The sequence below is a fragment of the Arthrobacter sunyaminii genome, from assembly GCF_018866305.1.
GTDB lineage: Bacteria > Actinomycetota > Actinomycetes > Actinomycetales > Micrococcaceae > Arthrobacter_B > Arthrobacter_B sunyaminii.
On sequence record NZ_CP076456.1, the window covers coordinates 1776123 to 1832630 of the forward strand.

The following is a 56508-nucleotide window of genomic DNA, read 5'->3' on the forward strand; positions in this document are numbered from 1 at the left end:
CTGAAGCGACTGCGACAGAGTCCTCAGGTGCTTTTTTCACCACAATTGCCGGAAGGACGCCGAGGATCAATCCGTTGCCGAAGGCGCCGATCAGCATTGCGGACAGGAAGGGGACCGTGCTGGCAGAGAAGCCGATCATGGCTGCATACGACAGGACGCCCAGCAGAGAGCCCAACACTACGGTGGACTTAGCGGTGATGCGCGCGGCGATTCGGTCGCCGAGGGTGGCACCGGCGAAGGTGGCCAGTGCCAGGACCAGGAACACGATGCCAACACTGGCTGCCTCCAAGCCAAGGCCGAATCCGTGCGTGTCCGGGTTGGTCATGATGAACAGCGCGCCCGCGGTCTGGGAACCGAACATCTGCGCACCAAACAGGGATGCGCCCAGAATGGGCAGGCCAATGCCGGAGGTGGTGAGCACCGAAAGATCGACGAGGGGATATTTAACCCGTCGCTCCACCTGCAGCCACACGGCCAGCAGCACAAGTCCAAACACGATCGAGCCGATGGTCAGGCCTGAAGTCCAGCCCCAGTTGCTCGCGTTTGCGATGCCCAGCAGCGTGGACAGCAAGCCGGTGGTGAGAAGGGCTGCACCAGGCCAGTCAACGGTTCCGGCGCTTCGCAAAGTGGTTTCGGGGACCAGCCACGCAACAACGGGAATGCAGAGGAACATGAACACCGCCGGCACCAGGAGAACGACGGTCAGGTTATCCACCATGGCCAGGAGGATGCCGGATACCATCGCCCCGATCGCTCCGCCCACGGTAAGCGCGCCGACCAGCTTGGCGATGCTGCGGCCGGCGGTTCCCTCGCTCTTGCTGCGGACGATGGCGAACTCGAGAGGGAGGAAGGCCCCCAGCGGTGCCTGCAGTGCACGGCCGAGCAGCAGGATGCTGAAATTTGGCGCAAAGGCAACGATCACCGACCCGACTGCCACCAGGGAGACGGTGACCAACAGCAAGCGTTTGTGGCCGTAGAGATCACCCAGTTTGCCGATGATCGGCACAAACGCGACGGTCATGAGCAGGTAAACAACGCTGACCCAATTCAATGCTGCGTCACCAACATTGAATTCGGTGCCGATCCGGGCCAGCAGCGGCGGAAACCAGCCCTGCAGCAGGCCGGAGCCGAATTCCATGACAATCAGGAAGCCGACGGCGCCGCCGGCTGCCGTTGCCTTGGCGCCTGCTATGGGAGAGGACTTCATGCTCATCCGATCTATCGGGGCGTGCTGGTATCGTCGTCCCCAAAATACAGATATTGTCCGTTGCAGGGTTTGGATTGCATGATCAGGACGGAATATGAGGTATCAGTGCATGATTATGATCTGAATCCGCTGGATTTAAGGATTATCAACGCCCTGCAAATCGCCCCGAGGGGACCGTGGGCACAGCTGGCCCCTGTTATCGGGGCTGACCCCGCCACCCTCAACCGCCGATGGCAGGATCTGAGTGCTTCCGGCGCGGCGTGGATCAGCACCTTTGATCCGTGCAGTTGGGAAGCGGGCGCGCTGGTGGAGGTGAACTGCCGTTCGGGAGCGAACCAGCGTGTTGCCTCCGCACTGGCGGAAACGCCGGAAGCAATCGGTGTGGATCTCACAGCGGGTGGACGTGACATAGTGGCCACCATCGCCGCTCCCAGCGAGGCGGCGCTGTGGACTTACCTGTTGGAGGAGCTGCCCCTGATCCAGGGAATAGAATCGGCCCGGAGCCACCCGATTGCGCGCAACATCTACGAGGCCAGCTCATGGCGGATCCGGGCGCTGGACGCCAGCGAGACAAAGCAGGTGCAGCGCCTGGCAACCGTCACCGGCAGCAGGGCAACCGGACGCAACCCGGCATTGGAACAGGAGATCATCGCGGTCCTGAACCAGGACGGACGTGCTCCGGCGACGGCCATCGGGGCTGCCTTGGACCTAAGCCCCCGCCTCATACGTGACACCATGGCGCAGATGGCAGCTTCCGGGCGGATGAATCAGCGCACCGAGGTGGTGAGGGCTGGGTCGGGGTGGCCGGTGAGTGCCTGGTATTTCCTGCGTGTACCTGCCTCCAAGCTGGATGGTATTGCAGTGCGGCTGCGTCAGCTCGAGGAGCTCCGCGTGGTTACGCACACCATCGGGCCGTATGACCTGATTATGGGCGTCTGGCTGAAGAGCCTGGCGGAAATCCAGCGCTTGGAACAGCAACTGGAAGTGAAGCTGCCCGGGGTTTCCACGGTGGACCGGTCCGTTGTTGTGCGCAGCGTGAAGCAGTTGGGGCAGATCCTGGACGCTCAAGGGCGGGCCACCGGCCGTAACAACCTTCATGCCGTTTAGCGCCCTCCGGCGCCGCCGCGCCGTAGGATGCAATCATGAGTTTGTCTCGCCCGGCATCCGCTGCCGGCAACAGCGTCAACGCCAGCGTCAATGATGACCCGGACCCGGACCAGCCCGCAGGCGCGTATGAACCACCCCTGCTGCACCCCGTCCGGCAGATAGGGGAACGCACGCTCGACTTCCGCCGACAGGTGGCGCTCATGGCCATCATCAACCGCACCCCGGACTCGTTTTACGACGCCGGACGCACCTTTGCGCTGGATGCGGCAGTAGACGCCGCGGTACAGGCGGTGGACGACGGCGCGGACTGGGTGGATATCGGCGGTGTTCCGTTTGCCCCCGGACCGGCACTGGCCGCCGCGGAGGAAATCTCCCGGGTGATCCCCGTGATCCAGGCTGTTCGGGCGAGCTCCGACGTGATCATTTCCGCGGACACGTTCCTGCCGTCAGTTGCCGAAGCGGCCATCGCCGCCGGCGCCACCGTCATCAATGACACCACCGGCCTGGCCAATCCTGATTTGGCCCGCGTAGCCGCAGACGCCGGCGTGCATCTGGTGGTCACGCATAGTCTGGCGGCTCCGCGCACTGCCTATCCCCGTCCGCAGTACGGTGACGTGGTCGCTGAAGTGGCGGAGTTCCTGCGGCGGCGGGTCGGATATGCCCAGGACCTGGGGGTTTCCCCGGAGAAGATCATCATCGACCCGGGCCACGACCTCAACAAGAACACCCTCCATTCCCTCGAACTCACCCGCCGCCTCGCCGAAATTGCGGCACTGGGCTATCCGGTGCTGGCTGCGGTCTCCAATAAGGACTTTGTCGGCGAAACCCTTGATGCAGCGAAATCGAACCGGGTGGAGGGATCCCTGGCTGCAGGCGTCGCCAGCATCATGAACGGCGCCAGAATCCTTCGGATGCACAACGTTCCCGCCGCATCCAGCGCCATCCGTATGACCGAGGCCATCCTCGGCTGGCGGGCCCCCGCCTACCTTCGCCACAATATGGGCGAGTTCAACGAGACGGCCGTGCCGGCATGACCGTGCCGATTACCGCTGCAGGTTCTGCCAGGCAGCTCAGCGATGATGACCTGCTGGCAGCCTATGCGTGGGATATGGCCCAGGCACCGCCGGGCCGACCTCAATTCCGGTTCAACTTTGTGGCATCAGCTGACGGCGCCGCGGCAGTGGCCGGGCGTTCCGGCGGCTTGGGGGACGGCGCGGACCACCGGGTGTTCGGGTTGCTCCGGCGCACCGCCGACGTGCTTCTGGTGGGGGCGGGCACGGTACGCGCCGAAGGATATGTGGGAGAACTTCTGGGAGCGGAAAGCCAGGCCTGGCGTACCGCCCGCGGAATGGCCTCCCATCCGGCAGTCGCGATCGTCTCCGGACGGCTGGACCTGGACCCGGACGGACCGCTCTTCGAGCAGGCTCCGGTGCGGCCGTTGATCCTGACCGCAGCCACCGCCGCGGCAGAAAGGAGGGCCGCACTGGAACGCGTTGCCGACGTCGTCGTGGCAGGGGAACGGACCGTGGAGCCGGAACATGCCGCAGCTGCCCTCACGGAACGAGGATTTGACCGGGTGCTCTGCGAGGGCGGCCCGCAGCTCTTTGGCTCCTTTCAGGCTGCGGGCCTCGTGGATGAATTGTGCCTGACTATCAGTCCGCTTCTGGCGGCAGGCAGCGCCCTGCGCATCACCGCCGGAGCACCCGAGGCAGCGCCGCCGCGCCGCCTGGAACTGGTGCAGGTCCTCCGCGGCGGCGACACACTGCTTCTGCGGTACCTCAGTGAACCGCCCGCCTGACGCCGGGGGACCGGCCGCCCTCGATGAGGCGACCCGTGCCCGCGTGCAGCGCCGAACCCTGACAGTGGTCATCATGAGCCAGGTCCTCGGCGGGGCAGGACTGGCCGCCGGCGTCACGGTTGGCGCCCTTCTGGCGCAGGAGATGCTGGGCTCTGACGGCCTCGCCGGTCTGCCCGCGGGATTGTTCACCCTGGGCTCCGCGCTGACCGCGTACCTCGTGGGGCGGGTGACCCAGCGGTCAGGCCGGCGGGTGGGCCTCGGGGCCGGGTTTGCCGCCGGCGGAGCGGGTGCCCTGGGAGTGGTCCTGGCCGCCGTCGTCGACAGCCCGGCGCTGCTGTTTGCCGCGCTTTTCGTCTATGGGGCGGGCACCGCCACCAACCTGCAGGCCCGCTACGCGGGCACTGATCTGGCGCCGCCGGCGCGTCGCGGGCAGGCAATCAGCATTGCCATGGTCTCCACGACGCTCGGCGCGGTGGCCGGTCCCAACCTGGTCACGCCCATGGGCCGCCTGGCCGACGGTCTGGGTATCCCTGCCCTGGCGGGTCCCTTCCTGCTGGCCGGAGCAGCGTACCTGGCAGCCGGCGTCGTCCTGCTGGCGCTGCTGCGCCCTGATCCGTTTCTGCTCGCCCGCAGATTGAACGCGGGAGCGGCCGACGACGGCGCCGCCGCCGCAGGTGCGGCCGCTCCGGCTCCGGCGCGGCCGGGAAACGGAGCGTATGCCGGCGCAGCCGTGATGGTGCTGACCCAGATCGCCATGGTGGCGATCATGACCATGACGCCGGTTCACATGCGGGTCCACCATCACGGACTGGCCGACGTGGGCCTCGTGATTGGCATTCATATTGGGGCGATGTACCTGCCCTCCCTGGTGACCGGCGTGCTGGTGGACCGGGTGGGCCGGCTTCCCATGGCGGCGGCTGCGGGTGTAACCCTGCTGCTCGCCGGCGTCACGGCGGCCCTGGCGCCGGGGGAATCGCTGGGCCTGCTGATCCTCGCCCTGGCGCTGCTGGGCCTGGGCTGGAACTTCGGCCTCATCGCAGGCACGGCACTGGTGGTCGACCACACTGCGCCGGAAATCCGTCCGCAGGTGCAGGGCAGAATCGATGTGCTGGTGGCCCTGGCCGGAGCCGGCGGTGGCATGCTGTCCGGCGTCGTCATGGCCGGAACCAGCTACGCCACGCTCGCGTTGTCCGGCGGTATCCTGGCGCTGCTGCTCATTCCCGTGCTGGTCTGGGCGCGGCGTACCCCAGTGGCGGAGGCTGCGGGGCCGTAGAACCGACCGTCAGGGATCGGTTCTCATTCGAACTTCACAGCCAGTAAGGCCCTGCACCCCCCCCAAACTGGTCAAGGATGCGTCGAATTCGGCGGGGAAGCCTGCCGCGGGCGGAGGGTCCGGGCCTAGGCTGAACACTGCAGCAGAACCACCGAGCAGGCAGAGCTTCGTTGGAGTTTCGCCATGACAGGGAGCAGCAACATGTGCACAGGCATCAGGTTCACGGACGGCAGCGGCAACCTCTATTTCGCACGCAACCTCGACTGGACGTCCGACTTTGGGGAGCGGGTGGTGCTCACGCCCACCGGATATGCCACGAAGTCACCGTTTGGCGCGGTGCCGAAGATTCAGCACGCCGTTATGGGCATGGGAATTGTGCAGGAGGACACGCCGCTTTACTTTGACTGCGGCAATGATGCCGGCCTGGCCGTTGGCGGGCTCAACTTCCCGGGCTATGCGCAGTATGCGCCCGAACCTGTCGAGGGAAAGACGAATGTTCCCGCCTTTGAATTTCCGCTCTGGGTAGCCTCCCAGTTCGCCACGGTTGACGAGGTGGAGGCGGCACTGGAGAACGTCGTCATTGTGGACCGGCCGATTAATGACAAGTACCCGAGCTCGCTGCTGCACTGGATTATTGGGGATTCCAAGCGTGCCATTGTTGTGGAGCACACGAGCGAGGGTATGCAGGTGTTCCGCAACGACGTCGATGTTCTGGCGAATCAGCCCGGCTTCAACTGGCACCATGAAAACCTGCGCAACTACCTCAACGCGTCACCCGACTTTCCGGAAGAGGTGGTGCTCAACCAGGCACACCTGGTTCCGTTCGGATCCGGTTCGCTGATGCGGGGGATTCCCGGCGACTATTATTCGCCGTCGAGGTTTGTGCGTGCGGCCTACGTCAACGCGCACTATCCGCAGAAAACCACTGAGGAGGAGAACGTCAGCCGGGCGTTCCATACCCTCCAGCAGGTCGCGATGGTGGAGGGCAGCGCCGCCATGGGGGACGGGGAGTTCGAGAAGACCACCTACACCGGTCTATTCTCGGCCCGCACCATGACGTATTACTGGAACACCTACGAGGACCCGGCAATCCAGAGCGCCGCAATGTCCAGCTATAAGACCGACGGATCTGAGCTCGTGGTGGTCTAACACCGGGTAACTGGTCCGCGCCTGGTTATTCCAGGTCATAGACGCGGTCAGGATCGCGCTCAAGGATGCGGTCGCGCATCTCAAGCTTGAGGACCTCCAGATGCGCCAGTTCGGCGGCAGTTTTGTCCGGCTTGGCAGTTAGTTCAATGAACTCATCCGCCACGATGCCGTCATCCCGGAGCACGCAGGTCACAGAGGCCTCCGGGGTGCTCAGCTCGAAGACGTAACGGGCCAGGGTGTTGCCCCGCTCGGGGCGGGCCAGTTCAGGAAGCACCGTGTAGCGCTCCCCGGTCACCGCTCGGGTGACGAGCTCGAAAGCATCCCGGGCACCGGGCCCTCCGAACGGGGTGCGCACGCGGATATCGCGGCGCTCGACCCTGCCGTTTCCACTGCGGGCTGCGAGCTCCGGCAACGCCCGTCCCAGTGCAGCGAAGGCATGCGCCACTCCTCCGGGAAAGCCCGGGCCGTGGTACTTCATGCAGTCCGCGAAGGTGAAGTCCAGCTGCACCCCGTCCTCCCACACGGTGAGGGTGCGGGTGGGGTTGGGGATCGGTGTCGGTTCGGGGCGTTCGGGAGTTGGGTGGTTGGCCATTCTGCCGCCTCGTTCTCATTAATGGGGTAACTGTTGAGCGCCATCAATTCTATCGAGTCAGCAATGATGGTCTCCGACATTGATGCAGGCCGGCGCCGGCCAGGCTAGCCTCCCGATCCATCAGGACCGGATCACTGTTGTCTGGTTCGCCGCCGTCGGGCACGATGTACCCCCCTATCTGAACAGGAGAGAAGCATGCCCACCAAAATCACCTTCGTCATCGACAACCCCGGTGATCCCGAAGCCTTCGAGTCCGCGTACATAGGCATCAAAGACAGTGCCAAGCAACTGCCGAAGCTGCGCCGGTATGAGGCAGGGAAGGTCTGGCCCAAGGAAAACGGCTCTCCCACTCCGGCCCACCGGACCCTGGACCTTTATTTCGACAGCTACGACGACGCCTCAGCCGCCGTGACGACCACGGCGGCTGCCGATCTGTTCGATCAGTTGACTGCCACGGGAACAACGTTCAAGGCACTGTTTTCCGACATCGAAGAAAGCTAAAGCGGGGCGCCGGGGCTGGGAGCGGACCGGCGCCGGCCTAGGCTGCGGTGTCCTTGATGACGGTGTAGGAAGCGACGGCGTTAGGTGCCTGCATGCCCGGAGCCTGGTCATCGGAGTGCGAGGCCTTGAAGGAATCCGATTTCAGCCACGCGAAGAAGTCTTCCTTGGAGTCGAATTCCATGGTGGACAGGTAGGTGTTGCTCTTACCCTCGGGACGCATGAGCGTGCTGCGGCCCAGACCGGGAACGCCCTCAAGATGGACCATGCTGTCGATGAAGGCCTTCTCAAAGGCCTCAGCCATTTCCGGGCCGACTTCCAGGGTGTTGACCACTACGTACATGGGTGTCCTTCCAATAGTTCCGCGGACAAGGGAATCCTGTCTGCCGGCAATATTATACCGACATGGTGTCGGGAACTTATGCATGTTCAGTCGGAGCTTTTTCGAAGTGCGGCACTAAGTCGCGCCGCCTGCAGAGTCAGGTGCTCGCGCTCGGCCAGGTTAGGTGCGGCCAGTGCGGCTTCTGCGTAGAGCCGGGCGGCCGTCCCGAAGTCGCCGTCGCGCTCGTGCAGGTAGGCCAGCGCGGCGGTGTGCCGGGGGAGTGCATGATCCACGTCCGCCAGCGCGGCCAGCCCGGCGCGTGCTCCGTCCGCCTCCCCGACGGCGACGGCACGGTTCAACCGGGAGACCGGGCTGCCCGTGAGCCGGACGAGTTCGTCGTACCAGGAGACGATCTGCGGCCAGTCGGTCTCTGCTGCCGTCTGGGTGTCCGCGTGCAGGGCGGCGACGGCAGCCTGCGCCTGGTATTCGCCCAGCCGGTCCCGGGCCAGCGCCCGCTGCAGGATCGCTACCCCTTCGGAGATCAGGTCGGTGTCCCAGCGGGCGCGGTCCTGCTCAGCCAGCGGCACCAGCCGCCCGCCGTCGTCAGTCCTCGCCGGGCGGCGGGCGTGATGAAGGAGCATCAGCGCCAGCAGGCCGTGGACCTCGGGATGGTCGATGCCAGCTGTCAGCTGGCGGGTGAGCCGGATGGCTTCGGCGGCCAAGTCGACGTCGCCGGAGTAGCCCTCGTTGAACACCAGGTACAGCGCGCGCAGCACGGTGGCCACGTTGCCGGGAGTCTTGAACTCGGTCGTATCCACCCCAACGCCGGCGAGGGTCCGTTTGGCCCGGCCGATCCGCTGCGCCATGGTCGCCTCGCCCACCAGGTAAGCGGCAGCAATCTGCCGGGTGGTCAACCCGCCCACGGCGCGCAGGGTCAGCGCCACGGCCGAGGACGGGGACAAAGACGGGTGGGCGCAGAGGAAGTACAGCGCCAGCGTGTCGTCCGTGGAGCCGGCGGCGCCTGGCGGCGGCTCGGCGTCGAGCTTCAGCTCACGACGACGGCGGGAGGACTCGGAGCGCGTCACGTCCAGGAACTTCCGCCACGCGGCGGTGACCAGCCAGGCCTTTGGATCCCGCGGCTGGCTGTCCGGCCAGGTGCGAAGGGCTTCAAGCAAGGCGTCCTGCACCGCGTCCTCGGCCGCCGCGAAGTCGGCTCCGCGGCGGACGAGGATGGCGATGACCTGCGGCGTGAGGACCCTGATCAGTCCCTCATCCACGCTGTCGGGCTGCATGGTAGAACTATTCCGTGATGGTGATGGGCGAGCCCAGGAACGGCCGCAGTTCGATCCATTCCTGCAGCGGCTTCCCGCCGGCTGCCGGGGCTGCGGACAGTTCCCCGGCGAGTTCAACGGCGCGGTCATAGTCGTCCACATCGATCACCATCCAGCCGGCGATCAAATCCTTAGTTTCCGCGAACGGGCCGTCGGTTACCGGGGGCCGGCCCTCGCCGTCGTACCGCACGAAGGTGCCCTCGGGTGCGACGGCCTGCCCGTCGATGTACTCGCCGTTGGCCTGCAACCGATCGGCGAAGTCCTGCATGAACTGCATATGGGCTGAGACTTCCTCGGGCGTCCACTGGTCCATCGGCACGTCATTCAGGGGTGTCGGCGCGCCGCGGTAATGCTTGAGCAACAGATATTTGGCCATGACGGTCTCCTTGGTCTTTGGCGACACCGGGTCGCCAACAACACAGCCATTGTGGCTGTGTTCATTACCGGGACGGAATAGGGAAAGGAATCTCGACAGAATCCCGGCACGCGCTGCGGGAAGGGGCGGCGGAGAGCTTGCCGATTTGTCGTTTCCACGGTGGCCGTAACGATCATGCAGGAAACCGCGTCCGCCAACTGCAAGGCACAATCCAGCACGCTGACCATGACTGGTTATCCTGTGGGTGCCGTCGTCGGTCCGTGGATCACGGGACTGCCGGTGGTTGCCGGGATCGCTCATTCGTTCGGTTTCGACGTCAGGGTCTCGGGAGAGTGCCCAGAAACGCCACGGTATCCTCGGCAATCTTTTCCGGACATTCCCACAAAAGCAGGTGGGCCGCGACACCGTAGGCCAGGCTACGCCGTGCCGGCAGTAAACGCTCCCTGACGCCAACAACAACTGTGTGTCCCCGTCACACCCCGCCCCACGATTCCGTCACATACCGTGCCACCGCGTACCCTTGTCACTGTGAAAACCTTCGAAGACCTCTTTGCCGAGCTGAGCAAGAAAGTTCAGGACCGCCCCGCCGGGTCACGCACCGTGGCCGAATTCGAGTCGGGCGTGCATGGCATCGGTAAGAAGGTTGTTGAGGAGGCCGCCGAAGTATGGATGGCCGCCGAATACGAATCTGATGCCGAATGCGCCGAAGAAATCTCTCAGCTGCTCTACCACCTCCAGGTCCTGATGCTCGCCAAAGGCCTGACCCTGCAGGACGTTTACAAGCATCTCTAGCCGCGCGCTGACCTCAGTCAGTGTGTGGCCCGCCGGTCGAATTACTCCCTTTAGCAGCGACAAAACTTCCAGCGAAAGATGCAACCCATGCTCCGTGTAGCCGTACCCAACAAGGGTGCCCTGTCCGAATCCGCCTCCGCCATGCTCAACGAGGCGGGCTACCGCCAGCGCCGCGATACCCGCGAACTGGTCATGGTGGACCCGGACAACGACGTCGAATTCTTCTTCCTCCGCCCCCGCGACATTGCCGTGTACGTGGGTGCCGGAACGCTCGACGTCGGCCTCACCGGCCGCGACCTCTTCCTCGACGCCCAGGTGGATGCCGAGGAACTGATGAGCCTCGGCTTCGGCGCCTCCACCTTCCGCTTCGCCGGCCCGGTGGGGGACTTCACCACCATTGATCAGCTCGAAGGCAAGCGCGTGGCCACCAGCTACGACGGCCTGCTGCGCGCCTACCTGGCCGAACGCGGCATCACCGCCTCCGTGGTCCGGCTCGACGGCGCCGTGGAATCCTCCGTGCGCCTCGGCGTCGCGGACGCCATTGCCGACGTCGTCGAAACCGGCACCACCCTCCGCGCCGCCGGCATGGAAATCTTCGGCGAGCCCATCCTGAAGTCCGAGGCCGTGCTGATCGGCCGCAAGGATGCCGAGCACCCGGCCGGCCTGGACGTGCTGATCCGCCGCCTGCGCGGTGTCCTGGTGGCCCGGCAGTACGTGATGATGGACTACGACGTGCGCCGCGAGCTCCTCGACGAAGCCGCCGCCCGCACCCCCGGCCTGGAATCGCCCACCGTTTCCCCGCTGCAGGACTCCGGCTGGGTCGCCGTGCGCTCCATGGTCAAGCGCACCGACACCAACCGGATCATGGACGAGCTGTACGACATCGGCGCCCGCGCCATCCTCGTCAGCACCATCCACGCCTGCCGGATCTAGGGGAGCGCGCCATGAGTGTTGCCATCCGTGTCATCCCCTGCCTGGACGTCGACGCCGGCCGCGTGGTCAAGGGCATCAACTTCGAGGGCCTGCGCGACGCCGGGGATCCGGTGGAACTCGCACACCGGTATGACAAAGCCGGGGCCGACGAGCTGACATTCCTGGATGTCACCGCGTCCTCGGGCAACCGGGACAACGTGTTCGACGTCGTCTCCCGGACAGCGGAGGAAGTGTTCATTCCGCTGACGGTCGGCGGGGGAGTGCGCGGCATCGCGGACGTGGATAAGCTGCTGCGCTCCGGCGCGGACAAGGCCTCCATCAACTCCGCCGCCGTCGCCCGCCCGGATGTCATCGACGAAATCACCCGCCACTTCGGTTCGCAGGTGCTGGTGCTTTCCGTGGACGCGCGGCGCACGCACGACGGCGCCACGCCGTCGGGCTTTGAAATCACCACGCACGGCGGCCGCCGGGGCACCGGGATCGACGCCGTCGCCTGGGCCCGCGAAGCAGCCGACCGGGGTGTGGGGGAGATTCTGCTGAATTCCATCGACGCCGACGGCACCCGCGAAGGCTTCGACATCGAAATGATTCGGGCTGTGCGCGCCGCGGTGAAGGTTCCGCTGATCGCCTCCGGGGGCGCCGGCAAGCCTGAGCATTTCCCGGCCGCCGTCATCGCCGGGGCGGATGCCGTCCTGGCCGCCTCGGTGTTCCACTTCGGACCCGACCACGCCATCGCCGACGTTAAACAGGCCATTCGCGAGGCCGGGTTCCCGGTCCGCTAGGACGCTCACGCTAAGAAGCGTCCCCGGCAGCTAGGGTGGCAGCATGGGGATATATACACGCTCAAGCGTGCTGAGCGCGGGCTCTGCAGTGCTGGTGCTGGCAGGCGCAATGGTATGCGCCCTGCCAGCCCTGTGGCTCGGGATGAATCTTGGGTATTACCCCAGCCGGATGGTGTGCACGCCGGAAACCGGTTACGGCTCCGGCTGCTACGAGGGGGAAATGGAGATTGCATTCGTGATCTTCTCCTTTGTGTGGCTGCCCTGTGCCGGCGTCTCGTTGTATGCGACTCTCCGATTCCGGCAGGTCGGCACGTGGGTTCAGCGATGGTGGCCGTTTTTGGCCTTCTCAGTCGTGACGGTCCTCATCGTCGCCGCCGGCATGATTTCTGCGCTCAACGATCCCTACGCATATTTCTAATCCGGCTCCTTTGGGCGCTCACTTTCGGCTTGGGCAGAGGTAGCAGCGCAGCTGCCGGGTGCAGCGGAAATAAACGGAGTCACAGTCGACTTGTGTCTTAAGTGCCCTACGGCACTGTTCCCCCAAAGCATGGAGAAATATGACTACCGCACGCGCTTACGCTGCCACCTCGCCCACCGATGATCTGGTTCCCACCACCATTGAACGGCGCGACGTCGGTGCCCACGACGTCCTGATCGACATTGCCTACGCCGGTGTCTGCCATTCCGACATCCACACCGTCCGCGGCGAGTGGGGACCCATCAAGTATCCGCAGGTGGTGGGCCACGAAATCGTGGGCACTGTCGCCGAGGTCGGCTCCGACGTTACCCGCCACAAAGTCGGCGACCGCGTTGGCGTTGGCTGCATGGTCAACTCCTGCCGCGAGTGCGAGAACTGCAAGGCCGGAATGGAGAACTACTGCCTCAAGGGCAACACCGGAACCTACACCGCCGTGGACCGCGACGGAACCATCACCCAGGGCGGGTATTCCACGTCCATCGTCGTCGTTGAGGACTTCGTCCTGAGCGTACCCGAAAGCATCCCGTACGAGGCAGCAGCTCCGCTCCTGTGCGCCGGCATCACCACCTACTCGCCCCTGGCACACTGGAACGCCGGCCCGGGCAAGAAGGTGGCAGTGGTCGGCATGGGCGGACTCGGCCACATGGCCGTCAAGATTGCCGCCGCCATGGGCGCTGAGGTGACCGTACTGTCGCAGTCGCTGAACAAGCAGGATGACGGCCTGCGGTTCGGTGCCGAGCACTATTACGCGACGAGCGATGCGGGCACCTTCGAGAAGCTGGCCAACACGTTTGACCTGATCATCAACACTGTCAGCGCTCCGGTGGACATGCAGCAGTACCTGTCCCTGCTCCGCCTGGACGGCACGATCGTCAACGTTGGCGCCCCGCCCGAGCCGCTGCCGGTCTCCGTGTTCGCCCTGATGGGAAACCGCCGCTCCTTTGCTTCTTCGGGCATCGGCAGTATCGGTGAGACCCAGGAAATGCTGGACTTCTGCGCCGAGCACAACATTGCTCCGGAGATTGAACTGATCGACGCCGCGGAGATCAACACCGCCTACGAGCGCGTGCTGAAGTCCGACGTCCGGTACCGCTTCGTCATTGACGCGGCAACCATCTAGTTTGGCTCCGGCTCTGCTGGTCTGGCTATAACAGCGCGAAGGGCGCCCCACCGATCCGGTGGGGCGCCCTTTTGCCGTGGCCGTTCAGCTGGCGGTTTGGCGGTTCTGCAAAGGGGAGCCAGTTCGTCCAGTGTGTTGGCAGTGACAGATCCGTCGCGTTCACCACGGGTGATGTCCTGGTGGTATCTCCGGCCGTCACCGGCGAGCAGGGCAACCCGCTGCAGCGAAGGCGCCGGCAGGGCATACGGTCTCAAAGCTGCCCGTCAGGTACGGTGAAAGCCGAATAGCAGCCGGCAGTTGAGCAACGGGGGGGAATGAGCGGCATAAAAGCCCAGAGGAATGGGACAGGCGTTTCACCGCCCGACAACTCCTCAGTGCATCCGTCCGGGAAGTCGCCGGAGCGATTGCGGAAAGACCGCATTTGGCTGTGGACCTGGTTTCCCGCAATCCTTCTGACGACTTCAATGATTTGGGTCGGCCCGTGGGTCATTACGATCTCCGATAAGAGCCACCACGTGACGATCGACTGCACCGTGACGGATGCGGTAGCGGAAAAGTCATCCGGAAGTGCTCGTGGTTCCTCTCAGCGCCATCGGGTGATCATCCAGACCGCGGACTGCGGGGAGCTGTTGTTGCAGGAGGGTATTAGTGAATCAAACCGTGATGCCGTGGCAGCAGAGCTAATGGATGGGGAAAAGTTCTCGTTTGAGGTTGGCGGGGCGTCGCTGAAACTGCGGTGGGCCAAACTGATACCTCCGGTTTGGTCATACCAGAAGTTTGGGTGACTTGTCGGGGCCGCATCAACCCTGCAAGACCCCACGTCTGTAGGGAGGCAGGCGTTAGAGCCCGCCCACGGCGGGGGCGATCTTGACGCCCATGTGGCCCAGCCCGCCCAAGCCCCACGGCAGCACCACCAAGGAGGCTCTGGTCCCTCTGCGGTGACGGTGCCGGCAAGGCGCCGCAGCCTACGGGAAACGACACGCAGGGATGCTTTCCTGCGCGCCGTCGATTGGGGGTGCGCGGTAATCTGCGGGGCATGACTTACGACATCTTGGCCTTTGACCCGGACAGCGTGACGGACGAGGACTTCTCCGCCTGGTGGAACAAACAATCAGAATGGTCCGAGGATCATTCCTACGACGACGCAGCCGTGACAACGCCATCCTTGAGGGAGTTCTACGGCGAGCTTATTCAAACGTTTCCCCCGATGAACGGACCCGGCTCCCCGACGGATGAAGAATTTGACGCGGATCCCGAGCTGGAGGTCCGGGTGACCGATTACTCCATCGGGACAACCGTGGTTTACGGGGCCTTCGCCTGGAGCCAGGAATCCACGGCCAGGCCCCTCTTCACGTCTCTGGCGGCAAAGCACGGCGTCGCCGTCGCTCTGGTCAGCGACGGCGACGCGATCCTTCGCCCGCCCGGCGAAAGCTCCGGGAGCTGACGGCACAGACGAGCACGTGAGTGTCCGTGCCGTGAAGGCACCGGTAACGCTGTCTCGCCTGAGGCAAAGTCGACGCTAGATCCCGATATCGGCGCTTTCCAGAAGCGCGACGGCGTCCGGCTGGCCCTCAAACATCACCAGTGCCTGCTTGGTGCGGCCGTGGGCGTGCATCAGCAGCTCACACGGCTCACCGATGATCGCCACGGACACCGGAGCGCGCTTGGCAACGTGCCGCGGTCCGTCCGGGCGGACCAGCACAATGCCGAGGTCCACCCCGCGGTACAGCAGAGCGGCACGCTTGATCAGTTCCGCCCACAGCGCATCCGAATAGCCGGCGTCCAATGCGCGCGGCGCCCAGCGGTCTCCCGCGCGGCGCACGTCTTCGGTGTGGACGAAGTACTCGACGAGGTTGGCGCTGTTGTCCACGGCTTTCAGATGCATGGGGGACAGACGCGGGGGACCGGCGCGGAAGGCACGGACCAGCTTGGCGTATCCCTCGGTGGTGGAGGCCTTGGCTGCCGTTTCCTCCATGGCCCTGTCCGTCTTAGCGGCGAAGGGTTTCAGGAAAAACCCCAGAGCAGCGGCGGGCTTGTGCTCCCGTAAATACAGGTGAGCGGCCAGGTCTTTCGTTAGCCAGCCTTCGCACAAAGTGGGCGCTTGAGGACCGGCCGCAAGCAACGTTTCGGCCAGGACTTCACGGGAGGGTTGTACGTATCGCATCACTGCTGAAACTAGCACGTTCAGCGCTTTTTGGCGCGGGCGACGGGCCCGGAGAGTGAGCTGCGTCCAAACACACTAGAATCGATACGATGTCTCCTCAAAACTCTTCCTCCGATTTCCCGCCGGCACCCGGCCTGGACCCCGCGGTCAGCGCCGCCCTGAAGCGCGATGACGCGGGCTTGGTGGCAGCCGTCGTCCAGCAGTATGACACCGGCGAGGTTCTGATGCTCGGCTGGATGAATGACGAAGCGCTGCACCGTACCCTGACGACGGGCCGGGTGACCTTTTGGTCCCGCTCACGGCAGGAATACTGGCGCAAGGGCGATAGCTCCGGGCATGTCCAGTGGGTCAAATCCGTGGCCCTGGACTGCGACGGCGATGCCCTCCTGGTCCGCGTGGACCAGGTGGGGGCCGCGTGCCACACCGGAACGCACACCTGCTTTGACGGCCGGGAGCTCCCCGTTCTGGCCGCGACCGACGCCGCCAGCTGACCCGGAAAGAAACCAGACACATGCAGGATCTTGGAGTTATCCGTCCCGGCCTCGAGGAATTCCGGGCCCTGGCCGCTGAACACCGCGTGGTTCCGGTGCACCTGAGCGTGCTGGCCGACGCCCACACACCCATCGGCATCTACCGCAAGCTCACCGCGGGCGCGCCGGGAACCTTCCTGATGGAATCCGCTGCCGCCGGCGGCGTCTGGTCCCGCTACTCCTTTATAGGCGCCTCCTCCCGCGCCACCCTGGCCACCCACGACGGCGAAACCCACTGGCTCGGCGAGCCGCCGGCCGGGGTACCGCTGGACGGAAACCCGGTGGAAGCCGTGGCCCGCACCATCGAACTGCTGCAGACCGAACGGCTGGACGGCGTGCCGCCCTTCACCTCCGGACTGGTCGGTTTTGTCGGCTGGGAAACCGTCCGGCACTGGGAGAAACTGCCCAACCCTCCCGTTGATGACCTGGACCTGCCGGAACTGGCCATGAACCTGGTTTCGGACATGGCCATCCACGACAACTCCAACGGCACCGTGATGCTGGTGGCCAACGCCATCAACATGGACGGCTCCGACGAGCGGGTGGACGAAGCCTGGCATGACGCCGTGGCCCGGGTGAACTCCATGCTGCAGCGGTTGGCCGAACCCACTCCGCAGCCGGTCTCGGTGCTGCACGGCGGCACTGTGGACACCTCTACCCTCACCGACGGCGTCAAGGAATCCTGGCCCAAACCCGAATACACCAAAGCGGTTCAACGGGGTAAGGAAGCCATCGTGGACGGCGAAGTGTTCCAGGTGGTCATTTCCCGCCGCTTCGAACTGGAGTGCGCCTCGGACCCGTTGGACGTGTACCGGGTGCTGCGCAACACCAACCCCAGCCCGTACATGTATCTGTTCAACTTCGAGGACTCCCGCGGCAACCCGTTCGCCGTCGTCGGCTCCTCACCGGAGGCACTGGTAACCGTGACGGGCAGCGAAGTGATCACGCACCCCATCGCCGGCTCCCGGCCGCGCGGCAAGGGAACCGATGCGGACCGTGCCCTTGCCGAGGAACTGCTGGCGGATGAGAAGGAACGCGCCGAACACCTCATGCTGGTGGACCTGGCCCGCAACGACCTCTCCAAGGTGTGCATTCCCGGCAGCGTGGACGTCACCCAGTTCATGGAGGTGGAGCGCTTCAGCCACATCATGCACCTGGTGTCCACCGTCGTCGGAGAACTCGCACCGCAGCGCAGCGCCTACGACGTCCTGGCCGCAACCTTCCCCGCCGGAACCCTCTCGGGTGCACCCAAGCCCCGCGCCCTGCGCCTGCTGGATGAGCTGGAACCGCACCGCCGCGGCATTTACGGCGGCGTGGTCGGTTATCTGGATTTCGCCGGCGACATGGACATGGCGATTGCCATCCGCTCCGCGCTGCTGCGGAACGGCAAAGCCTTTGTCCAGGCCGGCGGCGGCATTGTGGCGGACTCCGATCTGGAAGCCGAAGCCCAGGAAACCGTCAACAAGGCAGCCGCACCGCTGCGCGCAGCACTGATCGCCCGGAGCCTGGAAACCGTCGCCGCACCCCCACTTTTCTCCACCCCCCAATCCGCAGAGCAGGAAGTACCGCAGTGAGCACACCCACCAAACGGTGGCAGCGCAAGGGAACCGTCATCATGGCGGCGGTGCTCTTCGGCATCGCAGCCTTTGCCACCACCACGCGCACCTGGCTGAACGTTCAACTGCCCGCAACCGCCGTCCAGACCCCGGACCTGGCCGTTTCAGGATCCGATGCCGCCACCGCGGTGACGGCCTTCGCCGTCGTCGCCATTACGGCAGGCCTGGCAGCCTCGATTGCCGGGTCCGTGGCCCGCTGGATTGTCAGCGTGATCCTGGTGGTCTCGGGCATCGGTGTGGCTGCCGCCAGCTGGACCGTCATCAGCGATCCCGCCCAGGGAGCCGCCGGAGCCATCGGACAGGCGATCGGTGTCAGCGGAGCAGCCGGCACCGTGGTTACGCTCACGGGCATGCCGTGGGCGGCATTGGTATCCGGTGTCCTGATAGCGCTCACCGGCGTTTGGCTGGCTGTCGCCAGCCGCAGCTGGAAGTCCTCGCGCCGGTACGCACCGGCCCCGGCGGCCGGCACAGCGCCGTCCGCCGCCCCCGGAGCGGAAAGCATGACGCCGGGAGCCGGTTCGCCCGACGCCGGCAACAACGGCGAGGGTCCCGAGCCGGTTGATGACATCGACAGCTGGGACCGGCTGACGCGCGGGGATGACCCCACCAACTACCGCTGACCGCACCTACCCGATCCACCGTTCCGAACTCCGGGCCCGGAGGCGGAACCACCGAAGCGCCGCAACATGTGAAAGAGTTTCCGCCAGTCAATGGCAGAATGGAAACTGATTCGTACAGAGGAGATTTACCATGAGCTCAAACGCCACCCGCAGCAACGTTGACACCAAGCCCGAAAATGAAGCCGAGCGTCACGCCAGCATCCATGATGAGACCATCGGCCACGGCAATACGCCCGCAGCCTGGACCTGTGTCCTGATCATGATTGTCGGCGCCGGAATCTCCAGCGTTGGCTTCATCATCGCCAGCGTGCTGTGGTTCTGCATCGGCCTGGGCGTCATTGCCCTCGGCCTGGTGGTCGGCTTCATCATGAAGAAGGCCGGCTATGGCGTAGGCGGCTCGAAACTCTCCAACAGCGGCCACTAAATCATGAGCGTCCTGGACGACATCATTGCCGGCGTCGCCGAGGATCTCGAGGCGCGCCGGCAAGCCGTTCCGCTGAAGCAGATGCGGGAGCGCGCCCGTGCGGCCGCTCCCGCACTGGACGCCTTTGCTGCTCTGGGCGGCAATGACAACCCCCGCGGCGAACTCCGGGTTATCGCCGAGGTTAAGCGGAGCAGCCCCTCCAAGGGCGCCCTCGCGGACATTGCCGACCCGGCCTCGCTGGCAGCAAGCTACGAACGCGGCGGTGCAGCAGTCATCAGCGTGCTCACCGAACAGCGCCGCTTTGGCGGCTCCCTGGCTGACTTTGATGCCGTCCGGGACGTGGTGCGGATCCCGCTGCTGCGCAAGGACTTCACCGTTGACGAGTACCAAATCTGGGAAGCCCGCGCCCACGGTGCCGACCTGGTGCTGCTCATCGTGGCAGCCCTGGACGATGCGCAGCTTAAGGATTTCCTGGCACTCACCCATGAGCTGGGCATGAACGCTTTGGTGGAGACGCATACGCAGCACGAAGTTGAACGCGCCGTCGCCGTTGGCGCCAGGATCATTGGTGTTAACGTGCGCAACCTGAAGACCCTGGACGTTGACCGTTCGGTCTTCGCACCGCTGGCCGACAGCATTCCCTCAGGTGCACTCGTGATCGCTGAATCCGGAGTCCGGGACGCCGCCGATGTGGAGCAGTACGCTGCGGACGGCGCCAACGCCGTCCTGGTGGGCGAAGCCCTGGTGCGGCACAATGATCCGGCGGCTACTATCGCCGACTTCGCCCAGACCGGCCGCAAGGCCATCGCCGCCCGGCAGATGCACGGCAAGGACTGACGGCAGGCCGACAGAGCAACATATTCCCTGTCCGGGCGGTCCGCCGTCCGGACCAAAGCAGGACAGGAACCAGCCCCATGACCGGGAATCCGGACCAGACCGGCTCAGCACATGCTGACGCCGGGTCACCAGTCACTTCCACTGACACCGCCCCTGCGGACGAGGCGCAGCGCGCCGCGGCCGGAACCGTCACGGAAGAGGTGGCTGAAGCGTTCCTGAACGTTCACGGTTCGCTGCGCCACGCCTCCGGCCCGTACTTCGGGGAGTACGGCGGCCGCTGGATGCCGGAATCCCTGATTGCCGCGCTGGACGAGCTGGAAGACACCTTCGAGAAGGCCAAGGCTGACCCGGAGTTCCGCGCCCAGATTGCGGACCTGAACAAGAACTATTCCGGCCGGCCCTCGCTGCTCACCGAAGCCAAGCGTTTCGCCGGGCATGCCGGCGGTGTCCGGGTGTTCCTCAAGCGCGAGGACCTGAACCACACCGGCTCCCATAAGATCAACAATGTCCTGGGGCAGGCGCTGCTGGCCAAGCGGATGGGCAAGACCCGCATCATCGCCGAGACCGGCGCCGGGCAGCACGGCGTGGCCAGCGCCACGGCCGCGGCCTTGCTGGGCCTGGAGTGCGTGGTGTACATGGGTGCCGAGGACTGCCGCCGGCAGGCCCTGAACGTAGCGCGCATGGAATTGCTCGGCGCCACCGTCATCCCCGTCAGCCACGGCTCGGCCACGCTGAAGGACGCCATCAACGAAGCGCTGCGCGACTGGGTCGCCAACGTGGACAACACCCACTACCTGCTCGGCACCGCTGCCGGAGCTCATCCGTTCCCGGCCATGGTGCGGTTCTTCCATGAGGTCATCGGAGAAGAGGCCCGCGCCCAGATCCTGGAACAGACCGGCCGGCTCCCTGACGCCGTGTGTGCCTGCATCGGCGGAGGTTCCAACGCCATCGGCATTTTCCATGGCTTCCTGGATGACCCGGACGTGAAGATCTACGGGTTTGAGGCCGGCGGCGACGGCGTGGAAACCGGCCGCCATGCCGCCACCATCACGCTGGGCCGCCCCGGTGTGCTGCACGGCGCCCGGTCCTACCTGATGCAGGACGAAGACGGCCAGACCGTGGAATCCCACTCCATTTCCGCCGGCCTGGACTACCCCGGCGTAGGCCCGGAACACTCCTACCTCTCCGACATCGGGCGGGTCTCCTATGAGCCCATCACCGACAGCGAGGCGATGGACGCTTTCCAGCTGCTCTGCCGCACCGAAGGCATCATTCCCGCGATCGAGTCCGCACACGCGCTGGCCGGGGCCATCAAGGTGGGGCAGCGGCTGGCAGCCGAGGCCGCCGACGGCGACGTTTCAGGAAAAATCGTGCTCGTGAACCTCTCCGGCCGCGGGGACAAGGACGTGGCCACCGCCGCTGAATGGTTCAACCTGCTGGATGACACATCAGCCGAAGCAGAAATCGGCAAAGAAGGGGAACAGCTGTGAGCACCGCAGTCGACAACACATCCGGCGCGGGCACTGCTGCCGTCAGCAAGTCCGCTGCCGCCATTGACCGCGCCGCCGCTGACGGCCGCGCGGCGCTGATCGGTTACCTGCCCGCAGGCTTCCCCAGTGTGCAGGAGACCATCGACGCCGGCATTGCCCTGGCCCGGAACGGCGCAGACCTGATTGAAGTCGGCATCCCGTACTCCGATCCGGTCATGGACGGCCACGTCATCCAGGCCGCCACCACCGAGGCGCTGGCGCACGGTTTCCGCGTCAGCCAGGTGTTCGACGTCGTCGCCGGCATCACTGCCGCCACCGATGCCGCCGTGCTGGTGATGACGTACTGGAATCCCGTTGTCCGTATGGGTGTGGATGAGTTTTCCCGCCGCCTGGCTGAAGCCGGGGGAGCCGGGCTGATCACCCCGGACCTTATCCCGGATGAAGCGTCGGAGTGGATGGCGGCTTCGGACAAGTACGGACTGGACAGGGTATTCCTGGTGGCGCCGTCGTCCACCCCCGAACGCATGAAAAGCACCGTCGCGGCCAGCCGGGGCTTCGTCTATGCGGTGTCCATCATGGGTGTCACCGGCGCACGCACATCAGTGAGCACCGCCGCCAAGGACGTCGTTTCCGCTGCCCGCGCGGCAGGCGCGGAGCGCGTCTGCGTAGGCCTGGGAGTTTCCAACTCCGGCCATGTCCGTGAAATCGGCGCGTACGCGGACGGGGTGATCGTGGGCACCGCCCTGGTGGCCGCACTGCGCGACGGCGGTGTCCCCGCCGTGGCGGACCTGACCCGTGAACTCAGCACCGGAACCCGAAAGAGCAACTAATGCACCTGACGTCCGTGATTGCCCCGGCCAGCATTCCCAGCCCGCCCGCGGACTTCAGCAGCTTCTCGCTGGGACCGCTGACCATCCACACCTACGCACTGTGCATTCTGGCCGGCATCATCCTGGCCCTGTGGATGACGTCGGTGCGCTGGAAGCGCCGTGGACTGCCTGAGGAGGCCGTGTGGGATATTGCCATCTGGGCCATCCCGTTCGGCATCATCGGCGGACGGCTGTACCACGTCATCTCCTCGCCGGCCGCCTATTTCGGTGCCAACGGTGACCTCTCCCTGATTCCGCAGATCTGGCGGGGCGGGCTGGGCATCTGGGGTGCGGTGGCCCTGGGCGCCGTGGGAGCCTGGATCGGCTGCCGGCGCGCCGGCATTAAGCTCTCCACCTTCGCCGACGCGGGCGTGCCCGGTCTGCTGCTGGCCCAGGCCGTGGGCCGCTGGGGCAACTGGTTCAACCAGGAACTCTTCGGCAGCCCCACGGACGTGCCTTGGGGGCTGGAAATCGACGCGAACAATCCAAACTTTCCGGATGGAACAGCACCGGGAACCCTGTTCCATCCGACCTTCCTCTATGAGTCGCTCTGGTGCCTCGCCGGAGTGGTCCTGCTGCTTGCCCTGGACAAAAAATTCCGGCTGCGCGGCGGCCGGCTGTTCTGGATCTACGCTGCCTACTACACCCTGGGCCGGCTGTGGATCGAGATCCTGCGGATCGACGACGCTGAAATGATTACGTTCTTCGGCGTCACACAACGGCTGAACGTATGGACCAGCATTGGACTGCTTGTCTTCTCTGTGGCGATGTTCATTTTCCTGACAATCCGCGCCAAAAAGGGGCAGGAAGGGTCCCTGTACCTTCCCGGGCACGAGCCGGAATCCGCGACGGCGGAAGGTGAGTCAGGTAACAAGACGGAAACAGAACCTTTTGGTTCCGAATCCGGTGCATCATCGGAACAGGCGCGTGCTAATCTCGCAGAGACAAAAAGCGAGGACACTGATTCTCGCCGGCCCGGGACACCGGGTACTGCCAAGTAGCACCGGCCCGGGCCACCCTCGCGGCGGGTGCTGCTGCCACATCGCCGTGGCCGCCCGGACGGGGCCGCGGGAACCACACCGTTGGCCTGTCCGTGAACACTCAAGACACCGCGGAACGTTTCACCTTCCGCCGTGGGGCCAGCGTCGTCCCCTCCCACCGCTCAATCAGGGGGAAGGACTTACCTCTCATGACTGAACCGTTTCCGCCCGGCGGCACAGGCACACCTGTACTCTCGCCGTTCACCCGCTTCGCCAACTTCCCGGCTGATTCCGGTCTCTACCGTGCCGAGAATGAAAAGGACGCCTGCGGACTGGCCGTTATCGCCACTCTGCGCGGAGAGCCCGGACACGACATCGTGGATGCAGCTCTGACCGCCCTGCGCAACCTTGAACACCGCGGCGCCGTAGGTGCCGATGAAGGCACCGGCGACGGCGCCGGCCTGCTGACCCAGGTCCCTGATGAGTTTTTCCGTGCCGTCACCGGATTTGAGCTTCCGGTCCCCGGAACCTACGCCGTCGGCACCGCGTTCCTTCCCTCCGAAGCCCGGGAACAGGACACCGCCCGCGCCGGCGTCGAGGCCATGGCAGAGTCCGAGGGCCTGACGGTCCTGGGCTGGCGCGAAGTGCCGGTGGTGGCGGACCTTGTGGGCGCCATGTCCCGTGCCTGCATGCCGCACTTCGAACAGGTGTTCCTGGCACCGGCCGACGGCGACGGCTCCGATCTTGACGCCCGCGCCTTCCGCGTCCGCAAACGGTCGCAGAACAAGTTCGGCGTCTACTTCCCCTCGCTGTCCTCCAAGACCATGGTCTACAAGGGCATGCTGACCACCGCGCAGCTTGAACCGTTCTATCCCGATCTTTCCGACCCGCGCTTCAAGACCAAGCTGGGCATTGTCCACTCCCGGTTCTCCACCAACACGTTCCCGTCCTGGCCGCTGGCCCAGCCGTTCCGGACCATCGCGCACAACGGCGAGATCAACACGGTCAAGGGCAACCGCAACTGGATGCGCGCCCGTCAGTCCCAGCTGAAGAGCCCGCTGCTCGGGGACACGCCGGAAGAGCTGTTCCCCATCTGTACCCCGGGCGCGTCGGACTCTGCGTCCTTTGACGAGGTTGCCGAGCTGCTGATGCTCTCCGGCCGGCCGATCACGCACGCCATCATGATGATGATCCCCGAGGCCTGGGAGAACCACGCCACCATGGATCCGGCCCGCCGCGCTTTCTACCAGTACCATTCCACGCTCATGGAACCGTGGGACGGCCCGGCTGCGGTGTCCTTCACCGACGGCAACCAGGTGGGGGCGGTCCTGGACCGCAACGGCCTGCGCCCGGCACGGTACTGGGTGACCGAAGACGGACTGGTGGTGCTCGCCTCCGAGGTGGGGGTCGTGGATATTGATCCGGCCAAGGTGGTCCGCAAGGGCCGTGTCTCCCCGGGCAAGATGTTCCTGGTGGACACCGGCGCCGGCCGCCTGATCGAGGACGCCGAAATCAAGGCGGAGATGGCCGCTGCCAATCCGTGGGCGGAGTGGGTAAAGGAAAACCAGGTTTCCCTGGAAGAGCTGCCCGAACGCGAACACGTGCTGCACACCAAGGCCTCCATCAACCGGCGCCAGCGCACCTTCGGCTACACGCAGGAAGAGCTGCGCATCCTGCTGGGCCCCATGGCCCGCACCGGTGCCGAACCCCTGGGCGCCATGGGCTCGGACACCCCCATCGCCGTGCTCTCCCAGCGCCCGCGGCTGCTCTTTGACTACTTTGTGCAGTCCTTCGCCCAGGTCACCAACCCGCCGCTGGACTCCATCCGCGAGGAACTGGTCACCTCCATGCGTGCCTCCATCGGACCGGTGGGGAACCTGCTGGCCCCCGGCCAGGTCCGCACCCACCAGGTGGCCCTGAACTTTCCCGTCATCAACAATGACCAGCTGGCGAAGATTGCCAAGCTGACCAACGCCGACGGCGAAAAGATCGCGCTCAAGGTCCGCGGACTGTACCGGCCGCAGGGCGGCGAGTCCGAACTGCGTGCCCGGATCGCGGAAATCTGCGAAAAGGTCTCCGGTGCCGTTAACCGCGGCATCGAGTACATCGTGCTTTCGGACCGGGATTCCAGCGCCCAGTGGGCGCCCATCCCGTCCCTGCTGCTGCTCTCCGCTGTGCATAACCACCTGCTCAAGAGCGCCAACCGCACCAAGATCTCCCTGCTGGTCGAAGCCGGTGATGTCCGCGAGGTGCACCACGTGGCAGTGCTCATGGGCTACGGCGCCTCGGCGGTCAACCCGTACCTGGCCATGGAAAGCTGCGAGGAACTGGTTCGCAACGGCGACATCACCGGGGTCACCCGGGAAGAGGCCGTGGCCAACCTGATCAAGGGCCTGGGCAAGGGCGTCCTGAAGATCATGTCCAAAATGGGCATCTCCACCGTTGCCTCCTACTGCGGCGCCCAAACGTTCGAGGCCCTGGGCCTGGGACAGGAAATGGTGGACGAGTTCTTCCACGGAACGCAGACCCAGCTCGGCGGCGTCGGCCTGGACGTCATCGCCGCCGAGGCAGCCGCCCGGCACGCCAGCGCCTACCCCGACGACGAAATCGAGGATCCGCACCGTCCGCTGGAGAACGGCGGCGAATACCAGTGGCGCCGCGAAGGACCGCCGCACCTGTTCAATCCGGAAACCGTGTTCCGGCTCCAGCACGCCACCCGCGAACGCCGCTATGACATCTTCAAGGCGTACACCAACGGTGTTGATGACCAGTCGAAGAACCTGATGACTCTGCGCGGTTTGCTGGAGTTCCGCAAGGGGGAGCGGCCTGCCGTTCCGCTGGAGGAAGTGGAATCCGTCGCCAGCATCGTCAAGCGCTTCTCCACCGGCGCCATGAGCTACGGCTCCATCTCGCAGGAAGCCCACGAGACCCTGGCGATTGCCATGAACCGGCTCGGCGGCAAGTCCAACACCGGCGAGGGCGGCGAAGATCCTGAGCGGCTGCTGGATCCGGAGCGCCGCTCCGCCATCAAGCAGGTGGCCTCGGGCCGCTTCGGTGTCACCAGCCTGTACCTCACCAACGCCGAGGACATCCAGATCAAGATGGCCCAGGGCGCCAAGCCCGGCGAAGGCGGCCAGCTGATGGCGCAGAAGGTGTACCCGTGGGTGGCCCGCACCCGGCACTCCACGCCCGGCGTCGGCCTCATTTCCCCGCCGCCGCACCACGACATCTACTCGATCGAGGACCTGGCGCAGCTGATCTACGACCTCAAGCGCTCCAACCCGAGCGCCCGGGTCCACGTCAAGCTCGTCTCCGAAGCAGGCATCGGCACCGTGGCGGCCGGCGTGACCAAGGCCAAGGCCGACGTCGTTCTCGTCTCCGGGCACGACGGCGGCACCGGCGCCTCGCCGCTGAATTCGCTCAAGCATGCCGGAGCGCCCTGGGAACTGGGACTGGCCGAAACGCAGCAGACCCTGATGCTCAACGGCCTGCGCGACCGCGTGGTGGTGCAGGTGGACGGCCAGCTCAAGACCGGGCGCGACGTCGTGATTGCCGCGCTGCTGGGCGGTGAGGAGTTCGGTTTCGCGACCGCTCCGCTCGTGGTCTCCGGCTGCATCATGATGCGCGTCTGCCATCTGGACACCTGTCCGGTGGGCGTGGCCACGCAGAACCCCGAACTGCGGGCACGGTTCTCCGGCAAGCCCGAATTTGTGGTCAATTTCTTCGAGTTCCTGGCCGAGGAAGTGCGCGAAATCCTGGCCGAACTGGGATTCCGTTCCCTCGAAGAAGCCATCGGGCACACCGAACTGCTGGACACCAAGGCCGCGGTGGACCATTGGAAGGCCGACGGACTGGACCTGGAGCCGATCCTGCGCGGCGCCGACGTCGTCGAACCCGGCGCGCCGATGCGCAACATGGTGAAGCAGAACCATGATCTGGATGCGCACTTCGACAACAAGCTGATCGAAATGAGCGCGGACGCCCTGACCAACCGGAATCCGGTGCGCATCACGCTGGACGTGGTCAACACCGACCGGTCCGTGGGCACCATGCTGGGACACACCGTGACCAAGACCTTCGGCATCGATACGCTGGCCACCGACACCATCGACGTGACCCTCACCGGCCAGGCGGGGCAGTCGCTCGGTGCCTTCCTGCCGGCCGGCATCACGCTGCGCCTGCTCGGAGACTCGAACGACTATGTCGGCAAGGGCCTTTCCGGCGGACGGATTATCGTCCGGCCGGACCGCGCCAACGTCTTTGACGCCGCCCGCAACGTCATAGCCGGCAACGTCATCGGCTACGGCGCCACCAGCGGGGAAATGTTCCTGCGCGGGCAGGTGGGTGAACGCTTCCTGGTCCGCAATTCCGGTGCCACGGCAGTGGTCGAAGGAATCGGTGACCACGGCTGCGAATACATGACCGGGGGACAGGCGCTGATCCTGGGGCCCACGGGACGGAACTTCGGTGCCGGCATGTCCGGCGGCACCGCGTACCTGCTGGACATCCGCCCCGAGCGGATCAACAAGGACTCACTGGAAAAGGGCGAACTGCGCCTGGAGCCGCTGGACGCCGAGGACGCGGACATTGTCCGCGGTCTGTTGATCCGGCACGTGGAAGAAACCGAATCGGCACTGGCGGCCGCCCTGCTGGAGGACTTCACCGGCACAGTTGCCCGAATGACCAAGGTGCTGCCGCGTGACTTCGCTGCTGTGCTCGACGCCCGCGCCTCCGCCGTCGAAGCGGGACTTGACCCCGACGGCGCCGAAGCCTGGACCAAAATCTTGGAGGTAACCGGTGGCTGACCCACGCGGATTCTTGAAAGTACGCGACCGCGAAACGCAGCCGCGCCGGCCTGTTCCCGTTCGCATCATGGACTGGAAAGAGGTGTACGAAGCCCAGGAGAAGGGCGTGCTGAAGGCCCAGGCCGGACGCTGCATGGACTGCGGCATTCCGTTCTGTCATCAGGGCTGCCCGCTGGGAAACCTCATTCCGGAATGGAATGACCTGGTGTGGCGGGACAAGGGCCGCGACGCCATTGAACGGCTGCATGCCACCAACAACTTCCCGGAGTTCACCGGCAGGCTGTGCCCCGCCCCGTGCGAATCGTCCTGCGTGCTGGGCATCAACCAGCCGGCAGTGACGATCAAGCAGGTTGAGGTCTCGATCATTGACCAGGCCTTCGATGAAAACTGGGTGACCCCGCACGCTCCCGAGCGGCTCACGGACAAAACCATCGCCGTCGTCGGCTCCGGACCTGCGGGACTGGCCGTGGCCCAGCAGCTCACCCGCGCCGGGCACACCGTTGCCGTATACGAGCGCGATGACAAGATTGGCGGCCTGCTGCGCTACGGGATTCCCGACTTCAAGATGGAAAAGGCGCAGATCGACCGCCGCCTCGACCAGATGCGCGCCGAAGGCACCCGCTTCCGCACCGGCGTCGAAGTGGGCCGTGACATCAGCTGGGAACAGCTGCGCCGGCGGTACGACGCCGTGGTGGTGGCCACCGGAGCCACCGTGCCCCGGGACCTGCCCATCCCCGGCCGCGAACTGAACGGCGTGCACTTCGCGATGGAATACCTGGTGCAGGCAAACCGTGCCGTGGCCGGGGAACGCGTGAAGAACTCCATTTCCGCCGAGGGCAAGCATGTGGTGATCCTCGGCGGCGGGGACACCGGTGCGGACTGCCTGGGTACCGCGCACCGCCAGCAGGCGGCGTCCGTCACCACCCTGGCCATTGGCAAGCAGCCGCCGGCGGAGCGCGCCGCACATCAGCCGTGGCCGATGTACCCGACACTGTTCGAAACTGCCAGCGCACACGAAGAGGGCGGGGAGCGCACCTACCTGGCTTCCACCGTGGAATTCGTGGGTGAGAACGGCCAGCTGACCGGGGTTCGGATCGCCGAAACAGAATTCGTGGACGGACGGCGCGTCCCCAAAGCCGGCACCGAGCGGGTTATTCCGGCAGACCTGGTGTTCCTCTCGCTGGGGTTCACCGGTCCGGAACCGGCCGGACTGGCCGAGCAGGTGCACACCGAGTTCGACGAGCGCTCCAACGTGGTGCGCGACGGCTACTACATGACGAAGACGCCGGGCGTCTTTGCCGCCGGTGACGCCGGACGCGGCCAGTCGCTGATTGTCTGGGCGATCGCCGAAGGCCGTGCCTGTGCTGCGGCGGTGGACCAGTGGCTGACCGGTTCCACCCGTCTGCCGGCACCGGTGGCTCCCAGCGACCGGGCCATCTCTGTGCTGTAGGTCCGCACCTGGTGCGGCCCGCCCGTACAGCCTCCTCAGCATGAGGCCGCCGGATCTCGACCGGCGGCCTCATGCTGAGCTGCCCTGGGGGCCAGCTGTGCTGATGCCCAGGTAGCCTGCGTGCCTAGGCGTCCTGGTGCAGGGCAGCCAGGGCCCGGACAGTCAGGGGCAGCAGGTCTTCCCCGTCGGCCCGGACCCACGATTCCAGGGCGACGGTTGCCGCCGCCCACATGACCGCCACCTCCACGCGCGCGGCGAGCTCGTCACCTTGGCCCAGCTGCCGCAGATAGGTCGAGGTCATCTCTGCCAGGAGCGACTGGTTGTACGCCGCGGCGCTTGCGCGCAGCACGCGGTCCTCCCGCATCAGCCGGCGCAGGGTCCGGTATTCACTCCGCCTAGGCTCGTAATCCGTCGCGGCCTGCCGCAGGGACTGATGAAGGGCCTGCCGGGGCGGGGTGCTGCGGCTGCGGAATTCGAAATCCGCTTCCATGTTGTCCAGGGCAAGCCTCGTGTTGTGGAACAGCGCGGCGTCCTTGGTATCGAAGTACCTGAAAAACGAACTGCGGGAAACTCCTGCCGCTTCCACAATCTGGTCCACGGTGACGGCCGCGAACCCATGCTCGGCGAACAACTCCCAGGCTGTTGTCACGAGCTGGGCCTGCACCTGGGCTTTCTTGCGTTCCCTCAGCCCGCGGGGAGGAGTGCCGGCTGAGCCGCCGTCGGCCCCCGACCTGTTTTCCGACGCGCTCTCCAAAATGCTGCTCCTGACACTGGCTGGCGGTTGTCTGTTCCGGCGTTCAAGCTTACTAGGATGCCGGCCGGGAAGCTCCCGAGATCCGTGAGAGGCAGCTGGGGGGGTGGTTGCTTGCCGCCCTCGCCGGCTGCCTGAGACAAAAAACACTGGCAGCTGTATCCAAGGACGCCTGCTATGCGGCCCGTCTCCATGCGTAATCGGCGCAGGACGACTAGGCTTGAGCTTATGAGACGTGCAAAAATTGTGGCCACATTCGGCCCAGCAATCGCAAGCTACGAAAACACCCTCGCGGTTCTCAGCGCCGGAGTGGACGTAGCCCGCATGAACATGAGCCACGGAGATCACGACGTACACAATTCTGTGTATGAGAACGTGCGCCGGGCATCCGAGGAACTGGGCAAGCCGGTAGGCATCTTCGCTGACCTGCAGGGGCCCAAGATCCGTCTTGGCCGCTTCATGGACGGCCCGCACTACCTGAACAAGGGCGACGTCTTCACGATCACCATTGAAGATGTTCCGGGCACCAAGGATATTGTCTCCACCACGCACAAGGGACTGCCCAACGACGTCAACGTGGGGGACACCCTCCTGATTGACGACGGCAAGGTCTCCGTCCGTGCCACTGCCGTTGATGACGTCAAGGTGGTCACCGAAGTGACCGTTCCCGGCCCCGTGTCCAACAACAAGGGCCTGAACCTGCCGGGTGTGGCGGTAAGCGTGCCCGCCATGAGCGACAAGGATGAGGCAGACCTGCGCTGGGCCATCCGCCGCGGCGTGGACATGGTTGCGCTGTCCTTCGTCCGTAACGCCGTTGATGTGCGCCGCGTCCACGAAATCATGGACGAGGAAGGCCGCCGCGTTCCGGTCATCGCCAAGATCGAGAAGCCGCAGGCCGTGGCTGCCATCGAGGAAATCATTGACGCCTTCGACGCCATCATGGTTGCCCGTGGCGATCTCGGTGTGGAGCTTCCCCTCGAAGACGTTCCCCTGGTGCAGAAGAACGCCATCGAGCTGGCCCGCCGCTGGGCGAAGCCGGTCATCGTGGCCACCCAGGTGCTGGAATCCATGATTGACAGCCCGCGGCCCACCCGCGCTGAAGCCTCCGACTGCGCCAACGCCGTACTTGACGGTGCCGACGCCGTGATGCTCTCGGGCGAGACGTCAGTGGGCAAGTACCCGATCGAGACCGTGACCACCATGGCCCGGATCATCGAGTCCACCGAAGAGCACGGCCTGAACCGCGTGCCGGCCCTGGGCTCCAAGCCGCGTACCCGCGGCGGCGCCATTACCCGTGCCGCTGTCGAAATCGCAGACCAGCTCGATGCAAAGTTCGTCTGCACCTTCACCCAGTCCGGTGACTCGGCCCGCCGGCTTTCCCGTCTGCGCCCGAAGAAGCCGGTGCTGGCTTTCACCCCTGTGGAAGAGACCTACCGCTACATGAGCCTGTTCTGGGGCATCCAGCCCATGCTCGTGGAGTTTGCGGAGAACACTGACCAGATGACTGCCCAGGTGGACCGGACGCTGTTCGAGAACGACCTGGTGGACATTGACGACATCGTGGTGATCGCAGCCGGTTCGCCTCCCGGACAGGCGGGTTCCACCAACTCGATCAAGGTCCACAAGGCAGGGGACATCGCTGATGCAGGTCAGCGCCTTGACGGCCAGATGCGCGTCAAGGAGAAGGTTGGCCCGTGGCCGATCAAGAACTCCAACAAGGGCAAGGCCAAGTCCATCTAACACGGACTTCACCTCGTTCCATCAGAGCTGCCCGGCCGGGGTTTTCCGGCCGGGCAGCTTTTTACTGTAACGATATCCAGTTCCATCCATTGATATCCAGTTTTCCAGATATGCCGCCCCTCCTTACCCATGTGCCTACTCACCCACGGTTCGACCACCCGTGCCCGGGGGGCAGAACCAATCCCGGACAGCGGGGGATGACCTGCACTGTTTCGCTAGTCGCGGCTGCGTATCGACGTTGGACCATGGCACTGCTCAAGCGCTCGGGCGATGATCATGAGTACGGCCTGAGAGAGGAGCAGCTTTGAGCTACTGGGACAATTTTTGGGACATCCTTTGGTGGGTTTTCACCGTGACAGTCCTCTTTGCCTATTTGTTTACCCTCTTTGCGGTGATCAGCGACTTGTTCCGTGATCGCGGACTGAGCGGCTGGGCCAAAGCTGTGTGGGTTATCTTTCTGGTGCTGTTTCCGTTCCTCACAGTCCTCGTTTATCTCATCGCCCGCGGGAGGGGAATGAATGAACGGGCCAGGAGGGAGTCACAGGAATTGCAGAACTCCACGGAGGAATACATTCGCCGGGTTGCGGCCTCTTCCCCCAGCGACGAAATCTCCAAGGCCAAGGACCTGCTTGACGCCGGTGCCATCACCCCGCAGGAATTCGAAACCATCAAGGGCAGAGCGTTGTCCGCGGCCTGATGCCGAGCGCAAAAAACCCCGCCCGACGACGTCGGGCGGGGTTTTTCTTGGCGGGGTCGCCTGAGAAGCCTTAGTTGACCTGGTTGATGATGGTCTCGGCGACTTCACGCATGCTCAGGCGGCGGTCCATGGAGGTCTTCTGGATCCAGCGGAAGGCCTCGGGTTCCGTGAGGCCCATCTTGGTGGTCAGCAGCGATTTGGCGCGCTCCACCAGCTTGCGGGTGGCGAACTGCTCCTTGAGGTCGCTGACCTCTTCCTCGAGGGCCTTGATTTCCTCGTGGCGGGACAGCGCAATCTCGATCGCGGGAATCAGGTCAGCGGGGGTGAAGGGCTTGACCACATAGGCCATGGCCCCAGCCTCGCGGGCGCGTTCAACCAGTTCCTTCTGGCTGAAGGCGGTCAGCAGGACAACCGGCGCGATGCGGGCCTTGACGATCTGCTCAGCTGCCGTGATGCCGTCCATGACGGGCATCTTGACGTCCATCAAGACCAGATCGGGCTTCAACTCGGTGGCAAGGGCAACGGCCTTCTCGCCGTTGTCGGCTTCACCAACGACGTCGTATCCCTCACCGGTGAGGATTTCCACGATGTCGAGGCGGATCAGCGTCTCATCTTCGGCGACAATGACGCGCCGCGCCGGCGTGTTGGACGGGGCGGGCTCGGTGGACTCAGACACAGGTGCTCCTCAGAATGCGGTTGACTGCCGTGTGCGAACTGACAGTTCACACAAATAGCCTATCCGCATGTAGAGTAGATTCGCGCCCAACACGGAATGTGAACTTTGTGATTCACACCGCAGGGCTGGCCCGAATGGCGGAATTGGCAGACGCGCTGCACTCAAAATGCAGTATCGAGAGGTGTGTGGGTTCGAGTCCCACTTCGGGCACCAAAGAAAATCGTCCAGACATTGTTCACGGATGAGTCGCGACACAGGTAACACCCCGGTCTTCGGACCGGGGTGTTTTCTTTTGCGCCGGACAGCCGGACAGCCGGAACGCTGCGGTCACGGACACCGCAGGCATTCATGCTGCACCTGCCACCCCTCAAGACTTGTCTGGACCACCTGCTCCAGGGATGAAACATTGCTGAGGCGGAGGAGGTCTTTCAAATCGTCCGGGCTGGTCGCGGAAATGACAGGACAAAGGTCGCCTGCTGGGCTGACATGGCCTTCCTGCACCCCTGTGTGGCTGCGCCGGTAGTCAGCGATACGGCCCTCTGGAGCGGTTGGGTCAGTTGATTCTGTCGAAGACATTGACAGGACAAAGTTGGGGGCACAGGATGTGCATGTGACTGCGGTCACGCTTTAGCCAATAAGGGCGGCGGCGCCGTCCCCAGCGGAAAGGCCGGCGGACACAGTGCCTCACGAAGTGCTTACCATCGGACGGATCAGCGTTGACATCTACCCGCAGGACATTGGAGTGGATCTGGCGGATGTCACCTCCTTTGCCAAGTACCTTGGCGGATCACCATCCAACGTTGCGGTCGCCGCGGCCCGGCACGGGCGCAGGGCCGCCGTCATCACCCGGACCGGTGACGATCCGTTCGGAAAATACCTGCACCGGGAACTGTTGAGGTTCGGCGTCGACGACAGCTATGTCACTGCCGTTCCGGAGCTCCAAACCCCCGTGACCTTCTGCGCGATCATGCCGCCGGAGGACTTCCCCCTGTATTTTTACGGCCGGTTTCCAACGGCGCCCGATCTGCAGATCGCGGCCGAAGACCTGGACATGGACGCCGTCCGGCAGGCAGGTATCTTTTGGTCCACGGTGACAGGCCTGAGCCAGGAATCCAGCCGGGGAGCGCATTTGGCCGCCCACCGTGCCCGGCCAAGGGAGGCGCTGGGACCGGAACAGCACACGGTCCTTGATCTGGACTACCGGCCGATGTTCTGGTCCGGGGAGGATGAAGCCCGAGAACAAATCCACAGCATCCTTCCGTACGTCACGGTTGCGGTGGGCAATACCAAGGAATGCTCGGTGGCGGTGGGAGCAGGAACGCCCGAAGAACAGGCTGACAGGCTGCTTGCCGAAGGCGTTGCGTTGGCGGTGGTCAAACTGGGGGCTGACGGAGTCTTGGCAAAAACCCCAACCGAGTGCGTGATCTCTCCGCCCGTTCCGATGGAGACGGTGAACGGGCTTGGAGCCGGAGATGCCTTTGGCGGCGCGTTATGCCACGGGCTGCTGGCGCGGTGGCCCCTGGCCGCAGTGCTGGAATACGCCAACGCAGCGGGTGCGCTGGTGGCATCGCGGATCTCCTGCGCGGATGCCATGCCCACGCCCACGGAAGTTCTCGAGCTGCTGACCGAACGCGGCCGGATGGTGCCGGAACTCCTGGAGGCAACTACGTGAACGGCTTCGATGACAACCCGCGACGCTACGAGCACCTGACCAGCCTCCGGCTGGAGGACCCCGGAGCCGTCAGCCGCGCGGCTGCCGAACGCCGTCCCCACCCCGGACCACGGCTGGGGAAACAAAACTTTATTGTTGCAGCCGATCATCCGGCCCGCGGCGCCCTCGCCGTAGGCAAGCAGTCCATGGCGATGGCAGACCGCCATGATCTTCTGGACCGGTTGCTATCCGCGCTGGCCCATCCGGCAGTGGACGGTGTGCTGGCCACAGCCGACATCATGGATGACCTGCTCCTGCTGGGTGCTCTGGACGGCAAACTGCTGTTCGGCTCCATGAACCGGGGCGGGCTGGCCGGTTCCGTCAATGAACCCGACGACCGGTTCACGGGCCACACCGCGGCCGCGCTGCAGTCGCTGGGCGCCACCGGGGGCAAAATGCTCGTCCGCATCTGCCTGGGAGACCCGGCAACGGTCAGCACGCTGGAATCAGCCGCGAAAACCATCGACGCCCTCGCAGAGCGGCACCTGGTGGCAATGGTGGAACCGTTCATGTCCGTGTGGGATCACGGCGGCCTGCGCAACGACCTGACCGCCGACGCCGTCATCACCTCCATTGCCATCGCCTCGGGACTGGGTTCCACCAGCGCCTATACCTGGCTGAAGCTGCCCGTGGTCCCCGACATGGAGCGGGTTCTGGCAGCCACCACCATGCCCGCTGTCCTGCTCGGCGGAGACCCGTCCGGGTCCCCGCAGGACACCTTGAACCGCTGGCAGGCGGCCTTGAAACTGCCCGGCGTCCAGGGCCTGACCGTAGGCAGAACCCTGCTGTACCCCAAAAGCGGTGACGTCGGCGAGGCCGTGGCCGCGGCGGCCTCGCTGCTCAACAACCACCCGGCACGGACCTTTGTCCCCGAACAGGAAGTGCCTGCACCATGAAAACGCGCAGCATGACGGTGGCCCAGGCTGTGGTCGAGTTCCTGGGCAAACAGTACGTTGTGGACAGCATCGGGGGTGTGGACTACCGCGAGCGCCTGATCCCCGGCATCTTCGGCATCTTTGGCCACGGCAACGTTGCCGGGGTGGGCCAGGCACTAAAACAGGAGCAGGTCCGGGACCCGGATGTGATGCCCTATTACCAGGGACGTAATGAACAGGCGATGGTGCATCAGGCGGTGGGATACGCACGGCACGTACGCCGGCGCGCCACTTATGCGGTGACCAGCTCCATTGGGCCGGGAGCCACCAACATGCTCACCGGGGCTGCCGTGGCCACCACCAACCGGCTTCCCGTGCTGCTGCTCCCGGCAGACACCTTCGCCACCCGGGCGGCGGATCCCGTGCTGCAGCAGCTGGAGCGTCCGGACGCTTACGACATCACCGTCAATGACGCCTTCCGCCCGCTGTCCCGGTACTTTGACCGGGTGGTCCGGCCGGAACAGCTCTATTCGGCCTTCCTCAACGGTCTGCGGGTCCTTACGGATCCTGCCGACACCGGCGCGGTCACCATTTCGCTGCCCCAGGATGTCCAGGCCGAGACACTCGACGTGCCCGCAGAATTCCTCGCGGAGCGGGAATGGCGCATCCGCCGCCCTGAGCCCGACGAGGATGACATCCTCCGCGCCGCCCAGCTGATCCGCTCAGCCCGGCGTCCGCTGATCATCGCGGGAGGCGGAGTGCTGTACGCGTTCGCCACCGCTCAGCTGGCGCGGCTGGCCGAACTCACGGGCATACCGGTTGCCTACACCCAGGCCGGCGTCGGATCGCTGCCCTGGGACGCTCCGTACTGCCTCGGCGCTGTCGGTTCCACCGGCACGACGGCGGCCAACACCGTCGCACACGACGCGGACCTGATCATTGGCATCGGCACCCGCTACGAGGACTTCACCACGGCCTCGCGCACGGCTTTCCAGGATCCGGACGTGAAGTTCGTGAACATCAACGTGGCACCGCTGGACGCGTACAAGCTGGGCACCGCGCTGCCAATCGTGGCTGATGCCCGCAAGGCGCTGCTTCGACTGACGGAGGCCCTGTCCGGTTACCGCGTTGGTGCGGACCTGGAGCAGCTGGTGGCAGCGGAAAAGAAGCGCTGGAACGCCACTGTGGACGAGGTTTTCGACACCCGGCATGTTCCGCTGCCCAGCCAAAACGAAATCATCGGAGCCGTTCGCCGCGCTACCGCCGCACGCGACGTCGTCGTCTGCGCTGCCGGATCCCTGCCCGGCGACCTGCACAAAATGTGGCGCATTGCCGACCCCTTCGGCTACCACGTGGAATATGCCTTCTCCACCATGGGCTATGAAATCCCGGGCGGACTGGGAGTAAAACGCGCCGCCGTTGACGAGGCACGCCGTGCCGGGAACGGCGAGGCGCCGCGCGACGTCGTCGTCATGGTGGGTGACGGCTCCTACCTGATGATGCACACCGAACTGGTCACCGCCGTAGCCGAAGGCATCAAGCTCATAACCGTCCTGATCCAGAACCACGGATACGCCTCCATCGGGGCGCTGTCCGAGTCGCTGGGCTCGCAGCGGTTCGGCACCCGTTACCGGACGCTGGATCCCGTGCACCGAACCTTCGACGACGGCGATTTGCTGCCCGTTGATCTCGCGGCAAATGCGCAATCACTGGGCGTTCGCGTCATCCGGGTGGAGCCCGGTGACAATGCAGTGGCCGATCTGGAGACGGCCGTCGCCAAGGCCAAGGCCGAACCCGAGGGCAGCGGGCCGGTGCTGATTCACGTCGAGTCCAATCCGCTGATCGATGCTCCCGATTCCGAATCCTGGTGGGACGTTCCCGTAGCCGGCGCCTCCGAACTGGAGTCCACCCGGGATGCCCACAGCACCTACCTCCGGCACAAGGCCGCACAGAAACCGTTGATCGGTGACGCAGAGACAGGACCGGCACATGACTGAGAACAAGCTCATCATCGGAACCGCACCGGATTCCTGGGGCGTCTGGTTCGCCCAGGACCCCCGGCAAACCCCATGGCAGCGTTTCCTGGACGAAGCGGCCGAAGCCGGTTACCGGTGGATCGAACTGGGACCGTACGGCTACCTGCCTTCCGATCCGGTCCGGCTGGCGGATGAGCTGGGGCAGCGCGGCCTGCAGGTCTCCGCCGGAACCGTCTTCACGGCCTTTCACCGCGGCGCCGATCAGTGGGAGGAAGCATGGGAGCCGGCCCGCCGGGTTGCTGAACTCACGGCGGCCATGGGCGGGCAGCACATGGTGGTGATTCCGGCGATGTGGCGCGACGACGTAACCGGAGAAGCGATCGAGAGTTCCGACCTTACGCCGGAACAACTCCAGGACCTGTTTCTCGGCCACAACCGGCTGGGAAAGGTGCTGGCCGAGGATTACGGACTGCAGCAGCAGTTCCACCCGCACGCCGACTCGCACGTATGTGCGCAGCCGGACATTGAACGCTTCCTGCAGGAAACCGATCCCGCACTGGTGTCCCTGTGCCTGGACACCGGACATGCGCAGTACGGAGATGCGGACAGCGTGGAGCTGATGACCACCTACCCGGAGCGCATCGGCTACCTGCACCTGAAACAGGTGGATCCGCAGGTCCTGGACACGGTCCGCCGGGAGAACCTGACCTGGGCCGCGGCAAACCGGGCCGGGGTCATGAGTGAACCACCGGGGGGACTGCCTGATCTGTCCCTAATCATCGCGGCGGCCGAGGAACTGAACCGGCCGCTGTTCGGGATCGTGGAGCAGGACATGTACCCGGTGGCCAATCTGGATGTACCCCTGCCGATCGCCCGCCGGACCCGCAACTACCTGCTCTCCTGCGGTTCACGGACGCGCGTTTCCTAGCTGCCGCCTTACCCAACTTTCGCAACCAGCTCCGCAAGGATCACCTAAGGAGGCTCCTATGAGCCGGAATCTCAGCGTTGCCGTCATCGGTGCCGGACGCATGGGCGTTGACCATATACAGCGCCTGGCCCGGCGCACCCACGGGGCGGAGGTAAGCGCCGTCGTCGACATCGATCCTGCCCGGGCAGCCGCCGCAGCCGCCGGTGTTCCCGGTGCCGCTGCCCTGACCGACATCCGCGCAGCACTTGAGGACCCGCGCACGGACGCTGTGCTGATCGCAACGCCCGGCTTTCTGCATGAAGACGCATTGCACGCCGCGCTCGCCCGGGACATCCCCATCCTCTGCGAAAAACCCCTGACCCCGGACTCGGTGTCGGCCTGGCGGGTGCTGCAGGCGGAGGAGAAGCTGGGCCGCAAACGCATCCAGGTGGGCTTCATGCGCCGCTATGACGCCGAGTATGCGCATCTGGCCGAGCTGATCCGCAGCGGAGAACTGGGCGAGCTGCTGATGCTGCACCACCAGCACCGCAACCCCGCCACACCGCCCGGATTCAGCAACGAAATGCTGATCAACGACTCCGTGGTGCACGAGTTTGACGCCGTCCGGTTCTTTAGCGCGGAAGAGATTACCTCGGTGCGGGTGCGCACCGGCAAGACCACCCGCAACGCCCCGGCGGGCATGAATGACCCGCAGCAGGTGCTAATGGAAACAACCTCGGGTGTGCTGGCCGACGTGGAGATCTATGTCAATGCCCAGTACGGCTACGAGGTGGGCACCCAGGCGGTGTTCGAGCAGGGAGTAGTGCGGATCGGAAACCACGCCGGCCCGTACCTGAGCGCCCGCGGACGCTGGGGCGGCACCGTCCTGCCGGGGTTTGCCGAGCGGTTCAGCGCCGCCTACGACCGCGAAATCCAGTCCTGGGTGGACGCTGCCCTGCAGGGGGACATCGGCGGGCCCAGTGCCTGGGACGGATACGCGGCGGCGGCCTGCTGCGAAGCCGGCGTCGAAGCGCAGAAAACCGGCCGTACGGTTGCCGTTGAGCTTCACGAAAAGCCCCTGCTGTACCAGAGCTGACCACGGCGCCGGTGCGATGCAGAGCAATGCGTTGCCAGCGAAAGAGGAGTGCGAACAATGAAGATTGCCTTGGACCCAACGCCGTTCCATCACAGCCACTCGCTGCTGGAGTTTCCGCAGCTGGCCGCAGATTTGGGATACGAATACCTGCAGCTCACGCCGCATCCGGATTTTCTGCCGTTCTTTACCCATCCCAAAGCTGACGACGCCCTGGTAGCCGACCTGAAAAAGGCCTGTGCCGAAGCAGAAGTTGAGATTGCCTCGGTCCTGCCGGTGCTGCGGTGGTCCTCGCCTGACGAAAATCTCCGCGAGACTGCGGTGCGCTACTGGAAGCGGGCCGTGCAGATCGCCGTCGACCTCGGCACCGTGCAGCTGAACACAGAATTTGGCGGACGCCCGGAACAACCGGAAGAATCCGAGGCCGCTTTCTACCGCTCCATGGAGGAGCTGGTGCCGGTGTTTGAGCGCGAGGGACTCCACGTGGCCATAGATCCCCACCCCGATGACTTCGTTGAGGAAGGCCTGGCCGCATGGCGGGTGATCCGGGGTGTCAATTCGCCAAATCTCGGCTTTGTCCTTGTCGCTGCTCATTCTTTTCATCTGGCGGACGCGCCGGGTGACATTCTGGCCGCCGTGGGGGAGCAGCTGCGGGTTGTCCATATGGCGGACACCATGAACCACCGTGCATCGCACGGCCTGCGCTACATCACCAACCCGCCGGGCAATACCGTCCGGGTGCACCAGCACCTGAAGATCGGTGACGGAGACGTGGACTGGCAGGAGCTTCTCGAGGCTCTGTCCGGCAACGGATTCCTGGACCGCACAGAGTCCGTCATGGTCTCCAGCGTCTTCGCTGAAGATGAAAACGCCCACGAAGTATCCCGCTACCAGCTCACCACCATGATGGACATGATCCGCGGACGCGGGGATGCCCCGGAACGGACGGAGGACAAGCAATGAGCGCGACCAACCAGCCCGAACGGGGCATCAGTCCTGAGCAGGAACCCGGGCGCATCAGGGATCGCGGCCAGTCCCCGGACGCCGGGATGAAACCCAACAAGGCGCTCAAACGCATCACCGCGGTCAGTACGCTGGGCGGCCTGCTGTTTGGCTATGACACAGGCGTCATCAATGGAGCGCTGCCCTTCATGGAGGACGATCTGGGCCTGACGCCGCTGACCACCGGGCTGGTCACCAGTTCGCTGCTTGTCGGTGCTGCCTTCGGTGCGCTGTCCGGCGGCAGGCTCGGGGACCGCTATGGCCGCCGGCGCCTGATCATGGGATTGGCCGCCGTGTTCCTGCTGGGAACCATCGGAGTGTCGCTGGCACCGAACGTTGCCGTCATGGTGGCTTTCCGTTTCATTCTTGGCCTGGCAGTGGGCGGAGCCTCGGCCATGGTGCCGGTGTTCCTGGCGGAAATGGCCCCGGCCCACCTGCGCGGACAGATGGTGACCCGGAACGAGCTGATGATCGTCAGCGGCCAGCTGCTCGCCTTCGTGACCAACGCGGTACTTGGCAATGTCTGGGCTGACGAGACGCACATCTGGCGGTGGATGCTGGTGCTCGCGACCCTGCCCGCCATCGGACTGTGGATCGGGATGCTCCGGGTACCGGAGAGCCCGCGCTGGCTCGCCTCGATCGGGAGCTTCCCCGAAGCCTTCGAAGTGCTCAAGAAGATCCGGACCGCGGCGGTGGCACGGAAGGAAATTGACGACGTCCGGGCGCTGGCGCGTGAGGACTATGAGGCGAAGAAGGGATCCTTCAAGGATTTGCGGGTGCCGTGGATGCGGCACATATTCTTGATCGGCGTAGGGGTGGCGATCTGCCAGCAGATCACCGGCGTGAACTCGATCATGTATTACGGCACCGAAATCCTGAAGCAGTCCGGATTCGGCACGCAGGCCGCGCTGACAGCAAACATCGCCAACGGTGTGATCTCCGTCCTGGCAACCTTCGCGGGGATCTGGCTGCTGGGCAGGGTCGGCAGGCGCCCAATGCTAATGGTCGGCCAGATTGGAACCATTACCGCACTGTCCCTGATCGGTCTCTTTTCGCTGCTGCTGCCCGAGGGCACCGGGCGCGGCTTCGTGATCCTGGCGCTGACCGTCACCTTCCTCGCATTCCAGCAGGGTGCCATTTCACCGGTCACATGGCTGATGCTCTCGGAGATCTTCCCGCTGAAGATCCGCGGGCTGGGGATGGGCAGCACCGCCTTCATCCTCTGGATGGTCAATTTTGCCGTAGGTTTCAGCTTTCCCATGCTCACGGCGGGCCTTGGAATCTCCGGCACGTTCTTCCTTTTCGCGGGACTCGGTGTGTTTGCCGTGCTCTTCGTCAAGGCGTATCTGCCCGAAACACGCGGCAAGTCACTGGAGGAACTGGAGGAGCAGTTCCACGCCAGGGATGCCGCAGCACTTCGCCGGCCAGGTCCGGCGCGGGCCGCGGCGGTCGGGTAGGTGTACTCAGACAGCAGGGTCCCGGTCAGACGGCAGCTCAGGAGGTGAACGGGAGCCGCGGGTCCATCGGCTGTCCGTCCCAGGTTTTCCGGATCCAGCCGTGGTGCGGATCGTCGCTGATCAGCCACTCCCGCACCCGGCCGGGACCGGCCATAATGTTGAGGTAGTAGAGGTCGTATCCCGGGGCTGCCATGGCCGGGCCGTGCCAGCCGTAGGGGACGAGCACAACATCGCCGCTGCGGACTTCGGCCCTGACATCGATCGGCCTTTCATCGGAGGCGTAGACGCGCGCATAGCCCACCGCGTCAACGTCCTCCGGAACCGGTGAACCCGCAGCAGCCCGCGTTTCAAAGTAGTAGATCTCCTCCAGGGACGTCTCCCCGTCCTTCTCCTCATCATGCTTGTGCGGGGGATAGGAAGACCAGTTGCCGGCAGGGGTGAGGACTTCGCAGACAATGAAGCGGTCCGCTTCCAGTGCGGCCGGGGTGCCGAAGTTGTGGACCTGCCGTGAACAGGTTCCCGATCCCCGCAGCTCCACCGGGGTTTCCTCCGCCGTGACCAGCCGCACCGGATAACTCTCGTGCGCCGGGGCCAGGGCCACAGCAACCTTGCCGCCATTGTCCGAGGAGACCGTCAGCGGCGTCCGGACCCCTGAATAGAGGACATCGGTGGCGCCGGCAAAGACCGAGTTCCTGCCCCGCAGCGGATACGTGGTTCCGTCAACCAGGACCGTAAAGGCTCCAACAAGCGGGATGACCAGCCGCTCTTCATCCGCTGCCGGCAGCGACACCGACTCCCCGGGCGCCAGTTCCGTGACCTTTAGGCCGGTGTGTGACCATCCCGGAATCCTGGCGGCGCTGTCCGTTGCTCCCAGCGAAACCTGCCACCCGCCGTCGGCGGCCGAACCCAGCGGATAGACCCAAGGTGTTTCCGACATCCGAATCTCTTTCCCGGGGTGTGCACCCCTAGCGCTGAACCAGTGTCATCTCGAAGCTGTAGGAATCGGCACGATACACGTGGCGTCCGGTTTCGACGTTGCGTCCGGCATCGTCCACTGCGGTGCGTTCCATGGTTACCAATGCGTCACCGGGCGCGATGTCCAGCAGCTCCGCCTGCCGTTTGTCGGCAACGGCGGCACCGATGCGCTGGGTGGCCAGCCTCAAGTTCACTCCGGCATCCCGCAGGAGCTGGTAGAGGCCCTGCTCCCGGAGGGCTCCCTCGGTGATTTCCGTGATGTCATCGCGCACCCAATTCTCCATGAGTGCCAGCGGCTTGCCGCCGACGGTGCGCAGCCGGGAGAAGTGGTAGGTGCGCACGCCCTTGGGCAGTTCCAGCGTCTCTGCGACGGCCCGTGCTGTCTGGCCGTGCCGGAAGTCGAGTACCGCGGTGGCGGGTTTTTGTCCGGACCCCTGCAGATCATCGAACAGGCTGGTCAACTCCAGGTGGCGGCGAACCTGGTTTGATACCACCTGAGTGCCAACACCGCGCTTGCGGACGAGCAGCCCGGCACGGACCAATTCGTCCATGGCCTTGCGCATAGTGGGCCGGGACAGGTTCAGCTTGCCGGCCAGGTCAATCTCGTTGTCCAGCCTGGAGCCGAATTCCAGGACGCCGCTGTGGATGGCTGCTTCAATTCCCTGGACCACTTGGTGGTACAGGGGCACGGGGGAGGACCGGTCAATCGGAATATTGAGCTCCGGACTCATTGCTGGACCTCCGTAGTTTTCCCGGTCTGCACCGCACCATGTAAGGACAAAAACGTTTGCTGTCGAGTGTAACAGCGGTCACTCCGCCGGAGGGATCGCTCACCAATTCTCGCGAACCTGTCTCCTGACAAGCGCTTCGGGTAAGGCGAGTATGTCCTGACAAATGATTGACATGGTCATGCTTGTCGATATATTTGGACTTCCAAGTGCCGAAGCGGGGCGGCGCCCCTCCGGCTGCCGGCTGCTGGCTACTGGGCCGGGCCGTGAAGACAAAGGAGACTTTAATGTCACTCAATTTTTCCCTGCGCAGACTGGCAGCATCGGTGCTGCTGGTTCCTGCGCTGGCCCTGGCAGGATGTTCCAGTTCCGGCGGGAGGACCCCCGAAGCGGACAGCGATAACGGAGGTGCCGTTGCCGGCACTGACCGCATCAAGATTGCCCTGATTACCCACGCGGGTCCGGGAGACACCTTCTGGGACATCGTGCGCAAGGGTGCTGAAGAGGCTTCGGCGAAGGACAATGTTGAGCTTCTGTACAGCTCGGATCCTGAAGGCGGCCGGCAGGCCCAGCTGATTGAGCAGGCCGTGGAGCAGGGCGTGGACGGCATTGCCGTCACCTTGGCGAAACCGGATGCCGTCGCCTCAGCGCTCCAGAAGGCGGAAGCCGCCGGCATTCCGGTGGTGAGCCTGAACTCAGGGGAGGACCGATCTGTTGAACTCGGCGCCTTCACCCACTTTGGTTCCAATGAACAGCTCGCCGGAGAAGCGGTGGGGCAGCGGCTGGCGTCGGACGGGTACGCTCATCCGATCTGCGTGATCCATGAGCAGGGCAACGTGGGACACGAAGCCCGCTGCGCCGGTGTCAAGGCCAAGGTGCCGGGCACCGAAATCCTGTATGTCCAGGGAACCGACATGACCCAGGTCGAGTCCACCGTGACAGCCAAGCTGCAGGCAACAGCGGATGCCGACGTCGTCGTCGGGCTGGGCGCGCCGTATACGCTCACCATCCTGAAGTCCGTGGAGTCTTCCGGCAGCGAGGCCAAGGTAGCCTCCTTCGACCTCAACCCCGACCTCGCCAAGAGGATTGCCGACGGGGAAATCATTTTCACGGTGGACCAGCAGCCCTGGCTTCAGGGCTACGGAGCAGTTGACGCGCTCTGGCAGAACTCCCGCGGAGGCTTCGAGCTCGGAGGCGGCCAGCCGGTGCTCACCGGTCCCACCATCATCGATTCCTCGAACGCCGAACAGGTTGCGGTCTTTGCCGCTGACGGCATCCGCTGATGCGCCGGTCCGGCCCGGGCACGATTGCGGCCCCGGACATGATGAAAGTGAAACCCCATGACGGCTAATACCATCACCCCCGCCGGTCCGGCTGCCGACGAGCGGGTTGCCTCCAAGAGCAGGATGGCCAAACTGCTGGGACGCCCGGAAATCGGGGCGCTGGTGGGTGCCATCGCCTTGTTTGCCTTCTTCTCAGTGGTTGCACCGGTGTTCCTGCAGCCCGGCTCCATTGCCACCGTCCTGTACGGCGCCTCCACCATCGGCATCATGGCCGTGGGTGTCTCGCTGCTGATGATCGGCGGGGAGTTTGACCTGTCCACCGGTGTTGCCGTTATCAGCTCGGCCCTGACGGCATCACTTTTCAGCTGGTACTTTTCGACGAACGTATGGGTGGGCGTTGCGCTGGCGCTGGTGGTGTCGCTGGCGGTTGGCTTCATCAACGGGTGGATTCTGGTCAAGACCAAGCTCCCGTCCTTCATCGTCACTCTCGCAACCTTCCTCATGCTCACCGGGCTTAACCTGGGCCTGACCCGGGCCATCGGCGGAAGCGTTTCTTCACCGTCCATCTCGACCATGGACGGTTTCGATTCCGCCAAGGCCGTGTTCGCCTCGTCCGTCACGCTGGGCGGAGTGGAGGTCCGGATCACCGTCTTTATCTGGATTGCCCTGGTTGCCGTGGCTTCGTGGATCCTGCTGCGCACCCGAATGGGTAACTGGATATTTGCATCCGGCGGTGATGACTACGCCGCCCGCGCCGTCGGTGTTCCCGTGGTGAAGACCAAGATCGGCCTCTTTATGGGTGTTGGCTTCTGCGCTTGGATCCTGGGCATGCATAACCTGTTCGCGTTTTCGACCGTGCAGTCCGGTGAAGGCATCGGCAACGAATTCCTCTACATCATTGCGGCCGTGATTGGCGGTTGCCTGCTGACGGGCGGTTACGGCTCCGCCATTGGCGGCGCCATCGGGGCGTTTATCTTCGGCATGGCCAACAAGGGCATTGTGTACGCGGAATGGAATCCGGACTGGTTCAAGTTCTTCCTGGGCCTCATGCTGCTGCTGGCCACCATGGTGAACATGGTGGTCAAGCGCCGGGCCGAACAAAGCTAGAGACGGAGACAACACATGGACAGCAGGAAAAACCACGCCGACGGCGGTGCAGCCGCTGTGCCTGAGGCTGGGCTGCCGGCTCCGGAGCATCTGCTGCGGCTCGACAAGGTGGGCAAACACTACGGCAACATCATTGCGCTGCACGATGTCACCATGGATGTGGATGCCGGCAAGGTCACCTGCGTGCTGGGCGACAACGGCGCCGGCAAATCGACGCTGATCAAAATCATTGCCGGACTGCACCCGCATGATGAAGGAACCTTCACGGCGCTCGGGGCGGAACGCCACTTCATGTCTCCGCGCTCCGCGCTGGACCTGGGCATTGCCGCCGTCTACCAGGACCTGGCTGTTGTTTCCCTGATGCCGATCTGGCGCAACTTCTTTCTCGGCTCTGAACTCACCACGGGCTCGGGGCCGTTCAAAAGGCTCGACGTTGCGCGGATGAAGGAGATCACCAGGAAAGAGCTGCAGGCCATGGGCATTGACCTGCGCGATGTGGAGCAGCCGGTGGGTCAGCTTTCCGGCGGCGAGCGCCAGTGCGTGGCCATTGCCCGTGCCGTGCACTTCGGTGCGAAGGTGCTGATCCTGGATGAACCGACGGCAGCCCTGGGCGTCAAGCAGTCCGGGGTGGTCCTGCGTTACATCCTGCAGGCCCGTGACCGCGGACTCGGCGTCATCTTCATTACCCACAATCCCCACCATGCCTACCCGGTGGGGGACCGCTTCCTGCTGCTCAAGCGCGGGCGTTCCATCGGCTATTACAGCAAAGAGGACGTCACCTTGGACCAGCTGACCGCCCAGATGGCCGGCGGCGCCGAACTCGAAGAACTGGCCCAGGAACTTGAGGCCCTGGGCAGCCACCGCGAGGTAGTTGCCGAGGTTCAAGCCGAAGTGGGCAGAGGGCCGGCGCGCACCTAGCAACGGGCCTTCACGCCAGGGGTACCGTTACGCAAACCGGTTAAAGGCCTCCAGCAGCCGTTTCACGGATCCGCCGAGGTTCCATTCCGTGCCGAGGCGCTCCAGCTCGGCGCGTTCGTTGCCGGTAATCGGCGCCAGCTCCGCGCCCGCCTCGTCCAGCCTGGGCAGGTCCAGGTCACGGGCCACCCGAACGACGTCGGGCGCAACCTCCAGATACTCTGACGCCTTGGCGAGCTTGGACCGCACCGGCGCCGAGAGTCCGCTGTCCGGGTCTGATGCCGCAGCCAGCAGGGCGTCCAGCGTGCCGTACTCGCCCAGCAGGGATGCCGCTGTTTTTTCCCCGATCCCGGCGACGCCGGGCAGCCCGTCCGAGGCGTCTCCGCGCAGGGTGGCGTAGTCCGCATACTGCTGCGGCAGCACCCGGTATTTCGCCACGATCGAGGCTTCCGTCAGCACCTCGAGGTTTTTCATCCCCCTTGCCGTGTAGATCACGCGAACCCCGCGCCCGTCGTCAATGACCTGAAAGAGGTCCCGGTCCCCGGTGACGGCGTCCACGGGCAGATCGGCGCCGCTCGCGTAGGTGCCGATCACGTCGTCGGCCTCATATCCGGGAGCGCCGACGACGGCGACGCCGGCCAGCTCCAGCGTGCGCCGGATCATGGGAATCTGCGCCTCGAGCGGATCCGGCACGGTTTCGACGTCGGGGGCATCGTCAACGGTCTCGGCCACCCGGTGCGCCTTGTAGGTCGGCAGCAGGTCCACGCGCCACTGCGGACGCCAGTCATCATCCCAGCAGGCAATCAAATGCGTCGCCCCGTAGTCGGCGGTGAGGCGGGTGATCATATCCAGGAGGCCGCGGACGGCGTTGACCGGTGTCCCGTCACTTCGCCGGATGGTGTCCGGCACTCCGTAGAAGGCACGAAAGTACAAGGATGCGGTGTCAAGCAGCATCAGGCGCTGGTTCATACGCCGATCCTTGCACGGACCGTCTTCGGGACGGTAGGACTGCCCCGGGAGGAAGCCCTAGGATGAGCCCATGATCCACAGTGCAGGCATTCTGCTGTACCGCCGTGCCCCGGCGTCCGACGGCGTCACCGGTCGGCTGGAAGTGTGGCTTGGCCATATGGGCGGCCCGTACTGGGCGCGCAAGGATGCGCATGCCTGGTCCATTCCGAAGGGCGAGTATCTTCCCGGTGAGGAGCCGCTTGCTGCGGGGCTGCGCGAATTCGGCGAGGAAATGGGCGTGCCGGCACCGGCTGCAGACTACGCATCCCTGGGCAGCTTCCGGCAGTCCGCCAAGAAGACCATTACGGTTTTCGTTGCTGAAGCGGATTTTTCCCCGGGGCGGATTCTCAGCAACACGTTTGAGCTGGAGTGGCCGCCAGGCTCGGGCACTGTTCGGGAGTACCCGGAAATCGACGTCGCCGGCTGGTTCGATGAGGCCGCGGCACGCACCAAAATCGTCAAAGGACAGGTGCAGGTTCTGGACGCACTGAAAGTGCGCCTGGAGGGGCTGCACGGATGATCCGACCCCGGAAGGTCCACTGCGGCGCCTGACCGTATCGCCGTCCCGGTGCCGCGGATACTCTCGAAGAAGCAGGGCTGAACCACAACTTCAGCCTGAGCATCAGTCCGCCTTCCGGAGGTGCGTTCCATGCCAGCTCATACAGTTACCAATGAATCGCAGAATCCTCCTGAATCCCGTTCACGCGGCATCGGGTTCTATGCCTCCCCCCGCACATGGCTGCTCCCGCTGCTGGTGCTCCTGATTCTGGGCGGAGCCGGCACGGCCCTGTACATTGGCGGGCTCGGCAGTCCGGGAGATCATCTGAAGCACTTCCCCATTGCGGTGGTGAACCAGGACCAGGGAACCGATACGCCGGACGGCGGCCGCGAGGACCTGGGCTGGAACATTACGGACCAAATGAAGCAGGGATTTGGCAGCTCGGACAAAATCGAGCTGCGGGAGCTGTCCTGGAACGAGGCCCAGGATCAGATGCGCAAGGGACAGATCCACGGGACAGTGGTGATTCCCGAGTCGTTTTCAGCGGATGCCACTGCACTGGTTTCCGGTTCGCTCAGCGCCGAAGAGGTGTCCCGGCCCACGGTCACCGTCTACACCAATCCCCAGGCCGGGCCGCTGGCCAGCAGCCTGGCCACTGAGGCCATAGATCCCGCCTTGGAACAGGCCAACCGCGCGCTGGGGGAGCAGCTCACAAAATCCGCGGAGGAAGCCCAGGCGCAGGCGCAGGCCGAACTGGAGCGCGAGCTGGAGCAGCTGGGCACGGCGCTGCCCTCCGAGCTGGAGCAGCAGGTGTCCCCGAAGATCGGCGGCACCTCAGCCGATCTGCTGGCGGACCCGATTGCCGTCAACACCAGCGTCTACTCTCCGCCGCCGGAGGGTGCTGCCCTGGGGATGGGGGCGTTCTTCTACTCCGTGCTGTTGATGGTGGTGGGAGTCAGCGGTTCCGTGGCCCTGCATTTCCTGCTTGACGCCCGGCTGGGGGTGGCGCCGATCGAGCTGGGTCCGCGTTTCACCCTTGGACCCCAGCGGCGCCCTGCCCGCTGGGTCACCTTCCTCGTGAAGTGGGGCATCGTGGTCATAGGGGCGCTCCCCACCGCGGGACTGATGATGTGGGTGGCCTCCGCCGTCGGAATGCCGATACCGCACGGCGGCTTGTTCTTCCTGACCACGTGGCTTTCCATCGTGACGGTGTCCGCGGTGACCTTCGCGCTGATCGCCGTGTTCGGCAGCGCAGGCATGGTCCTGTCCCTGCTTTACGTGGTGTTTATGGGCCTGCCCTCGGCGACCGGCGTGGTGCCGCTGGAAGCGCTGCCCGGATTCTTCCGGTTCATTGCGCGCGGGGAGCCGCTCTACCAAATGACCATGGCCAACCGCGCCGTCCTCTACTTCGACGCCGATGCCAGTGCCGGGGTGCAAAGCGGAATCATCGGCATGCTCATCATCATTCTCATCGCCCTTGTGGTGGCACTGGTGTTCTCGGTGATCTATGACAAGGTGCTGGGCCGGCGGGGCGCACGGATGGTCGCAGCGGCGTCGCCCTCCTGAGCAGGCCGCGCGGGCGGCGATAAACAGGACCGGACAGGGCTCACCTCTGGTCCCGGCCGCTTCCCGCAGGGCGGGCGCGCAGATGTGCGCGCTCGCCCTGCGGTCCGAACAGGGCGAGGAACTCGACGCTGTCACCGGTGGCATTGTCCATCCAATGCGGCACACGGGTGTTGAATTCGGCGGCTTCCCCGGAGCTCAGGACCAGTTCCTTCTCACCCAGCACCAGTCTCAGCTTTCCGCTGAGCACATAGAGCCACTCATAGCCCTCATGCGTCTTGAGCTGCGGCTGGGACGGGGCGGCCTTGCCCGGAAGGATGTATTTGTAGGCCCTGATCCCTCCGGCCTGCTCCGTCAACGGAATGATGGTTGCCCCGTGCCGGCGGAAGGGCCGCATATGCACCCGCGGGTCCCCGGTGGCCGGAGCATCGACAAGTTCGTCAATGGTGACTCCGTAGATCCGGGCCAGGGGCATCAGCAGTTCGAGGGTGGCCCGCCGCTGTCCGGATTCCAGTCGGGACAAGGTGCTGACCGAGATTCCGGTGCCTGCTGATACTCCGGCCAGCGTGAAGCGTCTGTCGGTCCGCAGCGAGCGGAGCCTGGCGCCGACACCCTCGAGGGCAGTTTCCAAAGAGTCGTCCATGTGCCTCATTTTGCCACGGCGGCAATATTGTTTGCCGTTCCGCTGCTGCCCGCCGGAGACTTGAAGGACAAGGTCGCCGGCACGGTCGGCGCAGGGATGAAGGGCAGATTCCGGTTATGGATACAGCGGTGGACAGGAACGCGGAAAGCGGCGGCCGGTTCGACGTCGTCGTGATTGGCGGTGCCGCAGCCGGACTGAGCGGGGCGCTGGCCCTGGCGCTGGCCCGGAGGTCCGTGCTGGTGGTGGACGCGGGGGAGCCGCGCAATGCGCCGGCGGCCCACATTCACAATTATCTTGGCCGGGAGGGTGCGGCGCCGGCGGATCTTTACAGCGCGGGCCGCGATGAGGTGCGCAGCTACGGCGGAACCGTGAGAACGGGTCGGATAACCTCGGTGACCCGGGGCGCCGACGGAGGATTCCTGGCGCAGCTGGCTGACGGAGAGCGGGTCCACGCCCGCCGGGTGCTGGCCGCTTCCGGGGTGGCAGACATCCTGCCGGATCTGCCTGGAATCGAGGAACGCTGGGGCACGGCAGTGCTGCATTGCCCGTACTGCCACGGCTGGGAGGTCCGGGACAAAGCAATCGGTATTCTGGCCACTGATATCGCAGCGGCAATGCACCAGGCGCTGTTATGGCGTCAATGGAGCGCGGACGTGGTGCTGTTTCTCCACACGGCCGGAACCCCGGACGCTGCGCAGGCAGAGCAGCTCGCGGCACGGGGGATCCGGACGGTTACCGGTGAAGTCACTGCCGTGGAGGGAGCCGCCGGTGCCGGTATCCGGCTGGCCGCCGGGGAGCTGGTGAACCGGGATGCCCTGGTGGTGTTTAGCCGTCTGCAGGCCCGGGCCGGGTATCTCGCGGAGCTGGGGATTGTCCCGGCCAATCAGTACATGGGTGAGGTGGTCTTCGGGACGGCGGTTCCGGTGGATTTCACCGGCGCCACCCCGGTGCCCGGTGTATACGCAGCGGGCAACCTTGCCGCACCATCAGCGCAGGTGATGGCGGCGGCCGCCGCCGGCCTGATGGCCGGTGCCGCGATCAACGGGGACCTGGCGGCAGAGGAAACGGCGCTCGCCGTCGAGGCGGCACGCGCGCGTCCCGGATCTGCGGCGTGATTCAGGGCAGATAAACCGCGGAGGGCTGGGTGAGGAAATCACCCGGATGGGTTACCGGTGCGGAGAGCATGCCAGCCGAGGCATCAATGAGGAAGTAGCCCACTCCGGTCCAGTTGGCCTTTTCCGCCCCGTCCTGGATGCGTGCCTCGTACTCGGCGGACACTCCCAGCACCATGTTGCCCAGGATCCAGGAGCGCCCGTACCGCGTGGTCGGAGCCAGCTCTCCGGTAGCCGCCTCCAGGCGCCCAATCAGGTCCTCGGTCAAGGGGTTGGCAAGGACAGATCCTGCGAGTACCTCCTGCATGGACGGTACCGCCCGCAGCTGGTAGACGAAGCGTGCCCGCCAGCTCGGCACCGGCAGCGACCCCAGGTGCTCGACCCACGGCAGGATCAGGCAGGCCAGCAGCTCCGGAAGAGCAGGGTTTGGATTGAGCCCGGCCGCCAATTCAGCCCGGCGGCGGCTCGTGTCCGCGGTGTGCCGGGTGACCAGGGCACGGATGAGCTCCTCCCGGCCACCGAAGTGGTAGGCGACGGCGGAATGGTTGGCGGTGCCGGCATGTTCGGCGATCCGCCGGTTGGAGACGGCGTCTATGCCGAAGCGGGCGAAAAGTTCCTCGGCCGCGTCCAACAGTGCTTCGCGCGCCTTGTCACCGTGCTGCCCCATGGCCGATCCCTCTTTCAACGCCGTTCCGCCGATATTCCCTCGATTATCAATTTTACGCCACTTGGCGTAATTTTGACGAGTTGGTTCCACTAACCCGTCCGGCCGCCTCCGGCCCGGCGCACCCGCCCCGACTTCGTTGATCTATTACAGGAGCACGTTCTTGACCAATCCCCACCCGACCTCCGCTGACTCCCCGCCGGACACCGTCCCGGCAACGGAGGTTGAAGCTCCGGAGAGCCAAGTGTCTGACGCGGCGGCCGCCAAGCGTGCGAAGGCCGAAAAGATCGGGCGCTACGTCGCGATGTTCATGATGCCGCTCCTGATGGTGTCCATGCTGGTGGGCGGTTACCTGGCCGCTATGCATTCACCGGAACCGCACAATATGCCCATAGCAGTCAGCGGCCCCTCGCAGCAGGCGGATTCGTTCACCGGGGCATTGGAGTCCGCCGCCCCGGATGCTGTTGACGTTCGGAGGGCGGCATCGGCAGAGGAAGCACGCCAGCTGGTGCTGGACCGCGAAGTTTCAGGTGCCGTGGTGCTGTCCGGCGGTTCGGCCACCGTGTACACCGCCGGTGCAGCCGGCGCCTCGCAATCCAGTACCGTCACCGCGCTCTTGGCTCCGCAGGTGCTCGGCCAGGGGCTGAACCTGCAGACCGAGGATCTCAAGCCGCTGCCGGACAACGACATGGCCGGCCTGGGGGCAATGTTCATGACGACCGCCCTGATGCTTGCCGGTTACATGCCGTTGAGCCTGGTGCTGTCCAACTCGCCCGAACTCCTCCGCTTCCGCCGCTTTGTTCCTCTGCTCGCAGGCTGGTCCGCTCTGATTGCCGCACTGGTGTGGACCGTCGTCGGCCCGATCATGGGTGTGGTTGAAGGCCACACCGCGGCCGTTCTGGGCATCTGCTGGCTGTCGGTCTTCGCCGTCGGCAGCGTCCAGTTGTTCCTGACCCGTATCTTCGGTCCGATGGCTGTGCTGGTGGGCATGCTGTTCCTCATGGTGCTGGGGGTGCCGGCGTCCAACATGAGCATGTCCGTGCACACGATGCCCGCCCTCTACCCCTTCCTGCACAATTTCCTGCCGGCTGCCGCTACCGGTGAGTCGCTTCGATCGGTGCTCTACTTTGACGGGAACGGCGCCGCCGGGCACCTGCTGGTACTGGTCATCGGCATCGTCGCCTCCCTGCTGCTGACTCTGGGGCTTGATGCCCTGAAGCGGCGCCGCAAGCCGGATGCCAAGCCGCCGGCCGTCAACGTGGCGTCGCTGCACGGCGGGCCGCGCCCGAAGAACCGGGTCTGGCGCTATGTCACCCTGGCATTCTTCCCGCTGGTCATGGTGTCGATGATGCTCACGATGATGCTGGGCGCCATGTACCAGCCCGCGCCCAGGGACATGCCGGTCGCCGTCGTCGGTGCCACCACTGAGCAGGCCGAACAAGCGGTTGCCGGACTCGAAGAAAACATGTCCGGGCTCTTTGACCTGCGGGCACTGGATTCCGCCGATGAGGCCCGTGAGCAGGTCCGGGACCGGGAGATCACCGCAGCCTACGTCCTGCCGTCGGCAGAGAACCCCGCCGCAACCCTCTTCACCAACCAGGCCGCGGGCGTGAGCGCGCAGCAGGTGGTCAGCCAGGTGTTTGGCCAGGTGTCCGCCGGCCAGCAGATGGAACTGATCAAGGAGGACATTGCCCCGCTGCCGGGTCAGGACTCCATGGGCATGGCCACCATGTACCTGGCCATGGGCTGGATTATGGCCGGGTTCATGATCATTGTGGTGGGCGCGACCGCCCAGCCGGCCAGCCGTCCGCTTCGCAAGCTCCTGCCGATCGCGGCCGGTTGGGCGGTAGGCTTCTCTGCCTTCCTGTGGGTGATCGTTGACGTCTTCGTTGGCGCCGTAGACGGGCACTTTTTCCAGCTGTGGGCGGTTGGAGCCATCGCCATTTTCTGCGTTGCCATGTTCACCGCGGTCTTTGAACGCCTGATCGGGATGCTCGCCATTCTTCCGGTGATTGGAATCCTGATGTTCCTGGGCGTTCCGGCCTCCGGGGCCGCGATGTCCATCTACATGGAGCCGGAGATCTTCCGTTTCCTGCACGAGGTACTGCCGATGCCGGCAGCAGTGGAGTCCATCCGTTCCATCCTGTACTTCGGCGGGGACACCGTTGCCTCCCACCTGCTGACCCTTGGCATATGGGGTGCTGCTTCCCTGGTGGTTGTCATCATCATCGACCGGATCAAGCCGCCCCGCACCGAAGCCTGGCCGGTCGACGAGGCTCCGGCCCCGGCGGATCCGGCTGGTGACAAGGCTGCGGAGAAGGAGTTTGCTGCGGTGTAATCCGCCGCAGTTCCCGGTGCCCGTCCAGGTGCGCCGGTAACCCGGGGGGCCGCTGCTGATGCAGCGGCCCCCTTTGCGTTGCCGGGATAAACAGTTCCAAAGAAAGCTGAAAACGCCCTTGCCAGCCTTGCGCTCCCGATGTCGCCGCGCAGCTTTGCAGGTGCCGCGTGTCACAATCAGCGGATCAGCGCCGGCAGTGCCACCATATGGGCATGTCTGCGAATACCGGCACCCCAGCCCCCCAGCAAACCCGGACCGGCGAAGAGCGCAGTGCCCGCGTGGCGGTCACGGTCTTTCCCCTGCTCATCCTTGCCGGGGGAGCGGTGGCCCTCTTCTTCCCGGAGCCTTTCACCGGTCTCTCCGCGTTTATCAATCCGGGCTTGATGCTCATCATGTTCGGCATGGGCCTGACCCTGACCCTGCCGGACTTTGCACTGGTGGTACGGCAGCCCCTGCCTGTGCTCCTCGGCGTCGTCGCCCAGTTTGTGATCATGCCGCTGCTGGGAGCCGGAATCGCCTGGGCACTGCAACTGAGTCCTGAACTGGCAGCCGGCGTGATCCTCGTAGGGTGCGCGCCCGGCGGTACAGCTTCAAACGTGGTGACCTACCTTGCCAGGGGCAACGTTGCCCTGTCGGTGGCCATGACCTCGGTGTCCACCCTGCTGGCACCCCTGTTGACGCCGCTGCTGGCGCTGTGGCTGGCCGGACGGTACATGGCGGTTGACGCCGGTTCCATGGCCCTGTCCATTGTCCAGATTGTGCTGATTCCCGTGGTGCTGGGACTTGTGATCCGCTACGCAGTGCCCCGGCTGGTGGACCGTGTGCTCCCGGTCCTGCCGTGGATCTCGGTCCTGGCCATCACGTTTGTAGTGATTGCCGTAGTGGCCGGAAGTGCTGCTGCCATCGTCACCGCAGGCTGGCTGATCCTGCTTGCGGTCATCCTGCACAACGGCCTCGGACTGGGCCTGGGCTACGGCGCGGCGAAGCTCTTCCGCCAACCCGTAGCCTCCCGGCGCACCACGGCCATTGAAGTGGGCATGCAGAACTCCGGACTGGCAGCCGGACTGGCCAAGCAGTACTTCACGCCCGAAGCGGCCCTTCCGGCGGCTGTCTTCTCGGTGTGGCACAACGTTTCCGGTGCCCTGATGGCAGCTTTCTGGCGGAGCAGGAATTCCCGCTAACCCCGGGCCCTGTCCGGATGTGCGGGAGCAACGGGGATGCTTCCGGCGCAGGGCTACCGTTTGC

At 65.0% G+C, this 56508-nt stretch carries 52 protein-coding genes and 1 tRNA gene (1 of these 53 cut by a window edge); 40 read left to right on the forward strand and 13 right to left on the reverse strand.

Annotated elements, in window-relative coordinates; all coding sequences use genetic code 11:
- Positions 1–1207, reverse strand: the 5' portion of a protein-coding gene (locus KG104_RS07860; protein WP_207346651.1) for an MFS transporter. 281 nt of this gene lie to the left of the window's left edge; only the first 1207 of its 1488 coding nucleotides appear in the window; it begins with the start codon at positions 1205–1207; the stop codon falls past the left edge of the window.
- 105 nt (positions 1208–1312) lie between these two features.
- Between KG104_RS07860 and KG104_RS07865 the strand changes: the two genes are divergently transcribed.
- The 5 genes from KG104_RS07865 (at position 1313) to bsh (ending at position 6534) form a co-directional block, all read left to right on the forward strand.
- Positions 1313–2314 (forward strand): Lrp/AsnC family transcriptional regulator, encoded by a 1002-nt coding sequence (locus tag KG104_RS07865; protein WP_207346652.1) that lies wholly within the window; start codon positions 1313–1315, stop codon positions 2312–2314.
- A gap of 35 nt (positions 2315–2349) precedes the next feature.
- Positions 2350–3348: a dihydropteroate synthase gene (gene folP / locus KG104_RS07870; protein WP_207346653.1), complete on the forward strand. Its 999-nt coding sequence runs from the start codon at positions 2350–2352 to the stop codon at positions 3346–3348.
- Positions 3345–4112, forward strand: a complete 768-nt coding sequence (locus tag KG104_RS07875) for a pyrimidine reductase family protein (RefSeq protein ID WP_207346654.1) — start codon at positions 3345–3347, stop codon at positions 4110–4112. The genes folP and KG104_RS07875 overlap by 4 nt, the downstream gene beginning before the upstream one ends.
- Positions 4096–5385, forward strand: a complete 1290-nt coding sequence (locus tag KG104_RS07880) for an MFS transporter (RefSeq protein WP_237688694.1) — start codon at positions 4096–4098, stop codon at positions 5383–5385. Before KG104_RS07875 ends, KG104_RS07880 begins: the two co-directional genes overlap by 17 nt.
- A 201-nt stretch (positions 5386–5586) precedes the next feature.
- Positions 5587–6534: a choloylglycine hydrolase gene (bsh, locus tag KG104_RS07885; RefSeq protein ID WP_207346655.1), complete on the forward strand. Its 948-nt coding sequence runs from the start codon at positions 5587–5589 to the stop codon at positions 6532–6534.
- Between the two features lie 25 nt (positions 6535–6559).
- Here the strand turns inward: bsh and KG104_RS07890 are convergent, their stop codons facing one another.
- A complete protein-coding gene (locus KG104_RS07890; protein ID WP_207346656.1) occupies positions 6560–7126 on the reverse strand; it encodes a hypothetical protein in 567 nt (188 codons plus the stop codon).
- Positions 7127–7321: 195 nt separating this feature from the next.
- Here KG104_RS07890 and KG104_RS07895 point away from each other — a divergent pair, with 195 nt between their 5' ends.
- Positions 7322–7627: an EthD domain-containing protein gene (locus KG104_RS07895; RefSeq protein ID WP_104054521.1), complete on the forward strand. Its 306-nt coding sequence runs from the start codon at positions 7322–7324 to the stop codon at positions 7625–7627.
- A gap of 37 nt (positions 7628–7664) precedes the next feature.
- On the opposite strand, the gene KG104_RS07900 is transcribed toward KG104_RS07895, so the two are convergent.
- From KG104_RS07900 to KG104_RS07910, 3 genes are all read right to left on the reverse strand, one after another.
- Positions 7665–7967, reverse strand: coding sequence for an antibiotic biosynthesis monooxygenase family protein (locus tag KG104_RS07900; RefSeq protein ID WP_104054520.1), 303 nt, complete (start codon positions 7965–7967; stop codon positions 7665–7667).
- 86 nt (positions 7968–8053) lie between these two features.
- Positions 8054–9238, reverse strand: coding sequence for an RNA polymerase sigma factor (locus KG104_RS07905; protein WP_207346657.1), 1185 nt, complete (start codon positions 9236–9238; stop codon positions 8054–8056).
- Between the two features lie 7 nt (positions 9239–9245).
- The gene (locus KG104_RS07910; RefSeq protein ID WP_207346658.1) at positions 9246–9653 is read right to left on the reverse strand and encodes a YciI family protein; all 408 of its coding nucleotides are present in this window, start codon (positions 9651–9653) and stop codon (positions 9246–9248) included.
- A gap of 528 nt (positions 9654–10181) precedes the next feature.
- Here KG104_RS07910 and KG104_RS07915 point away from each other — a divergent pair.
- The 6 genes from KG104_RS07915 (at position 10182) to KG104_RS07940 (ending at position 15202) form a co-directional block, all read left to right on the forward strand.
- On the forward strand, positions 10182–10445 hold the full coding sequence (locus KG104_RS07915) for a phosphoribosyl-ATP diphosphatase (protein ID WP_104054518.1): 264 nt from the start codon (positions 10182–10184) through the stop codon (positions 10443–10445).
- Positions 10446–10532: 87 nt separating this feature from the next.
- Positions 10533–11378: an ATP phosphoribosyltransferase gene (gene hisG, locus KG104_RS07920; RefSeq protein ID WP_104160874.1), complete on the forward strand. Its 846-nt coding sequence runs from the start codon at positions 10533–10535 to the stop codon at positions 11376–11378.
- Between the two features lie 11 nt (positions 11379–11389).
- The gene (gene hisF, locus KG104_RS07925) at positions 11390–12160 is read left to right on the forward strand and encodes an imidazole glycerol phosphate synthase subunit HisF (RefSeq protein WP_104103226.1); all 771 of its coding nucleotides are present in this window, start codon (positions 11390–11392) and stop codon (positions 12158–12160) included.
- A gap of 43 nt (positions 12161–12203) precedes the next feature.
- Positions 12204–12578: a hypothetical protein gene (locus tag KG104_RS07930; RefSeq protein ID WP_146068484.1), complete on the forward strand. Its 375-nt coding sequence runs from the start codon at positions 12204–12206 to the stop codon at positions 12576–12578.
- A 139-nt stretch (positions 12579–12717) separates the two neighbouring features.
- Positions 12718–13758, forward strand: coding sequence for an NAD(P)-dependent alcohol dehydrogenase (locus tag KG104_RS07935; RefSeq protein ID WP_104160876.1), 1041 nt, complete (start codon positions 12718–12720; stop codon positions 13756–13758).
- Between the two features lie 1036 nt (positions 13759–14794).
- Entirely contained in the window at positions 14795–15202 is a 408-nt protein-coding gene (locus tag KG104_RS07940) for a hypothetical protein (protein ID WP_207346659.1), read from the forward strand.
- Between the two features lie 75 nt (positions 15203–15277).
- Here the strand turns inward: KG104_RS07940 and KG104_RS07945 are convergent, their stop codons facing one another.
- Positions 15278–15922: a TIGR03085 family metal-binding protein gene (locus KG104_RS07945; protein ID WP_104054513.1), complete on the reverse strand. Its 645-nt coding sequence runs from the start codon at positions 15920–15922 to the stop codon at positions 15278–15280.
- 89 nt (positions 15923–16011) lie between these two features.
- Here KG104_RS07945 and hisI point away from each other — a divergent pair, with 89 nt between their 5' ends.
- The 10 genes from hisI to KG104_RS07995 all read left to right on the forward strand — a co-directional run bounded on the left by hisI (position 16012) and on the right by KG104_RS07995 (position 29543).
- Positions 16012–16413 (forward strand): phosphoribosyl-AMP cyclohydrolase, encoded by a 402-nt coding sequence (gene hisI, locus KG104_RS07950; RefSeq protein ID WP_207346660.1) that lies wholly within the window; start codon positions 16012–16014, stop codon positions 16411–16413.
- A gap of 20 nt (positions 16414–16433) precedes the next feature.
- Entirely contained in the window at positions 16434–18026 is a 1593-nt protein-coding gene (locus KG104_RS07955) for an anthranilate synthase component I (RefSeq protein WP_207346661.1), read from the forward strand.
- Positions 18023–18688 carry a Trp biosynthesis-associated membrane protein gene (locus tag KG104_RS07960; RefSeq protein ID WP_237688695.1) on the forward strand — a complete coding sequence of 222 codons (666 nt, stop codon included), beginning with the start codon at positions 18023–18025 and terminating at the stop codon, positions 18686–18688. The genes KG104_RS07955 and KG104_RS07960 overlap by 4 nt, the downstream gene beginning before the upstream one ends.
- Positions 18689–18818: 130 nt before the next feature.
- A complete protein-coding gene (locus KG104_RS07965) occupies positions 18819–19112 on the forward strand; it encodes an HGxxPAAW family protein (RefSeq protein WP_104054510.1) in 294 nt (97 codons plus the stop codon).
- Between the two features lie 3 nt (positions 19113–19115).
- Positions 19116–19949 (forward strand): indole-3-glycerol phosphate synthase TrpC, encoded by an 834-nt coding sequence (gene trpC, locus KG104_RS07970; protein ID WP_207346662.1) that lies wholly within the window; start codon positions 19116–19118, stop codon positions 19947–19949.
- A gap of 77 nt (positions 19950–20026) precedes the next feature.
- A complete protein-coding gene (gene trpB, locus KG104_RS07975) occupies positions 20027–21439 on the forward strand; it encodes a tryptophan synthase subunit beta (protein WP_237685137.1) in 1413 nt (470 codons plus the stop codon).
- Positions 21436–22269 carry a tryptophan synthase subunit alpha gene (gene trpA / locus KG104_RS07980; RefSeq protein WP_104054508.1) on the forward strand — a complete coding sequence of 278 codons (834 nt, stop codon included), beginning with the start codon at positions 21436–21438 and terminating at the stop codon, positions 22267–22269. The genes trpB and trpA overlap by 4 nt, the downstream gene beginning before the upstream one ends.
- On the forward strand, positions 22269–23309 hold the full coding sequence (lgt, locus tag KG104_RS07985; RefSeq protein ID WP_207346663.1) for a prolipoprotein diacylglyceryl transferase: 1041 nt from the start codon (positions 22269–22271) through the stop codon (positions 23307–23309). The genes trpA and lgt overlap by 1 nt, the downstream gene beginning before the upstream one ends.
- Positions 23310–23497: 188 nt before the next feature.
- Entirely contained in the window at positions 23498–28093 is a 4596-nt protein-coding gene (gene gltB, locus KG104_RS07990; protein WP_207346664.1) for a glutamate synthase large subunit, read from the forward strand.
- Positions 28086–29543, forward strand: coding sequence for a glutamate synthase subunit beta (locus KG104_RS07995; protein WP_207346665.1), 1458 nt, complete (start codon positions 28086–28088; stop codon positions 29541–29543). The genes gltB and KG104_RS07995 overlap by 8 nt, the downstream gene beginning before the upstream one ends.
- Positions 29544–29667: 124 nt before the next feature.
- Here the strand turns inward: KG104_RS07995 and KG104_RS08000 are convergent, their stop codons facing one another.
- Positions 29668–30297 carry a TetR/AcrR family transcriptional regulator gene (locus KG104_RS08000; protein ID WP_207346666.1) on the reverse strand — a complete coding sequence of 210 codons (630 nt, stop codon included), beginning with the start codon at positions 30295–30297 and terminating at the stop codon, positions 29668–29670.
- 225 nt (positions 30298–30522) lie between these two features.
- Here KG104_RS08000 and pyk point away from each other — a divergent pair, with 225 nt between their 5' ends.
- Positions 30523–32034: a pyruvate kinase gene (pyk, locus tag KG104_RS08005; RefSeq protein ID WP_104054503.1), complete on the forward strand. Its 1512-nt coding sequence runs from the start codon at positions 30523–30525 to the stop codon at positions 32032–32034.
- A 304-nt stretch (positions 32035–32338) separates the two neighbouring features.
- Positions 32339–32731: an SHOCT domain-containing protein gene (locus tag KG104_RS08010; RefSeq protein WP_104160881.1), complete on the forward strand. Its 393-nt coding sequence runs from the start codon at positions 32339–32341 to the stop codon at positions 32729–32731.
- 70 nt (positions 32732–32801) lie between these two features.
- Here the strand turns inward: KG104_RS08010 and KG104_RS08015 are convergent, their stop codons facing one another.
- A complete protein-coding gene (locus tag KG104_RS08015) occupies positions 32802–33407 on the reverse strand; it encodes an ANTAR domain-containing response regulator (protein ID WP_104054501.1) in 606 nt (201 codons plus the stop codon).
- A 128-nt stretch (positions 33408–33535) separates the two neighbouring features.
- Between KG104_RS08015 and KG104_RS08020 the strand changes: the two genes are divergently transcribed.
- From KG104_RS08020 to KG104_RS08055, 8 genes are all read left to right on the forward strand, one after another.
- A tRNA-Leu gene (locus KG104_RS08020) sits at positions 33536–33620 on the forward strand.
- Positions 33621–34086: 466 nt separating this feature from the next.
- Complete coding sequence (gene iolC / locus KG104_RS08025; RefSeq protein ID WP_207346667.1) at positions 34087–35079, forward strand: 5-dehydro-2-deoxygluconokinase; 993 nt, start codon at positions 34087–34089, stop codon at positions 35077–35079.
- The gene (locus tag KG104_RS08030; protein ID WP_207346668.1) at positions 35076–36014 is read left to right on the forward strand and encodes a Cgl0159 family (beta/alpha)8-fold protein; all 939 of its coding nucleotides are present in this window, start codon (positions 35076–35078) and stop codon (positions 36012–36014) included. The genes iolC and KG104_RS08030 overlap by 4 nt, the downstream gene beginning before the upstream one ends.
- Before the next feature lie 11 nt (positions 36015–36025).
- Positions 36026–37990 (forward strand): 3D-(3,5/4)-trihydroxycyclohexane-1,2-dione acylhydrolase (decyclizing), encoded by a 1965-nt coding sequence (gene iolD, locus KG104_RS08035; RefSeq protein ID WP_207346849.1) that lies wholly within the window; start codon positions 36026–36028, stop codon positions 37988–37990.
- Positions 37983–38897 (forward strand): sugar phosphate isomerase/epimerase family protein, encoded by a 915-nt coding sequence (locus tag KG104_RS08040; RefSeq protein WP_207346669.1) that lies wholly within the window; start codon positions 37983–37985, stop codon positions 38895–38897. Before iolD ends, KG104_RS08040 begins: the two co-directional genes overlap by 8 nt.
- A 58-nt stretch (positions 38898–38955) precedes the next feature.
- Complete coding sequence (locus tag KG104_RS08045; protein ID WP_104054496.1) at positions 38956–39972, forward strand: Gfo/Idh/MocA family protein; 1017 nt, start codon at positions 38956–38958, stop codon at positions 39970–39972.
- A gap of 57 nt (positions 39973–40029) precedes the next feature.
- Positions 40030–40932: a sugar phosphate isomerase/epimerase family protein gene (locus tag KG104_RS08050; RefSeq protein WP_104054495.1), complete on the forward strand. Its 903-nt coding sequence runs from the start codon at positions 40030–40032 to the stop codon at positions 40930–40932.
- Between the two features lie 86 nt (positions 40933–41018).
- Positions 41019–42428, forward strand: coding sequence for a sugar porter family MFS transporter (locus KG104_RS08055; protein WP_104161408.1), 1410 nt, complete (start codon positions 41019–41021; stop codon positions 42426–42428).
- Between the two features lie 37 nt (positions 42429–42465).
- Here the strand turns inward: KG104_RS08055 and iolB are convergent, their stop codons facing one another.
- Complete coding sequence (gene iolB / locus KG104_RS08060; RefSeq protein ID WP_207346670.1) at positions 42466–43365, reverse strand: 5-deoxy-glucuronate isomerase; 900 nt, start codon at positions 43363–43365, stop codon at positions 42466–42468.
- A gap of 28 nt (positions 43366–43393) precedes the next feature.
- The gene (locus tag KG104_RS08065; RefSeq protein WP_104160889.1) at positions 43394–44134 is read right to left on the reverse strand and encodes a GntR family transcriptional regulator; all 741 of its coding nucleotides are present in this window, start codon (positions 44132–44134) and stop codon (positions 43394–43396) included.
- 284 nt (positions 44135–44418) lie between these two features.
- Between KG104_RS08065 and KG104_RS08070 the strand changes: the two genes are divergently transcribed.
- The 3 genes from KG104_RS08070 to KG104_RS08080 are packed head-to-tail and all read left to right on the forward strand — an operon-like array spanning position 44419 to position 47439.
- Positions 44419–45414, forward strand: a complete 996-nt coding sequence (locus tag KG104_RS08070) for a substrate-binding domain-containing protein (RefSeq protein WP_207346671.1) — start codon at positions 44419–44421, stop codon at positions 45412–45414.
- Positions 45415–45471: 57 nt separating this feature from the next.
- Entirely contained in the window at positions 45472–46521 is a 1050-nt protein-coding gene (locus KG104_RS08075) for an ABC transporter permease (RefSeq protein WP_104054491.1), read from the forward strand.
- A 15-nt stretch (positions 46522–46536) separates the two neighbouring features.
- Entirely contained in the window at positions 46537–47439 is a 903-nt protein-coding gene (locus tag KG104_RS08080; protein WP_104054490.1) for an ATP-binding cassette domain-containing protein, read from the forward strand.
- A 27-nt stretch (positions 47440–47466) separates the two neighbouring features.
- Here the strand turns inward: KG104_RS08080 and KG104_RS08085 are convergent, their stop codons facing one another.
- Positions 47467–48405 (reverse strand): 5'-3' exonuclease, encoded by a 939-nt coding sequence (locus tag KG104_RS08085; protein ID WP_207346672.1) that lies wholly within the window; start codon positions 48403–48405, stop codon positions 47467–47469.
- A gap of 70 nt (positions 48406–48475) precedes the next feature.
- Here KG104_RS08085 and KG104_RS08090 point away from each other — a divergent pair, with 70 nt between their 5' ends.
- Entirely contained in the window at positions 48476–48964 is a 489-nt protein-coding gene (locus tag KG104_RS08090; RefSeq protein ID WP_207346673.1) for an NUDIX hydrolase, read from the forward strand.
- Positions 48965–49093: 129 nt separating this feature from the next.
- Positions 49094–50509 carry a YhgE/Pip domain-containing protein gene (locus tag KG104_RS08095; protein ID WP_207346674.1) on the forward strand — a complete coding sequence of 472 codons (1416 nt, stop codon included), beginning with the start codon at positions 49094–49096 and terminating at the stop codon, positions 50507–50509.
- A gap of 40 nt (positions 50510–50549) precedes the next feature.
- Here the strand turns inward: KG104_RS08095 and KG104_RS08100 are convergent, their stop codons facing one another.
- Complete coding sequence (locus tag KG104_RS08100; protein ID WP_104054486.1) at positions 50550–51149, reverse strand: helix-turn-helix domain-containing protein; 600 nt, start codon at positions 51147–51149, stop codon at positions 50550–50552.
- Positions 51150–51265: 116 nt separating this feature from the next.
- Here KG104_RS08100 and KG104_RS08105 point away from each other — a divergent pair, with 116 nt between their 5' ends.
- On the forward strand, positions 51266–52264 hold the full coding sequence (locus tag KG104_RS08105) for an NAD(P)/FAD-dependent oxidoreductase (RefSeq protein WP_207346675.1): 999 nt from the start codon (positions 51266–51268) through the stop codon (positions 52262–52264).
- Position 52265: 1 nt separating this feature from the next.
- On the opposite strand, the gene KG104_RS08110 is transcribed toward KG104_RS08105, so the two are convergent.
- Positions 52266–52928: a TetR/AcrR family transcriptional regulator gene (locus KG104_RS08110; RefSeq protein ID WP_207346676.1), complete on the reverse strand. Its 663-nt coding sequence runs from the start codon at positions 52926–52928 to the stop codon at positions 52266–52268.
- A gap of 160 nt (positions 52929–53088) precedes the next feature.
- Between KG104_RS08110 and KG104_RS08115 the strand changes: the two genes are divergently transcribed.
- A complete protein-coding gene (locus KG104_RS08115; RefSeq protein ID WP_207346677.1) occupies positions 53089–55263 on the forward strand; it encodes an ABC transporter permease in 2175 nt (724 codons plus the stop codon).
- A 212-nt stretch (positions 55264–55475) separates the two neighbouring features.
- The gene (locus KG104_RS08120) at positions 55476–56444 is read left to right on the forward strand and encodes a bile acid:sodium symporter family protein (protein WP_207346678.1); all 969 of its coding nucleotides are present in this window, start codon (positions 55476–55478) and stop codon (positions 56442–56444) included.
- Positions 56445–56508: the final 64 nt, after the last annotated feature.

What these genes read in the sequence shown, in the direction of transcription:
- KG104_RS08040 (WP_207346669.1), top strand. Translation starts at nt 37,983, where the DNA reads ATGACTGAGAACAAGCTCATCATCGGAACCGCACCGGATTCCTGGGGC.
- KG104_RS08050 (WP_104054495.1), top strand. Translation starts at nt 40,030, where the DNA reads ATGAAGATTGCCTTGGACCCAACGCCGTTCCATCACAGCCACTCGCTG.
- bsh (WP_207346655.1), top strand. Translation starts at nt 5,587, where the DNA reads ATGTGCACAGGCATCAGGTTCACGGACGGCAGCGGCAACCTCTATTTC.
- gltB (WP_207346664.1), top strand. Translation starts at nt 23,498, where the DNA reads ATGACTGAACCGTTTCCGCCCGGCGGCACAGGCACACCTGTACTCTCG.
- KG104_RS07900 (WP_104054520.1), bottom strand. Translation starts at nt 7,967, where the DNA reads ATGTACGTAGTGGTCAACACCCTGGAAGTCGGCCCGGAAATGGCTGAG.
- KG104_RS08055 (WP_104161408.1), top strand. Translation starts at nt 41,019, where the DNA reads ATGAAACCCAACAAGGCGCTCAAACGCATCACCGCGGTCAGTACGCTG.
- KG104_RS07910 (WP_207346658.1), bottom strand. Translation starts at nt 9,653, where the DNA reads ATGGCCAAATATCTGTTGCTCAAGCATTACCGCGGCGCGCCGACACCC.
- folP (WP_207346653.1), top strand. Translation starts at nt 2,350, where the DNA reads ATGAGTTTGTCTCGCCCGGCATCCGCTGCCGGCAACAGCGTCAACGCC.
- iolB (WP_207346670.1), bottom strand. Translation starts at nt 43,365, where the DNA reads ATGTCGGAAACACCTTGGGTCTATCCGCTGGGTTCGGCCGCCGACGGC.
- KG104_RS08100 (WP_104054486.1), bottom strand. Translation starts at nt 51,149, where the DNA reads ATGGACGACTCTTTGGAAACTGCCCTCGAGGGTGTCGGCGCCAGGCTC.
- hisG (WP_104160874.1), top strand. Translation starts at nt 10,533, where the DNA reads ATGCTCCGTGTAGCCGTACCCAACAAGGGTGCCCTGTCCGAATCCGCC.
- KG104_RS08080 (WP_104054490.1), top strand. Translation starts at nt 46,537, where the DNA reads ATGGACAGCAGGAAAAACCACGCCGACGGCGGTGCAGCCGCTGTGCCT.
- KG104_RS08090 (WP_207346673.1), top strand. Translation starts at nt 48,476, where the DNA reads ATGATCCACAGTGCAGGCATTCTGCTGTACCGCCGTGCCCCGGCGTCC.
- KG104_RS07965 (WP_104054510.1), top strand. Translation starts at nt 18,819, where the DNA reads ATGAGCTCAAACGCCACCCGCAGCAACGTTGACACCAAGCCCGAAAAT.
- KG104_RS07890 (WP_207346656.1), bottom strand. Translation starts at nt 7,126, where the DNA reads ATGGCCAACCACCCAACTCCCGAACGCCCCGAACCGACACCGATCCCC.
- pyk (WP_104054503.1), top strand. Translation starts at nt 30,523, where the DNA reads ATGAGACGTGCAAAAATTGTGGCCACATTCGGCCCAGCAATCGCAAGC.
- KG104_RS07895 (WP_104054521.1), top strand. Translation starts at nt 7,322, where the DNA reads ATGCCCACCAAAATCACCTTCGTCATCGACAACCCCGGTGATCCCGAA.
- KG104_RS07935 (WP_104160876.1), top strand. Translation starts at nt 12,718, where the DNA reads ATGACTACCGCACGCGCTTACGCTGCCACCTCGCCCACCGATGATCTG.
- KG104_RS08120 (WP_207346678.1), top strand. Translation starts at nt 55,476, where the DNA reads ATGTCTGCGAATACCGGCACCCCAGCCCCCCAGCAAACCCGGACCGGC.
- hisF (WP_104103226.1), top strand. Translation starts at nt 11,390, where the DNA reads ATGAGTGTTGCCATCCGTGTCATCCCCTGCCTGGACGTCGACGCCGGC.
- KG104_RS08085 (WP_207346672.1), bottom strand. Translation starts at nt 48,405, where the DNA reads ATGAACCAGCGCCTGATGCTGCTTGACACCGCATCCTTGTACTTTCGT.
- KG104_RS08075 (WP_104054491.1), top strand. Translation starts at nt 45,472, where the DNA reads ATGACGGCTAATACCATCACCCCCGCCGGTCCGGCTGCCGACGAGCGG.
- trpC (WP_207346662.1), top strand. Translation starts at nt 19,116, where the DNA reads ATGAGCGTCCTGGACGACATCATTGCCGGCGTCGCCGAGGATCTCGAG.
- KG104_RS08065 (WP_104160889.1), bottom strand. Translation starts at nt 44,134, where the DNA reads ATGAGTCCGGAGCTCAATATTCCGATTGACCGGTCCTCCCCCGTGCCC.
- trpB (WP_237685137.1), top strand. Translation starts at nt 20,027, where the DNA reads ATGACCGGGAATCCGGACCAGACCGGCTCAGCACATGCTGACGCCGGG.
- KG104_RS07955 (WP_207346661.1), top strand. Translation starts at nt 16,434, where the DNA reads ATGCAGGATCTTGGAGTTATCCGTCCCGGCCTCGAGGAATTCCGGGCC.
- KG104_RS07940 (WP_207346659.1), top strand. Translation starts at nt 14,795, where the DNA reads ATGACTTACGACATCTTGGCCTTTGACCCGGACAGCGTGACGGACGAG.
- lgt (WP_207346663.1), top strand. Translation starts at nt 22,269, where the DNA reads ATGCACCTGACGTCCGTGATTGCCCCGGCCAGCATTCCCAGCCCGCCC.
- hisI (WP_207346660.1), top strand. Translation starts at nt 16,012, where the DNA reads ATGTCTCCTCAAAACTCTTCCTCCGATTTCCCGCCGGCACCCGGCCTG.
- KG104_RS07875 (WP_207346654.1), top strand. Translation starts at nt 3,345, where the DNA reads ATGACCGTGCCGATTACCGCTGCAGGTTCTGCCAGGCAGCTCAGCGAT.
- KG104_RS07930 (WP_146068484.1), top strand. Translation starts at nt 12,204, where the DNA reads ATGGGGATATATACACGCTCAAGCGTGCTGAGCGCGGGCTCTGCAGTG.
- KG104_RS08045 (WP_104054496.1), top strand. Translation starts at nt 38,956, where the DNA reads ATGAGCCGGAATCTCAGCGTTGCCGTCATCGGTGCCGGACGCATGGGC.
- KG104_RS08105 (WP_207346675.1), top strand. Translation starts at nt 51,266, where the DNA reads ATGGATACAGCGGTGGACAGGAACGCGGAAAGCGGCGGCCGGTTCGAC.
- KG104_RS08070 (WP_207346671.1), top strand. Translation starts at nt 44,419, where the DNA reads ATGTCACTCAATTTTTCCCTGCGCAGACTGGCAGCATCGGTGCTGCTG.
- KG104_RS08095 (WP_207346674.1), top strand. Translation starts at nt 49,094, where the DNA reads ATGCCAGCTCATACAGTTACCAATGAATCGCAGAATCCTCCTGAATCC.
- KG104_RS07945 (WP_104054513.1), bottom strand. Translation starts at nt 15,922, where the DNA reads ATGCGATACGTACAACCCTCCCGTGAAGTCCTGGCCGAAACGTTGCTT.
- iolD (WP_207346849.1), top strand. Translation starts at nt 36,026, where the DNA reads ATGACGGTGGCCCAGGCTGTGGTCGAGTTCCTGGGCAAACAGTACGTT.
- KG104_RS07905 (WP_207346657.1), bottom strand. Translation starts at nt 9,238, where the DNA reads ATGCAGCCCGACAGCGTGGATGAGGGACTGATCAGGGTCCTCACGCCG.
- KG104_RS08110 (WP_207346676.1), bottom strand. Translation starts at nt 52,928, where the DNA reads ATGGGGCAGCACGGTGACAAGGCGCGCGAAGCACTGTTGGACGCGGCC.